The sequence below is a fragment of the Streptomyces sp. MMG1533 genome (genome assembly GCF_001279775.1).
Classification (GTDB): Bacteria; Actinomycetota; Actinomycetes; order Streptomycetales; family Streptomycetaceae; genus Streptomyces.
Genome location: NZ_LGDG01000122.1, coordinates 1 through 56497 on the forward strand (window position 1 = coordinate 1; position 56497 = coordinate 56497).

Genomic DNA, 56497 nt, shown 5'->3' on the forward strand with positions numbered 1-56497 from the left:
GAAGTCGCCCTCGGTGTGCTGGTGCAGCCCGGAGACGATCTTGATGAGGGTGGACTTGCCGGCGCCGTTGTCGCCCAGCACACAGGTGACCTGGCCCGGGTGGACGGTCAGGCTCACCCCGTGCAGGGCGCGGATGTTGCCGTAGGACTTGCCCGCACCCTTCAACTCGACGACCGGCTTGTCGTCCTGGGGCGCGGCGCCCTTGGGCTGGGACCCGTCGGGTGTGATGTCGTGGGTGGTTGTCATGGGGGTCACCTCCGGGTCGCCGTGCGCTGGACCCACAGATTGATCAGAGTGGCGCCGAGCAGCATCACGCCGAGGAAGGCCTTGAACCAGTCGGGGTTCCAGCCGGCGTAGACGATGCCCTGCTGGACCATGCCGAACATGAAGGCGCCGAAGACCGGGCCGATCGCGGAACCGTAACCGCCCGTCAGCAGACAGCCGCCGATCACGGCCGCTGCGATGTAGATCAGCTCCTGGCCGACGCCCTCGCCGGACTGCACGGTGTTGAAGGAGAACAGCTGGTGCATGCCGACGAACCAGGCGCCGAAGCCGACCAGCATGAACAGGGAGATCTTCGTGAAGGTCACCGGCACACCGACGGCCCGCGCGCTCTCCTTGTTGCCGCCGACCGCGAAGATCCAGTTGCCGTACTTGGTGCGCAGCAGCACCCACGTGGTCAGCGCCGCGAAGGCCAGCCACCACACGATGGTGATCTTGACCTGGACCCCGCCCACCGCGAAGGACGAGGCGAAGAGCTCCCGGGCCTGGTGGAAGCCGTCCATGTCGCTGATGTCGTCGGTGGCCACGTTGCCGGTGATCAGCTTGGTCACTGCAAGGTTGACGCCCTGCAGGATCAGGAAGGTGCCCAGCGTGACCAGGAAGCTCGGCAGGCCCGTCCTGACCATCACCCAGCCGTTGAAGAATCCGACCGCCAGCGACACGAGCAGTGCGACGAGCACGCCGACCCAGACGTTCGTGGTCAGCTGGTAGCTGAGCATGGCCGCGGTGAGCGCCGAGGTGATCACGGCAACACCGGCCGACAGGTCGAACTCGCCGCCGATCATCAGCAGCGCGACCGGCAGGGCCATGATCCCGATCGTCGACGACTGGTACAGGATGTTGGCCATGGAGCTGCCGTCACGCACCGGCGGGGCGGCGATCAGGAAGAACGCGTAGACCGCGACGGCACCGAGGAAGACACCGACCTCGGGCCGGGCCAACAGCCTGAGTGCCAGGGGGCGTTGAGAGGTCCGGCCGTCGGTTTCCTTCGGGCCGGAGGCCGGCGGTGTGGTCACCGCCGGCTCGGCGTGCTGGGTCATGCTCATCACCTGGTGCCCTTCGCGGCGAACTTGGCCACGGCGTCGACGTTGGACTTGTCGACGAAGGCCGGCCCGGTCAGCACCGGCTGCTCGCCGCCCCCGCTGAAGTTGCCGTTGGTCTTGTAGAGCCACAGTGCGTCGACCGCCAGGTAGCCCTGGAGGTAGGGCTGCTGGTCGACGGCGAACTGGATCGTGCCCTTCTCGATGGCGGAGACGAGTTCCTTGTTGAGGTCGAAGGTGGCGACCTTCGCCTTGCTGCCCGACTCGGACACCGACTGCGTCGCGGTCAGTGCGACGGGGGCGCCGAGGGTGACCACCTCGTCGATGGAGCTGTCCTGCTTGAGCTTGGCGGTGATCGTCGACTTCACGGACGGCATGTCCGTGCCATTGACGTAGAGGATGTCGGTCTTGCCGCCGAAGGTCTTCTTCACTCCGGCGCAGCGCTCTTCGAGGTTGACGTCTCCCTGGGCCTGGATGACGCACAGCGCGTGCTTCGCTCCGGTGCCGTTGATCTTGTCGCCGAGTGCCTGGCCGGAGACGGACTCGTCCTGGCCGAAGAACGACAGCAGGCCCTGCTGCTTCCAGACGCTCAGGCCCGCGTTGAGGCCGACGACCGGGATGCCGGCCTTCTCCGCCTTGGCGACCACGGCTTTGAGGGCGTCCGGCTTGGCGAGGGTGACCGCGATGCCGTCGACCTTCTGGTCGATCGCGTTCTGCACCAGGTTGGCCTGGTCACCGGCGGTCTCGTCGTTCGAGTAGATGAGCTTGATGTTGTCCTTGGCGGCGGCGGCCTCGGCGCCCTTGCGGATGGTGTCCCAGAAGGTGTCGCCGGAGGGCGCGTGGGTGACCATCGCGATCGTCATACGGGGCGTGTCCGCTTTGCCGGCGGAGACATCGGCTGCCTCCTCCTCGGCCTTCTTGCCGCCTGAGCTGCTGGAACAGCCCGCAAGAGCCAGGGCGGCCGCTGCGGCCACCGCCACCACGGGGGCGATTCTGCGGGAGCGGGGGAGTGATGTCCGGTTCATGCTGGGTGCACCTCACTGTGCAACTTGAAGGGGGAAGCGGATCGACGGCCACTGGGGGCCCGCGCGGTCGCGACGGAGGCACAGCGGCTTCGGTGACTTGGTCCGGAAGGCGAGGGGTTGCCGCCCTTCCGAATGACTTCGTCGGAACATCAGGACAATTTAAAGCGCTTTAAGTTCTGGTACTATCGGCTTGTTTCGCGAGCGTGTCAAGGGCGTTGCGCGAGGAGATTGCCGCGGGGAGGCGCAAGTGGAGGGTGACGGTTCCGCAGGTCACCGGAACGGCACGAACAAGCGCCCCCGACTGGAGGACGTGGCCGCCCGGGTGGGCGTGTCCACCGCGTCCGTGTCCCTGGTCCTGCGTGGTGTGCCCGGGCCCAGCGAACGCACTCGGCAGCGTGTGCTGAAAGCCGCCGCCGACCTCGGCTATCAGGCGGACCGCACCGCGAGCCTGCTGGCCAGCAGGCGAACTCGGCTGCTCGGCGTGCTGGTCGACATCCACAGTCCCTTCCACGCCGAACTGGTCGAGTACCTGCACACGGCCGCCGAGGACGTCGGCTACGACCTCGTCCTGAGCACCCTGACCCGCACCCGTGACGAGCAGACCGCCGTCGAGACCCTGCTGGCCTTCCGCAGTGAGGCCCTGATCCTGCTCGGTCCCACCGCTCCCGCAGACACGCTCGCCGCACTCGACCGCAAGTCCCCGGTGATCGCCGTCGGCCGCCGGATCGCCGACGCCGACCTGGACGTCGTACGCACCGCGGACGACGACGGAGTCGGCCAGGTCGTCGACCACCTGGTGGGCCTCGGTCATCGCGCGATCACCTACGTCGACGGCGGCAAGGGTGTCATCGCCACCGACCGGCGTCGCGGCTACCGCACGGCCATGCGCCGGCATGGCCTCGACACGTACATCCGGGTGCTGCGGGGCGATCACACCGAAGCGGCCGGCGAACGCGCCGCCCGTCAGCTCCTCGACGGCGCCGAACTGCCCACCGCCGTAGTCGCCTTCAACGACCAGTGCGCCATCGGAGTGCTGGCCGCCCTCTCGCGTGCCGGTGTCGCCGTACCGGGACAGGTGTCCGTGGCCGGCTACGACGACGACACCCTCTCCCGGCTGAGTTGCTTCAATCTGACCACCGTCAGCCAGAGCGCCGAGGAGCAGGCCCGGCACGCGGTGACCGCCGCCGTCGAACGCCTCGACCAGGGGCGTACCGAATCCCGCGAGGTCGTGCTGACTCCCCGTCTCGTCCTGCGCGGCACCACCGCCGAGCCGAACTGACGTACGGCCCTGGGCGCGACGGCAAGTGACGATGCCTGCGCGAAGTCTTGACGTGTACTTGGCATGGTGGCTTCATGGGAGCGCTCCCATGACACTTCTGATGCCAGAGTTTCTCGGCGCTCACCCCCTGGAGTCGCAGTGAGAACAGCAAGAAGTACGACACGAAAGGACCCGCTGGCCCGTCTGCTGACCGGCCTTGCCGCCCTGTTCGGGCTCGTCGTCCTCGTCGTCCTCTGCCCGACCGCCGCCCAGGCTCAGGTCGAGGCCCAAGGCGAGGCCAAAGTCCAGGCCACGGGCCTGCACATCAGCGACGGCCGTCTGCTGGAGGGCAACGGCAATGACTTCGTCATGCGCGGCGTCAACCACGCCCACACCTGGTACCCGGGCGAGACGCAGTCGCTGGCCGACATCAAGGCGCTGGGCGCCAACAGCGTCCGCGTCGTCCTCTCCGATGGCCACCGCTGGTCCGAGAACAGTGCTGCCGACGTGGCGAACGTCGTCGCCCAGTGCAAGGCCAACCGGCTGATCTGTGTACTGGAGGTGCACGACACCACCGGCTACGGCGAGGACACCGCGGCCGGCACCCTCGACCATGCCGCCGACTACTGGATCGGCCTCAAGAGCGTGCTCGCCGGCGAAGAGAACTACGTCATCATCAACATCGGCAACGAGCCCTGGGGCAACACCGATCCCGCAGGCTGGACCGACCCCACGATCGCAGCCGTGAAGAAGCTGCGCAGTGCCGGATTCGAGCACACGATCATGGTGGACGCGCCCAACTGGGGCCAGGACTGGCAGGGCGTCATGCGCGCCAACGCGCAGGCCGTCTACGACGCCGACACCACCGGCAACCTGATCTTCTCGATCCACATGTACAGCGTCTACGACACGGCCCAGGAGATCACCGACTACCTGAACGCCTTCGTCGACGCCGGACTGCCCATCCTCATCGGCGAGTTCGGCGGCCCGGCCGACCAGTGGGGCGACCCGGACGAGGACACGATGATGGCCACCGCCGAGCAGCTCGATCTCGGCTATCTGGCCTGGTCCTGGAGCGGCAACACCGATCCGATCCTCGACCTGGCGATCGGCTTCGATCCCAACAATCTCAGTTCGTGGGGCCAGCGCATCTTCAACGGCGCCAACGGCATCGCCCAGACCTCCAAGGAAGCCACCGTCTTCGGCGGCGGAAACTCTGGCGACACCCAGGCTCCGACCACTCCCGGCACTCCGACCGCCTCCTCCGTGACGGCCACCTCCGCTGCCCTGGCCTGGACCGCGTCCACCGACAACGTCGGAGTCGCCGGCTACGACGTCGTCCGCGTCAGCGGCAGCTCGGAGACCAAGGTCGCAGCCTCCACGGCCAACTCCGTCACGGTGACCGGCCTCACCGCCGACACGGCGTACACCTTCGCCGTCTATGCCCGGGACGCGGCCGGGAACCGCTCGGCCCGCTCGGCAACGGTGAACGTCACCACCGGCAGCGCTCCGGCCGGGAACTGCTCCGTCGGCTACCGCGCCACCAACGAGTGGTCCGGCGGCTTCCAGGGCGAGATCGTCATCCGCAACACCGGCACCGCCGCCATCAGCGGCTGGACCCTCGTCTTCACCTTCGCCAACGGCCAGACCGTGACCAACATGTGGGGCGGGACCCCCACCCAGACCGGCGGCACGGTGAGCGTCGTCCCCGCCTCCTACACGTCCACCATCCCCGCCGCCGGGTCGGTCACCGTCGGCTTCATCGGCAGCAAGGGCGCCACGAACGCCGCCCCGACGGCGTTCACGCTCAACGGCTCGGCCTGCACGGCCACTTGAGCGGATCGTTCGTTCCGGCCGGCGGGGGTTCCTGCTCCCGTCGGCCGGTGTGCCGTTCCCGACCGGTCACGGTTCCCAGAAGGCCAGCGTGTGCAGCGCGGCCGAGGTCTCGGTGAACCCCTGCTCGCCCAGCAGGGCTCGCAGTTCGGCGTTGAAGCGGTCGATCTCCGGCTGGGCGGCGTCGAGCGCGGCGACGCCGCTGTCGGTCAACTCCAGCACTACGGCACGGTGTTCGAGGGGATGCGGCTGTTTGCTGACCAGGCCGGCGCCGGTGAGGCGCCCGACGAGCGCGGTCACCGCGGACTCGCGCAGCCCCAGCGTGCGGGCCAGCTGCTGTTGGGTGATCGCCGGTCGGTCGCGTATCGCGAACAGCGCACCGAGCTGGGCCGTCGTGATGCCCGCGGCAGCCAGACAGCGCCGGTCCGCCGTCGTGCGCAGCCGGTGGGCCGCCCGTTGCAGCAGGAAGAACAGGCGAAGGTCGGGGGCGGAGCCGGGCTGAGGCATGGGCCGATCTTGACAGAGCCGAGCGGTGGCCGCCATTCTCGGTTCACCAGTGAAGTGAGGTGGATCGTGAACGACGCTCCGGACTTGGCCCTCGCTCGGAAGGCCCTGGCGGCACAACCGTTCAGCGTGCTGCTCGGCGCCCGCCTGGTTGCCTTCGGCGGCGGCGAGGCGACACTGGAGCTGGACATTCGTGAGGAGTTGCTCCAGCAGTACGGCTTCGTGCACGGGGGAGTGCTCGGTTACGCGGCGGACAACGCACTGACCTTCGCCGCGGGCACCGTGACCGGCGACCGACTGCTGACGGCCGGCTACACCATCGACTACCTGCGCCCCGCCACGGGCACCCTGCTGCGGGCCCACGCGCAGGTGGTCCGGGCCGGCCGAACCCGCACCGTCAGCCGGTGCGACCTCTCGACGGTGGACGACGCCGGCGCCGAGACCCTGTGCGCGGTGGCGCAGGGCGCGATCGCGGTGTCCGAGCGCCCGGAGACTCGCTTCCCGCAGCCGTGACGAGGCCCACGAGGACGACGCCGGCCTGTTGACGCCCGGCACGTACGCCTGCGCCCACACGTGCCCGCCTTGGCGGCCACCATGATCGGCACCGCGTATGCAGCCGCCGACGAGTACGCCCGGGTCGTCGCCGCCCGCCCGCTGCTGCTGGAACCCGACCCCACCCGCGCCGACCTGCACGACTACCGACGCCACCTCGGCGAGGCACTCGGGCTGGTCCACACCGCCGAGGCGGCGTTGCGGCAGACCGCCCGGGACTGGATGGACACCTGCCGGCGCAACACGACCGGCGAGGCCCCGTTCACCACCGCGGAGGACAACCGCCTCGCGCTGCTGTTCCTGAACGCCGGGCGCATCGCCGGGGTGAACGCCGGGGCGCATCGCCTGGGACGTCCTGCAGGGCACCCTGTTCCGCACGGCCGGTTCCCGGCACGCCCGCGACGGCGAGCGGATGCAGCGCTACTTCCGGGACGCGGCGACGTACCGGACGCATGTGGGCGCGAGTATGGCCGAGCCGCTGACCTGCCGGGTCGGCCGCGACCGGCCGGGTCTGCCGTCGGACGACATCCCGCTGATCCCCTGAGACCTCCCGTCATCCACCGGACTCCCACAGGAATGCTCCGGCCGCGGTCGGGTACGCGAGCAGGACCGCGCCCGGGGCGATCTTGTCCCGCGCGGACCGCACTACCGCCGCTACCAGGGGAATCATCAGCCATGGAAACACCCGCGTACGACAACACCGTCACACCGGCCCGGCGGGCGCTGGACGCGCTGGCCGAGAACACCGAGGACACGGCGGCACTGGCGACCCTCGCGAGCAGCGAGGTACTCGTGCCCGTGCCCGACGACGCCGGTCAGGAGGGGGCCGGTGATTCCAGCGTCGTGGCGCTGCCGGTCCTGGAGCAGTCGGACGGCGCCCCGGTGGTGCCCGTCTTCACCTCCGAGCCGGAGATGGCCGAGCTCTTGCCGTACGTCTCCCGCTACCGTCTGGTCCCGCTGGGCGCCCTTGCCGCACAGTGGCCGGCCGACGACCTGTCCCTGACCATCGACGCGAACTCCGCGCATCCGCTGACGCTCACGTCGGAGGGTGTCCGCACCCTGCTGGCGAGGCCGTAGGGACGAGCGGAACGGGCCCGGCCACCGCGGAGCGGCAAGGGAGCGGCCGGGCCCGGTCCGGGTGCGGGCGGGCTCCCGTCCCCGCACCCGGACCTCGCGAGGCGGGGGAGACCCCCGGTTCGCCGAAACGCATCCGCATCTCGCTGCCTCAAAGGCACTTGCCGGGGTTGAGGATCCCCCGAGGATCGAACACCTCCTTCAGCTTTCGCTGCAATGCATGGGCCGCGGGCCCGAGTTCCTCGGCGACCCACTGCCGCTTCAGCAGGCCCACCCCGTGCTCGCCGGTCAGTGTCCCGCCCAGTCGCAGTGCCAGGGCGAAGATCTCGCCGGCCGCCTCCCAGGCGGCCTCCGGCAGCCCGTCCGAGGACGGGTCCACGACGACGATCGGGTGCAGGTTGCCGTCCGCCGCGTGCGCGAGAGTGAACACCGGCACGTCGTGGCGGGCCGAGATCGCCCGGATCTCGCGCACCGCCTCGGCCAGCCGGGAGCGCGGGACCGCGATGTCCTCGATGAGCGGGCGGCCCAGCCGCTCCAGCGCGGGCAGCGCGAGACGGCGGGCGGCGAGCAGGGCCTCGGCCTCGTCGGGGTCCTGAGTCGTCTGCACCGTCGTGGCCAGGGGAGCGACCAGCCGGGCGACCGCTGCGGCCTCGGCCCGTCGGCGGGGCGGCCGGTGGTGCGGTAGTGGCGCAGCAGCTCGGTGTTGCGGGCCTGGTCCTTGAGCACGCCCAGGGTGCGGTGCGCCTTCTCCCAGGCCAGTTCGTCGGTGGGCGCGATGATCGGGCGGAACGACACCCAGATACGGGGGTTCGGTCGCCCGGCCGCCTCGGCGACCGCGTTGACGGCGGCGATCTGCTCGGCCGTCTCCTTCAACGGCTCGCCCCACAGCCCGAAGATGTCGCCCTGCCGGCCGCCGACCCGGTACGCGTCCTGCGACGAGCCGCCCACCGAGATGGGGACCAGCCCGTTCACCGGCCTCACGTCCGAGTAGTAGCCCTCGAACCTGAAGTACCTGCCTTCGTGCGAGACGGGCCCTTCGGCCTGCCACACCTCCCGCGGGATCCGGATGTACTCGTCCGAACGCTCGTACCGCTCGGACTTGTTGAGGTAGTCCCCCTCCCGGCGCTGCTCCTCGTCACTGCCGCCGGAGATGATGTGCACGGTCAGCCGGCCGTCGCTGATCTGATCGAGGGTGGCGAGGGCACGCGCCGCGTGTGTGGGGAAGACGACGCCCGGCCGGTGCGCCAGGATCGGGCGGATCCGCTCGGTGTGGGTGGCGACGAACTGGGCGATCTGGAAGGCGTCGGGCGAGGCGGAGTGGTAGGCGACGAGGGTGTGGTCGAAGCCGCCGTCGTCCAGGGCGCGGGCGTACCTGCGCAGATGCCCGACGTCCAGGCCGGTACGGCTCGCGGCGGCCGGTCCCGAGGCCCCGGCGTCGGTGTGGACGGCGCTGATGAACTCGACAGGCATGGCAACTCCTCTGTCAGAAAGGTCAGTTGAGAAGGGACGTGTCGGCCGACTTCGCCACGTCGACGTTCGGGTCGAGGACGCCGATGCCGTTCATGAGGTCGGCCACGCCCTGGACGGTCGTGTTCACGTCGTCCGTGATCGGCAGGACCTTGCTGTACGCGGCAGAGGCAAGGGTCTTGGCGACGGAGGCGTCCGCGCCGTTGCGGGCCTCGATGGCCTTGGCGTAAGGGAGACGCGCTGCGCCTGGCCGCCGGAGAGCGTCTTGGGCCAGACGGCCGCGCGGTCCGCGATGCCGACCTCGTCGAGGGCCTTGCCCGCCAGCGTCCGGTCGGGCCGCCCGGGCAGACCGAGGACGACGTTGCGCCACACCTTCAGCCAGGGCAGCAGCCGCGGCGACTGGGGCGCGGACCCGATAGGCGTCGAAGGCGAGCCGGCGGCCGAACCGCTCGTACACACCGCCGTGTTCACCCCGGCCGGCCAGCACGATCAACGTGCCGCGTGCGGCGAGGCCTTCGGGTTCGTCTCCCAGGAGAAGGAAGCGGACATGAGGGGGGCAACTCCCGTTCAGGGCAGGGGGGCATCCGTACGGAAAGGGGCAGCCGAAGACGGCTGTCACGTGTCAGCTAAGAGGGGAGGCGGTCGACCGGATCGCGAGGAGAGGACGCGGTCGACCGGATCGCGGAGAGATGCGGTGCGGGACCGCGGAAGAGATGCGGTGCGGGACCGCCGAAGAGATCAGCGACAGCGCGCGCTGCACGCCACGCCGAAGTCGATGACTCGGCGCTGCGTCAGAAAGGCAGCAGAAGCGGTCGCGTGCAACATGTGCCCATCATGGCCGGAGGCGGCGGACCGCGTCCAACGACGATTCCGCATCGAAATCGATCAGCTGTCGCGATCGGTCCCCCGGGGCCGCTACTGTCACGGCATACCCCAACCCGTCCTCGACATCGTGGCCCTGCGCAGCCTGACCGCGATCGCCGACTGCGGCGGCTTCCACCGCGCCGCCCGGACCCTGTCCCTGAGCCAGTCCGCGGTCAGCCAACACGTCCGCAAACTGGAGAAGATACTTGGCGGGCCGGTCGTGGAACGCGAGGGACGCGGCACGCGGTTCACCCCCGACGGCCGCCGGCTGCTGGAACAGGCCCGTCGCATCCTCGCCGTGCACGACGAGGCCGTACGCACCCTGCTCGAGTCCGACGGCGACACCGTCACCGTCGGCTCCACCGAGCACGCCGCCGACCAGTTCCTGCCCCGGCTCACCGCCGCCGTCCAGGAGGTACGGCCCGGCTGCCGGGTCCGCTTCCGTATCGACCGTTCCGCCCGCCTCGTCGAGGCCGTGGAACGCGGCAGCGTCGACGTGGCGGTGTACGTCACCGAGGCCGCCGCCACCGAGGGCACATCCGTGGGCGGTCTCCCGCTCACCTGGCACGCCGTCCCCGGCTGGGAGCCGCCGCCCGCACCGGCCGCCGTCCCTCTGGTCGCCATCGAGGACCCCTGCGCCATCCGCCGCCGCGCCATCGCCACCCTCGCCGCGCAGGGCGTGCCCGCCGCGGTCGTCGGCGACGCCGGCTACCTCGCGGGCATGCTCGACATCGCCCGCACCGGCCAGGGCGCCGCCCTGCTCGCCGCGGTGGGCCCGGCCCCCGACGGACTGACCCCGTACGAGGGCCTCCCGGCGGTCACTCCGATCCCGATGAGCGCGCTGGCCCGCCCAGGGGCGGATCCGGACACGGTGGAGGCGGCCTTCGCGGCCGTACGGGATCTGCTGCGCTGAGGGGGCGCGGCGAGGCGGACCGGTGCGGCGAGGTGAAGCGGACGGTGCGCGGCGAGGTCAACGGACCGTGCGCGGCGAGGCGGGCCGGACCGGTGTCAGTCCAGCATCCTGGCCAGCACACCCCGCTGCAGCGGGAGCACGTCGGCGTGCAGGTCGCGCCCCTTGCGGGTCAGCGATACCCACACGCCGCGCCGGTCCTCCACGCAGACGGAGCGTTCCACCAGGCCGTCCTTCTCCAGGCGGCCGATGAGCCGGGACAGGGCGCTCTGGCTCAGATGAACCCGTCCGACGAGGTTCTGCACCCGGCACAGGTCGCCCTCCTCGGGCGCCTCGGAGGCGAGCACGTCGAGCACCTCGAAGTCGCTCGCGCCCAGCCCGTGGGGGTGCAGCGCGCGGTCGATCTCGCACATCGTGCGCGCATGCACCGACAGGATGTCCCGCCACTGTTCTTCGAGCCGGGCACCGGCCGCGTTCACTGCCATACACCAATGTTAATGCGTGTGCATCGACAATCGGACGGGGAGAAGTGCCTCAGGCGTCCTGGAGGAGCCCGACCAGGTTTCCGTCAGCGTCCTTGACCGAGGCGATCAGCCTGCCGCCGCCGACTTCCTGGACATCCTGGAGCAGCTCGGCACCCGCCTCGACCAGAGCGGCAAGCCGGCCGCGGATGTCGGAGACGTGCCAGTAGGGGACGGGGCCGGTCATGCCCTTGGCGTGTCCGTTCGGGTCCAGACCGACGTCCTGGCCGGCGTCCTTGAAGCCGACGTAGTAGGGCTCGTCGGCGTAGGGCTCGATCTCCAGCAGGGCGCTGAACAGGGCCTTCGCCCGGGCGATGTCCTTGACGGGGTAGACGATGGTGTTGAGTCCGGCGGTCATGGCGTCGCTCCTCGGTGCTGCGTGGTCCGACGGATTTCGTCGGTGTTTTCACGCTAGGCGCCGGGAGCGGGAAGCCGCTTCTTCGATCCTGATCGGTTGCCGAGCGGCGGGCGGCGCACGCGGGCGGGACCGGCAGCTCCCGGCATCGGCCGCAATCCCTGGCGCGACGGGATGCCTTACGTCGACTCCCGCTTCACCAATTCCGTGGGCAGAATCACCGCCGCCGCATCCTCGCCACCGATCTGCGCCAGCAGCACCCGCACCATCTCGGCGCTGATGCGGTCCCAGGGCTGCCGGATCGTCGTCAGCTCGGGCCGGGCGGCCACCGCCGCCGGCGAGTCGTCGAAGCCGCCCACCGCCACGTCGTCCGGCACCCGCCGCCCCGCCCGCTGCAGAGCCGTCAGCACGCCCTGTGCCATCAGGTCGGAGGCGACGAACACGGCGTTCATGTCCGGGGCCTGCGCGAGCAGCCGCTCGGCGCCCGCCTCGCCGCTGGCCCGGCTGTAGTCGCCGGAGACGACGAGCCGCTCCTCGATCGCGACGCCCGCGTCGGTGAGCACCTCCTTGTACCCGGCGAGGCGCTCGACACCACCCGGAGTGTCCAGCGGGCCGGTGACCACGCCGATGCGGCGGCGGCCCAGGGACAGCAGGTGGCGCACCATGTCACGGGCGCCGTCCCGGTCGTCCGCCGCCACGTAGCTCACCCGGGAACCGAGCCCGATCGGCTTGCCGCACGCGACCAGCGGCACGCCCGCCTCGCGCAGCTCCTCGGCGATCGGGTCCCCGGAGTGGCTGGAGACGAGCAGCACCCCGTCGACGTGCCCGGCGGTGATGTACCGCGTGATGCGCCGCCGCTCGTCCTCCGTGCCGGCCAGCATCAGCAGCAGCGGGACGTCGTGCGCGGCCAGCGCCTGCGTGCAGCCGCGCAACAGGACGTTGAAGTTGGGGTCCTCGAAGAACCGCTCCTGCGGTTCGGTCAGCAGGAAGCCCACGGAGTCGGAACGTCCGGTGATCAGTGAACGTGCGTGCCGGTTGACGACGTACCCCGTCTTGCGGATCGCGGCGTTGACCGCCTCCTGGGCGGCGGGGCTGACGTAGTGCCCGCCGTTGAGCACACGTGAGACGGTGCCGCGTGAGACCCCTGCCTCCCGCGCCACGTCATGGATCGTCGGCGCTCTGCGCCGGCCCCCCGCACTGTTCATGGTCATGACTTTAAGGCCCCGGAGGGCGGATGGCGGCCGCCCGGACCGCGGGATGACCACGAGGTCGGGGGACTGTCTGTGATCGTGCACAGCACCCTTCGCATCCAGACACTTGGCAAGCCTGACCCTCGTGCGGTTATCTTGGGCCGCACGCTGTTGACACTGTGTGTGCACGTTCCCAACAACCAGAAACGGGAGAGACCCATGCCGGAGACCACCCCCAGGGGCCTCACCAGGCTTGCCTTCGGCGGGGACTACAACCCGGAGCAGTGGCCCGAGAGTGTCTGGGAGGAGGACGCACGGCTGATGCGGGAGGCCGGCGTCACCATGGTGAGCGTCGGGATCTTCTCCTGGGCCCTCCTGGAGCCCGCGCCCGGCACGTACGACTTCGGCTGGCTCGACCGGCTTCTCGACCTGCTGCACGACAACGGCATCCGCGTCGACCTCGGTACGCCCACGGTCGTACCCCCGGCCTGGTTCTACCGGGACCACCCCGACGCGCTGCCCGTGACGGCCGACGGCGTCCGGTACGCGTTCGGCTCGCGCGGCGCCATCTGCCACAGCAACACCGACTACCGCGCGGCCGCCGCCGACATCACCACCAGGCTCGCCGAGCGGTACGCCGGGCATCCGGCCCTGGCCATGTGGCACGTGCACAACGAGTACGGCGTCCCGGTCTCCGCCTGCTACTGCGACTCCTGCGCAGCCCACTTCCGCCGCTGGCTGGCCACTACGTACGGCACGGTCGACGCGGTCAACGAGGCGTGGGGCACCGCCTTCTGGGGCCAGCGCTACGCCGACCCCGACCAGATCAACCCGCCGCGCACGGCGCCCACCGTCGGCAACCCGGGCCAGGCGCTGGACTACAAGCGGTTCGCCGACGCCACCATGCGCGAGAACTTCGTGACGGAGCGGGACATCCTGCACCGCCTCTCGCCGGGCATCCCGGTCACCACCAACTTCATGACCGCGCTCAGCCAGTGCGACTCCGTGGACTACTGGGCCTGGGGCCGCGAGGTCGACCTCGTCACCAACGACCACTACCTGATCACCGACGGCCGCCGCACCCACGTCAACCTCGCGATGGCCGCCGACCTCACCCGCTCGGTCGCGGGCGGCGCCCCCTGGCTGCTCCTCGAGCACTCCACCTCGGGCGTGAACTGGCAGCCCCGCAACCCGGCCAAGGCCCCGGGCCAGATGGCCCGCAACTCCCTCGCACACGTGGCGCGCGGCTCCGAGGGTGCCATGTTCTTCCAGTGGCGGCAGTCGCGGCGCGGTGCCGAGAAGTTCCACTCGGCGATGGTCCCGCACGGCGGCACGGACACCCGCGTGTGGCGCGAAGTGGTCGAACTGGGCGCCTCCCTGGACTCGTTGAGCACCGTCCGAGGCACCCGCACCACCGCCGACGTGGCCGTCCTGTGGGACTGGCAGTCCTGGTGGGCGCAGAACCTCCAGTGGCGCCCCAGCGAGGACCACGACCCGCGCGAGCGCGCCGACTCCTTCTACGAGGCGCTCTACGACCACCACCTCACGGTCGACTTCGCCCACCCGGAAGCCGACTTGTCGAGGTATCCCCTTGTCGTCGTGCCGGCGCTGTACCTCATGACGGAGGCGGCCGGCCGCAACATCAAGGAGTACGTCGAGAACGGCGGCACGCTCGTCGTGTCGTACTTCTCCGGCATCGTCGACGAGCACGACGCCGTCCACGAGGGCGCCTACCCGGGGCCGCTGCGGGACGTGCTCGGCTTGACCGTCGAGGAGTTCTCGCCGCTGCTCAAGGACCAGTCGGTGCGCATCACCGGCCCCGACGGCTCGGAGCTCACCGCCGACGTGTGGACCGAGTTCGTGGTGCCGCGCGGCGCCGAGACCGTGTGGACGTACGCCGACGGCCTGACCGCCGGCCACCCGGCCGTCACCCGGCACCGCCTCGGCGAGGGCACCGCCTGGTACGTCTCCACGCGCCTGACCGCCGAGGGTCTGGACGCGCTGCTGGGCTGCGCCGTCGAGGACGCGGACATCAGCACTCGCGCCGACCTGCCCCACGACGTCGAGGTGGTGCGCCGCACCGGCGAGTCGGGCACCTACCTGTTCGCGATCAACCACACCGCCACGGACGTCAAGGTGCCCCTGGAGGTGGACGGCACCGAGCTGCTGACCGGCGAGCGTGCCGCGGGCCGCCTGGCGCTCCCGGCCTCAGCCGTCCGGATCGTACGACTGGACGGCTGAACCGACTCCCCTCCGCCCGTGCGAGCGCACGAGCCGCGGGCGGAGGGGGTTTCGTGCGGCTCTCCCGTCCTCCGGTACCGAACAGCCCTGCTTCGCAAGGGAGTTCGGTACCGGACAAGCTTGGTGAGTCCCGTACACGGCGGCATCGGCTGCGCCACAGTGGGAAGACGCTGTACGAGGAGTCCGGACGGAGGGGAACGCGATGCTGAGGATTCCCACCGGCGAGAGGCGCCTGGACATCCTGGAATGGCTGAAGGACCCGGCCGCGCACTTCCCGCCGCAGCGGCACGGCGATCCCGTGGCGGACGGGGTGACCGCCGACGCCGTCGCCGAGAAGCTCGGGGTGGGCCGCGCCGTCGCCGAGACCCACCTCGACCTGCTCGCGGACATCGGCCTGCTGCGTACCAGGCGGGTCCGTCGGCGCACCTACTACCGACGTGACGAGGTGCGGATCGCCGAAGTCGCGCGCATGTTCGAGAAAGGCTGGTAGCCGACCCGCCCACAGGGGTACACGCCTGCGAGGAGGAACCGCCTCCGGCAGCGAAGGGCAGGCGCGCATGAACCGTCCCACGGCTCTGGTTCCCCGGCGTTACGTCGCGATCGGCGGCCGCGGCCCCGAAGATGTGGTGGTCGACGCCCGCGGCCGGGTGCTGACCGGCGTCGAGGACGGCCGGATCCTGCGCCTGGACGGCCTGACGGACCCCGCCTCGACGCGGGTCGAGGTGCTCACCAGGACCGGCGGCAGGCCGCTCGGCCTCCAACTCCTCCCCGACGAAGCCCTGTTGGTGTGCGACGCCGAACGCGGACTGCTGGGCGTGGACCTCACCGACGGCACGGTACGGATTCTCGCCGACTCGGTGGCGGGGGAGCGGCTGCGGTTCTGCAGCAACGTCGTCGCCCTGTCCGACGGATCCGTGTACTTCACCGTCTCCAGTCGCCGCTATCCCCTGGAGGGGTGGATCGGCGACCTGGTCGAGCGCACCGGCACCGGCCGGTTGCTGCGCCTGGCCCCGGGCACCGACGAGCCCGAAGTCCTGCTGGAGGGACTGCAGTTCGCCAACGGCCTGGCGCCGAGCGCCGACGAGTCGTTCCTGGTCGTCGCCGAGACGGGCGCGTACCGGCTGACCCGCTACTGGCTCACCGGACCGAAGGCGGGCCAGGGCGAGCCCTTTGCCGAGGACCTCCCGGGCATGCCCGACAACCTCTGGCGCGGCGCACCGGACAGCCCGATCTGGGTCTCGCTGGCCGGGCCCCGCGTCCCGCCGCTCGACCTCCTGCACCGCAGCACACCCGACGTCCGCCGCAAGGCCGCACGCCTCGCCGTGCGCGCCCCCTTCCGCCCCTCCGGGACGATCGGCGTCCTCGCGGTCGACGACCACGGCGAGATCGTCCACCACCTCACCCGCCGCCGCTCCGGCTTCCGCATGGTCACCAGCGTCTGCGAGACCGCGGGCCACCTGGTCCTGGGGAGCCTGTGGGAGCCGGGCGTAGCGGTCTGCGAGGCGCCGAGCACGAAGTGACCCGGGCGCACCCCGGGGTTACTCTGATGGCCAGCCGCGATCACCTCGCGGCGCGGCGGTGGGGCCCGCCGTACCCGAACCGCGGCTCAGCTGCCGCCAACGGTCCCTACTTGCGATGGAGCGCGCCCGCACGCCAGGGCCCCGGCGAGTAGGAGACGTACGACGATGACAACCCAGGAGACCGACAGCGTTCGCGTTCCCGCGGCACGCCGGCCCGTATGGCGTGGCCAGGCACCCGTCGTCGCGGTGGTCGCCCTCGGCGGCGCTCTCGGCGCCTGCGCCCGGTACGCGGCCTCCCTCTGGTGGCCCGCCCACCCGGGCGGATTCCCCTGGGCGACCTTCTGGACCAACGTCGTGGGCTGTGCCGTGATCGGCGTGTTCATGGTGGTCATCACCGACGTCTGGGCCGCCCACCGGCTGGTCCGTCCCTTCTTCGGCACCGGGGTGCTCGGCGGCTTCACCACCTTCTCCACGTACGCGGTCGACTTCCAGAAGCTGGTCGACTCCGGCCATCCCCGCACGGGGGCGGCGTACCTGTTCGCGACGCTGTTCGCGGCGCTCACGGCGGTGTGGCTCGCGGTCGCGGTCACCCGCCGCGTCCTGAAGTGGAGGCAGTCATGACGAGGCTGACCGGCAGCGCCCTGCGCGTCACCGTCTTCGTCGGCGAGCACGACACCTGGCACCACAAGCCCCTGTACAGCGAGATCGTGCACCGCGCCCACGCGGCCGGCCTCGCGGGCGCCAGCGTCTTCCGCGGCATCGAGGGCTTCGGCGCCTCCTCGCTGATCCACACCTCCCGGCTGCTGTCGCTGAGCGAGGACCTGCCGGTGGCCGTCGTGATCGTGGACGACGAGGAGCGCGTACGGGCGTTCCTGCCGCAGCTCGACGAACTCGTCACCGAGGGACTGGTGATCCTCGACGGCTGCGAGGTCATCCGGTACGTCGGCCGGGGGGATGAAAAGGGCAATCCGGGCGCGAAGGGTAAGAAGTCGTTGTGAACTGGCTGCTGGTCGTCACGGGTGCCATGGTCGGCGCGCCGCTGCGCTACCTCACCGACCGGGTGGTGCAGTCCCGGCACGACTCGGTCTTCCCCTGGGGCACCTTCGCCGTGAACGTCACCGGCTGTCTGGTCCTCGGCCTGCTGACGGGCGCGGCCGCCTCGGGGGCCGCGGGTTCCCACCTGCAGCTACTGCTGGGCACCGGCCTGTGCGGGGCGCTGACGACGTACTCGACCTTCTCGTTCGAGACCCTCCGGCTGGCCGAGACGGGGGCCGGGTTCTACGCCGCCGTCAACGTGATCGGGAGCGTGGCCGCGGGGTCGGGGGCCGCCTTCGCAGGGGTGGCGGTGGCGCAGGCGGTGTGGGCGTAGGCACTCGGCTCCCGCTCGCTTGCGGCTCGGATCCACTTCCGCGGGTGGCTCGGCTCATGTCCGCGTGTGGCTCCGCTCATGTCCGCGTGTAGTAAGACAGAGCCCGCCGCACCCGCCCCCTGAGCAGAACTGGATCCCATGAGCGTCATCAGCGTCGGTCAGGCCGTCGTCCTCGGAGCCGTCGAGGGGGTGACCGAGTTCCTGCCCGTGTCCTCGACGGGCCATCTGAAGATCGTCGAGGGCCTGATGGGGATCCCCGTCGACGACGACTCCGTGGTCGGGTTCTCGGCCGTGATCCAGGTCGGGGCGATCGCCGCCGTGCTGGTGTACTTCTTCAAGGACATCGTGCGGATCGTCTCGGCCTGGGGCCGCGGGCTGGTCGACAAGGAGCAGCGCTACCACCACGACTACAAGTTCGCCTGGTGGGTGATCGCCGCGACCGTCCCGATCGTCGTCGTGGGCCTCGCCGCCAAGCCGCTCATCGAGGGGCCGCTGGCCTCGCTGTGGGTGGTCGCCGGCTCGCTGATCGTCGGCAGCGGGGTGATGTGGGCTGCGGACCAGATGGGGCGGCACAAGCGGGGAGAGGACGACACCTCGTTCAAGGACGCCATGCTGGTGGGCAGTTCACAGATCCTCGCCCTGCTGTTCCCGGGCTTCTCCCGCTCCGGCGCGACCATGTCCACGGCGCTCATCCTGGACCTGGACCGGGTGGCCGCCACCCGGCTTTCGTTCTTCCTCGGCATCCCCGCCCTGACGGGGGCGGGCCTGTACGAACTCAAGGACGCCCTGGGGGCCGGGGTGGGCACGGCCCCGCTCGCCGTCGGCACCGTCGTCTCCTTCGGCGTGGCCTACGCGTCCATCGCCTGGCTGCTGAAGTTCGTCGCCAAGCACTCCTTCAACGCCTTCGTGGTGTACCGGATCGTCGTGGGGGTGCTGTTGTTCGGACTGCTGGCCACGGGCGGGCTGAGCAGCTGACCGCACCCGTGCGCGGTGGGGTGTGAGGCGGCATTCAGGCGTCGCACCCCATGAAATTCTTCTTTCGGTCACCTTGACACGGACCTCACGCCCCCCGGAGTATCACTCCCGTGAACCTGTCAGACAGCCAGACAGCCAGTCAGGGCCCGCGGCGCATCAGCGCCATGGAAGCGGTGCTCGGGCATCTGCGAAGCGCCATCGAACGCGGCGAGTACGCGATCGGCGACAAGCTCCCCTCCGAGGCGGAGCTGTGCCGCACCCTCGAGGTCTCCCGCCCCGTGCTGCGCGAGGCCCTCAGGGCCCTGCAGACCATGGGGCTGACGGTCTCCAAGACCGGCAAGGGCACCTTCGTGGTCGGCAACGCCGTCGAGGACCCCACCTTCGGCGACTACGCGGCCAGCGACCTGCTGGAGGTGCGCCGCCATGTCGAGATCCCGGTCGCCGGGTACGCGGCCAGGCGCCGCACCCCGGAGAACCTGGACCACCTGGCCCACCTCCTGGACCGGATGGAGCGGGAGACCGACACCACCGCGTGGGTCGCGATGGACACGCTGTTCCACCTCGGGGTGGCCGAGGCCGCCCAGAACCCGGTCTTCCGCCGGGTCATCGAGGAGATCCGCGACGCACTGGCCCGCCAGTCGGCGTTCCTCAACGAACTGGGCGGCCGGCGCGAGCAGTCCAATCGCGAGCACCGCGCCATCGTCGAGGCGCTGATGGACGGTTCCGAGACCGACGCGGTGGAGGCCATGGCCCACCACCTCGACCGCGTCGAGACCACCCTCACCGACATCGTGCGCCCCCAGCGCGCGGACACCCCCCTGGAAGGCGGACCCGAGGCGTGAGCGAGCAGCACCTCCAAGAGGCGACCCGCAAACAGACCACGCACGTCGACGCCGGAGACGCGGGCTACAGCAAGTCCCTGAAGTCCCGGCACGTCAACATGATCGCCATCGGCGGTGCCATCGGCACCGGCCTCTTCCTCGGCGCCGGCGGCCGCCTCGCCGAAGCCGGCCCGTCCCTGTTCATCGCCTACGCGGTCTGCGGCCTCTTCGCCTTCCTCGTCGTCCGCGCCCTCGGTGAACTCGTCCTGTACCGGCCCTCGTCCGGCGCGTTCGTGTCGTACGCCCGCGAGTTCCTCGGTGAGAAGGGCGCGTACACCGCGGGCTGGATGTACTTCCTCAACTGGGCCACCACCGGCATCGCCGACATCACCGCGGTGGCCACCTACACCCACTACTGGGGCATGTTCTCGGACATCCCGCAGTGGGTGATCGCGCTGATAGCCCTGGCCGTGGTCCTCACCGTGAACCTGATCTCGGTGAAGATCTTCGGTGAACTGGAGTTCTGGTTCGCCATCGTCAAGGTCAGCGCGCTGGTGATCTTCATGTGCATCGGCATCTTCCTGCTGGTCACCCAGCACCCGGTGGACGGCACCACCCCCGGACCGTCCCTGATCACCGACCACGGCGGCGTGTTCCCCAACGGCCTGCTGCCCATGCTGCTGATCATCCAGGGCGTCGTCTTCGCCTACGCGTCCGTCGAGCTGGTCGGCGTCGCGGCCGGCGAGACCGAGAACCCCGAGAAGATCATGCCGAAGGCGATCAACTCGATCATGTGGCGCGTGGGCCTCTTCTACGTCGGCTCGGTGGTCCTGCTGTCGATGCTGCTCCCCTGGAACAAGTACACGTCCGGCGAGAGCCCCTTCGTGACGGTGCTGTCCAACATCGGCATCCCGGCGGCCGGCGGCGTGATGAACCTCGTCGTCCTCACCGCGGCCATGTCCTCGCTCAACTCCGGCCTGTACTCCACCGGACGCATCCTGCGCTCCATGGCGATGTCCGGCTCCGCCCCCAGGTTCACGAGCGTGATGAGCCGCAGCCAGGTCCCGTACGGCGGCATCCTGCTCACCAGCGGCATCTGCGTCCTCGGCGTCGGCCTCAACTTCGTCGTCCCCGCCGACGCGTTCGAGATCGTGCTGAACTTCGCCGCGATCGGCATCCTCTCCACCTGGGGCATGATCATGGTCTGCCACCTGATGTTCTGGCAGAAGACCCAGAAGGGCGAACTCTCCCGCCCCGGCTACCGGTTGCCGGGCTCCCCCTGGACCGAACTCGTGACGCTGGCGTTCCTCGCCTCCGTCCTGGTCCTCATGTACGCCGACGGCGGCGCCGGCCGCACCACCGTGCTGTGCCTCCCGCTGATCGTCGGGGCGCTGGTCGCCGGATGGTTCGCCATCCGCGGCCGTACCGCGCGCAAGTCCACCACCGGAGCCGACGCGTGATCCACGCGCCGGCCGACCACACCCAGGCAGTGATGTACAGCAGTTCCGTCGCGGACGCACCCCTGATCCGTGAGCCCCTCCACGCACCCGTCGCCCACCTCATACGCGGCGGGGTCGTGGAGGGCATCCACTACGGCTCCGTCGTCGTCCTCGACGCCGGGGGAGCAGTCCACTTCCAGCTCGGCGACATCGAGGCCGCCTTCCACCCCCGCTCGGCCCTCAAGCCCGTCCAGGCCGTCGCCATGGTCCGGGCGGGGCTCCCGCTCGACGGCGAGTTGCTCTCGCTCACCGCGGCCAGCCACTCCGGCGAGGAACGCCACCTCGCCGGCACCCGGCGCATCCTGGAGCTCGCCGGGCTCACCGAGGACGACCTGCGCAACGTCCCGGACCTGCCCTTCGACCCGGTCGTCCGGGACGACTGGATCCGGGACGGCAGGATGCCCTCCCGGCTCGCCCAGAACTGCTCCGGCAAGCACGCGGCCATGCTGTACCTCTGCAAGATCAACGGCTGGTCCCTGGACGACTACGTCGACCCCGGGCACCCGCTCCAGCAGGCGATCGCCGAGATCGTCGAGGACCTCACCGGGCAGCGCATCGCCCAGGTGACCGTCGACGGCTGCGGCGCGCCGCTGTTCTCCATCTCCCTGCACGGCCTGGCCCGGGCCGCCGCCCGCATCACCGCCGCCGCGCCCGGCACCCCGGAGGCGCGGGTCGCCGACGCGATGCGCGAGCACGCCGAGATGGCGTCCGGCTCCGGCCGGGACGTCGCCGCGCAGATGCGGGCCGTGCCCGGGCTGCTGGCCAAGGACGGCTTCGAGGGCGTGCACGTCGCCGCCCTGCCGGACGGCCGGGCCGTCGCCGTGAAGATCGCCGACGGCGCGAGCCGGGCCCGCGTCCCGGTCGCGGCGGCCGCCCTCGTCCGGGCGGGCGTCGAACCGGAGCGGCTCACCGAGTTCGCGGGCGAACCGCTGCTCGGCGGCGGCACACCGGTCGGCTGCGTACGCCCGGTGCGGGCGCTCGGCCCCGTGACCTTGTCGGCCTGTGCTTGACGGCAGCAGGCCGGCTGAGCGACGCAGGGGTGCTGTGTTCGGCCGGCTGCGGGTGCGCCGTGGCCGGTCGCGCCCACGCGGCGGAGCCGCGAAATGTCACAGCCCCGCGCCCCTACGGGGTCCGCTGCGGCCGGCGTCTCATCACTCGGCCTGCACCTGTACCGCCGGCCGGGGCATCGCCGGGACGGCGCCCGACCGGCTCGCCATGCGTCACCACGTGCCGCCCGGCGGGTCATCCTCCGACCCACTCCGCCCCTTCCTCACCTTCATCCCTCAGAAAGAGGCCGCACCCTCATGACCGCAGTCACTCGCAGCGAGCATGACCTCCTCGGCGACCGTGACCTCCCCGCCGAGGCGTACTGGGGCATCCACACCCTGCGCGCCACGGAGAACTTCCCCATCACCGGCACCCCGATCTCCGCCTACCCGCACCTGATCGACGCCCTCGCCGCCGTGAAGGAGGCCGCCGCCCTCGCCAACGAGGAGCTCGGCCTGCTGGAGCCGAGGAAGGCCGCCGCCATGGTCGAGGCCTGTCGCGAGATCCGCGACGGCAAGCTGCACGACCAGTTCGTCGTCGACGTGATCCAGGGCGGCGCCGGCACCTCGACGAACATGAACGCCAACGAGGTCGTCGCGAACCGGGCGTTGGAGCTGCTCGGGTACGCCAAGGGGGAGTACCGGCACCTCCACCCCAACGAGGACGTCAACCTCGGCCAGTCGACCAACGACGTCTACCCGACCGCCGTCAAGATCGCGACGGTCTTCGCGGTACGCGGACTGCTCAAGGCGATGTCCGTCCTGCAGGACGCCTTCGCCCGCAAGGCGGTGGAGTTCCGCGACGTGCTCAAGATGGGCCGTACACAGTTGCAGGACGCGGTGCCGATGACGCTCGGTCAAGAGTTCTCCGCGTACGCCGTCATGATCGACGAGGACCGCAGCCGTCTTGCCGAGGCCGTCGAGTTGATCCATGAGATCAACCTGGGTGCGACGGCGATCGGGACCGGGTTGAACGCCCCCGCGGGATACGCCGAGTCGGCCCGCCGCCACCTCGCCGAGATCACCGGGCTCCAGCTGGTCACCGCTGCCAACCTGGTCGAGGCCACCCAGGACTGCGGGGCGTTCGTCCAGATGTCCGGCGTGCTCAAGCGGATCGCCGTGAAGCTCTCGAAGAGCTGCAACGACCTGCGCCTGCTGTCCTCCGGGCCGCGTGCGGGCCTGGGCGAGATCAACCTGCCGCCGGTGCAGGCCGGTTCGAGCATCATGCCCGGCAAGGTCAACCCGGTGATCCCCGAGGTCGTCAACCAGGTCGCCTTCGAGGTGATCGGCAACGACGTCACCATCACCATGGCCGCCGAGGCCGGACAGCTCCAGCTCAACGCCTTCGAGCCGATCATCCTGCACTCCCTGTCGGAGTCCATCACCCACCTGAGCGCGGCCTGCCTGACCCTCGCCGAGCGCTGCGTCGACGGCATCACCGCCAACACCGAGGCCCTGCGCGCGAGTGTCGAGAACTCGATCGGCCTGGTCACCGCTCTCAACCCGTACATCGGCTACACGGCGGCCACCGACATCGCCAAGGAAGCCCTCGTCACCGGCCGGGGAGTGGCCGAACTCGTGCTGGAGAAGGGTCTGTTGCCCGCCGAGACCCTCACCGACCTGCTGCGGCCCGAGATCGTCGCGGGCACCGGCTCACCCCTGGCCTGAGCCGCGGATACGCGCCAGGACCGGCCCGGAGGCACAATGGTGATCATGACTTCGTCCATGACCTTCCAACCGGTCCTGGAGCGCATCGCCGCCGAGATCGAACGGACCCCCGGCCGCGGCCGGCCCGCCGACTACATCCCGGCGCTCGCGGCCCGCGACCCGCGCAGCTTCGGCATGGCCGTCGCGGAGCTGGACGGCACGGTGTACGGCGTCGGGGACTGGCGCGAGCCGTTCTCCACGCAGTCCATCACCAAGGTCTTCACCCTCGCTCTCGACCTGGCCCGCGAGGGCGACGAACTCTGGGAGCACGTGGGCCGCGAGCCCTCCGGCAACCCCTTCAACTCCCTGATCCAGCTGGAGTACGAGAACGGCATCCCCCGCAACCCGTTCATCAACGCGGGCGCGCTCGTGGTCACCGACCGCCTCCATACCCGTACCGGAGACTCGGCCGGCGAACTGCTGGGTTTCCTGCGCTCGGAGTCGGGCAACCCCACCCTGGACTTCGACGCGGAGGTCGCCGCCTCCGAGGCCGCGCACGGCGACCGCAATGCGGCGCTGGCCCACTTCATGGCGTCGTACGGCAACATCGACAACCCCGTCCCGGTGCTGCTCGACCAGTACTTCCGCCAGTGTTCCCTCACGGCCTCCTGCGCCGACCTCGCCCTCGCCACCACCTTCCTGGCCCGGCACGGCGTCCGTGCCGACGGCACCCGCCTGCTCACCCAGAGCCAGGCCAAGCAGGTCAACGCGGTGATGCTGACGTGTGGGACGTACGACGCGGCGGGCGAGTTCGCCTACCGGGTGGGCCTGCCCGGCAAGAGCGGCGTGGGCGGCGGCATCATCGCGGTGGTGCCGGGGCGGTGCACGTTGTGCGTGTGGGGGCCGGGGCTGGACGAGCGGGGAAACTCGGTGTCGGGAGTGGCGGCCCTCGAACGCTTCACCACGCTGACCGGGGTGTCGGTGTTCTGAGCGCGCGGCTCAGCCGAGGAACTCGTCCAGCATCGGCAGCAGCAGGGACGTCCGCCGCATGAGGGACATGTGCGTGGTGTCGGGCAGGACGGCCAGCCGGGCCCCCGGAATGAGCCGCTGCATCTCGGCGGCGTGCTCGACGCGCACGAAGTCCGTGTCCCCGATGACCAGCAGCGTGGGCGCGTCCAGCGCGCGCAGGTCGTCGGCGGACCAGGGCAGCGGGCCGTGCGCTCCGGTCGAGCACTTGGCGAGGAAGTCCTGGAAGTGCTCCGGGCGGGGCGCGACGGCAGCGTAAGCGTCGGCCATCTCCTGGAAGTCGGCCTCGGTCGGAAGGAGCGGCGAGCTGTAGTCGGGAATACGGACCTCCTCGTGATAGCCCTCCTGGGCGTAGTGGGTGGAGGCGAGCACGAGCCGTCCGACGCGGTCGGGACGGCGCACGGCGACTTCCAGGGCGGTCAGTCCGCCGAGGCTGAAGCCGAGGAAGTCCGCCTGTTCGATGCCGAGTTCGTCGAGCAGGGCCACCACGTCGGAGGCCAGGTTCGGCACCGTGATCGCACGGTCGATGTCGGCGGTGTGCCCGTGTCCCTGGAGTTCGGGAGCCACGACGTGCCGGGCGGCGGCCAGGGCGGGCAGCACGGCCCCGAAGGTGAGGTCGACCGTAAGGACGCCGCCGTGCAGCAGCACCAAGGGACGTCCGGTGTCGCGGGCGGCGCCGTGCACCTCGTAGTACATCTTGAGGCCGTCGACCTCGGCGTAGGCGGAGTTGCTCGGCATGGTCATCACGTCCAGTCTGTGGGAATCGGATGCCGGGTAGACCGGCGGTCCGGCCGGAACTCATCGGTTCCGCGGGGATCACACGCCGGTCACACGCAGGCCTCCGCCAGGAGAGTCCCGCGTCGTTTTCCGGCCACCCGGCGTTGACACGCTTCCCGAGTGTTGGCCATGGCTTTCCCCGTCGATCTCCGCCGCTGCCAGGTGCTCGGGCTGGCCGGAACCGCCTGTCTCGCAGCGGGAGGCGAGACCGCAGGTGCCCTGCCGGTCCGGGAGCTGCTCTCCCCGTCCTCCGTCCATGCCGCTCTCGGCCTGGTCGGCGTGTACTTCGGTGTGGTCCTGCTGATCGCGGCCTGGGCCCTGCTGGGGCGGCTGGTGCGCGGCCCCGAGCCGCCGAGCCCGCGCGCGCTGATGGTGGTTCTCGCGGTCTGGGCCGCGCCCTTGCTGCTCGCGCCCCCGCTGTTCAGCCGTGACGTGTACAGCTACCTCGCGCAGGGGGCCATGGTCGACGCGCACATCGACGTCTACGCACACGGGCCCGCACAGCTCGGCGGGCCCCTTGCCGACGAGGTCTCCCCGCTGTGGCGGCACACCGGGGCGCCGTACGGCCCGGTCTTCCTCGGCGTCGCCTCCGTGCTGTCCGGGCTGACCAGGGGCGAACTCCCCGCCGGCCTCTTCGGCATGCGGCTCGTCGCCCTGCTCGGCGTCGGCCTGATGGCGGCCGCGCTGCCCCGCCTCGCCCGCCACAGCGGCGCCGATCCGGCCGCCGCGCTCTGGCTCGGCGCCCTCAACCCGCTCGTCCTGCTCCACCTGGTCGCGGGCGCCCACAACGACGCCATCATGCTCGGCCTGCTGGGCCTCGGCCTGGTCGCGGCACTGGGCCGGTGGCCGCTCCTGGGCGCCGTACTCGTCACACTCGCCGCCCTGGTCAAGGCGCCCGCCGTGCTGGGGCTCGCCGCGGTCGTCGTCCTGCAGATGCGCGCGGGCCGCAGCCCGGCACGGGCCGTCGCCACGACCGCCGTCGCCGCAGCGGCCACCACGGTCGCAGCGACGACGCTCGCCGGTACCGGATACGGCTGGATAGGCGCCCTCAGCACCCCGGTCTCCCCGCACAACTGGGCCCTGACCAGCCTCCTCGGCCGCGCCACCCGATCCCTGCTGGAGCGGCTCGGCAGCGACCTGGCACCCCTGGCCGTACCGGTCTGGCACGCCCTGGGCATCGTGGCCGCCGTGGCCGTCGTCCTCGCCATATGGCTGCGACTGCGCCTGCGGCCCGTGTACGCGCTCGGCCTCAGCCTGGCGGCAGTGGCCGTGCTCGGCCCGGCGATACGCCCCTGGTACGCCCTGTGGGGACTGTTCCTCATCGCTGCCGCCGCCCCCAGTACGTCGGTACGGCACCGGGTGGCGGCGGTGACGGGTGTGCTCGCGCTCGCCGCCCTCCCAAGCGGCGGTGCCGCGGACGCCGGGCAACTGGTCCTGGCCGTATCGGGCGGTGTGCTCGCCGTGGTCGTCCTGTGGCAGGCCCACCAGGCCGAACTGGCGCCGGCGTCGGGACGTACGGCATGAGGCCGCCCCGCACCGACGGCGGGCGACTGCTGCTCGTGCTGATCCTCGCCGCCGCCGTCACGACGTTCACGGCGACCGTGCCGCTGCTGCGCGACTGGTTCGACCTGCGGGTCTACCACGGGGCCGTGGACAGCTGGGTCCACCGCGGCGGACGGATCTACGACTACCGGGTGCCCGGGACGACGTACGGCTTCACGTATCCGCCGTTCGCGGCGGTCGCCATGCTGCCGATGGCGCTGCTCGGCCTGCACGCCGCGATCGCCGTCGCCCTGCTGCTGAACCTGGCGGCCCTGGCCGTGGTGCTGGGCATCCTCGCCGGTCCGGCCTGGCGGCGTCACGGCTGGTACGGCTGTGCCCTGGGCGCCTGTGCGCTCGCCTTGTTCGAGCCGCTGCGTGACACCTTCAGCTTCGGCCAGGTGAACGTCCTGCTGTTGGCGCTCGTGCTCGCCGACGCCCGGCTGCTCGCCACCGGCCGGGACCGCTGGGCGGGGGTCGGGATCGGGCTCGCCGCCGCGGTGAAACTCACCCCGGCGCTCTTCATCGGCCTGCTGCTGCTCGCCCGGCGTTGGCGGGCCGCCGCGGTCGCGACGGCCGTCACCGCCGCGGCGACGGTGTTCGCGGCCTGTGTGGCGCCCGACGCCTCGCGCTTCTACTGGACCGAGGCGATGTGGGACACGACCCGGGTGGGCCGTCTGGACTACGTCTCCAACCAGTCGCTCCAGGGAATCCTCGCCCGGCTGGGCACAACCGACCGCGCGGTGTGGGCCGGGGCGGTCCTCCTGGTCCTGGGCGTGTGGGCGATCCGCGCCCGCCGGGCGGTCGCCGCGGGGGAGTGGACGACGGCGTTCGCCCTCACCGGCCTGACCGCGTGTCTCGTCAGCCCGATCACCTGGGTGCACCACCTGGTGTGGCTGCTGCCGTCCTTCGCCGTGCTGGTCCGCGCCGGGCACCCGCGGCTCGCGGGCGCCCTGTACGCGGTGTTGTGCACGAGCGTGGTGTGGCTGTGGTTCGACGACGCGTCCGGCGTCGACGGTTTCCTCGGCGGCAACACGTACACCTGGATCACGCTCGGCCTGCTGGTGTGGCTGCCGGTCGGTCAACTCCGGGCCGAGCGGCCGACCTTCGTCCTCAGCGCAAGTGCGACGGCACCGGCGCCCAGCCCGGCGGCGCCGGTGATCGCGCCCGTCTGCGACCAGTCGGCCCCGCTCCCGTCCACGGGCGCCGCGGCCGAGGGCAGCGGGGCGGGCCCCGCCTGCGACCCGGCCCTCGGCGTCTCCAGGGAGCCGACCGGTTCGACCCGCCCGTCCGCGTCGAACCCCCAGTCGAGCAGTTCGCGGGCCTCCTCGTACACGGCGACGCCGCCGCCCGCCTGAGGGTTCATCACCGTGACGACGAGCGTGCGCCCGCCCCGGCGGGCGGCGGCCACGAGCGTGTTGCCCGCCTTGCTGGTGTAGCCGTTCTTGATGCCGACCAGCCCCGGGTACGGCTCCACGCCGTCCTCGCCCGACAGCAGGCGGTTGGTGTTCCGGATCGGGTACGACCCTTTGGCGCCGTCCGGGAATCTCGCCTCGACCGTGCCGCAGTACCGCGCGAAGTCCGCGTTGCGCAGCCCCGCCCGGCCGAACACGGCGAGGTCGTACGCCGACGACACCTGGCCCGGCGTGTCGTACCCGTCCGGCGACAGCACGCGCGTGTCGTGGGCGCCGAGGGAGCGGGCCTTGGCCTGCATGCGCGCGGCCGTGGAGCGCCAGCCGCCGCTCAGCTCGGCCAGCACGTGCACGGCGTCGTTGCCGGAGTTGAGGAACACCCCGCGCCACAGGTCGGCGACCCGGTACGTGCGCCCCTCGACGACCCCGACCTGGCTGCTGCCGTCCCCGATGCCGGTCAGGTCCTTCTCCCGGACCGTGTGGCGGATGCCGCCCGGGAGGGCCGGCAGCACGGTGAGGGCGAACAGGGTCTTGAGCGTGCTGGCCGGCGGCAGCTTCCGGTGCGCGTTGTGCGCGGCCAGCACCTCACCGCTGCGGGCGTCGGCCACCAGCCACGACAGCGCGGACACGTGCGGTACTTCGGGAGCCCCGGCGCGGGGCCGGACCTGTGTGCCCGGATGGTCCAGCAGGGAGGGCTGCGGTGCCGCCACCCGCGGCCCGCCGGGTGCACGGGGGTCGGCCCCGGCACGGGCCGCCACGGCGGCCGGCGCCAGCGCGAGCAGGCCCGCCGCACAGATCGCGCAGGTTGACACCACGGCCCGGGAAGTCAATCCGATCGTCATACCGCAAACGTAGGAACGGACCGGCCCCACACCGCGCTGCCCGGGCCGAGAGCGGGCTGCGAGCACCCGGATGCCACACGTCGGCGGGCGATTCGGGGGGCTCGTCAGCCGGTGGGAAGCGTCGGCTGGATCCTGCGCAGGAAGGTCGCGTTGTCCGGGGTTTCGCGCATGCGTTCCAGCAGGGTCTCCAGGCTGGGCCGGCCGTCGCGGGTCTGGAGGGCCCGGCGCAGACCGCGTACGGCGGTCAACTCTGCGGCAGAGAGCAGGAGTTCCTCGCGACGGGTGCCGGAGGGGTTGATCTCGACGGCCGGGAAGACGCGGCGGTCGGCGAGGTCGCGGCTGAGGCGCAGCTCCATGTTGCCGGTGCTCTTGAGCTCCTCGAAGTAGAAGTCGTCGGCACGGGAGCCGGTCTCCACCAGGGCGGTGGCGAGGATGGTGAGCGAGCCGCCCTCCTCGGCGAGGCGTGCGGCGCCGAAGAACCGCTTGGGGCCGATCAGCGCGGTCGCGTCGACGCCGCCGCTCAGGGTGCGGCCACCGGCGGCGGCCGCGTTGTTGTGGGCCCGGCACAGCCGGGTCAGGGAGTCGAGCAGGATGACGACGTCCTCGCCCGCCTCGACGAGCCGCTTGGCCCGCTCGATGACGAGCTCGGCGAGGGCGGTGTGCTGCCGGGGCGCCTTGTCGAAGGTGGAGGCGTACACCTCGCCGCGCACGGAGCGCCGCATGTCGGTGACCTCCTCGGGGCGTTCGTCGAGCAGGACGACCATCAGCCGGGCCTCGGGGTGGTTGCCGGCCACGGCGGCCGCGATCTGCTGGAGGAGGACGGTCTTGCCGGTCTTGGGCGGGGCCACGATGAGGCCGCGCTGCCCCTTGCCGACGGGAGCGATCAGGTCGGTGACACGGCCGGTGAGCCCGGCTGCCGGGTGTTCGAGGCGCAGCCGCTCCTGCGGGTGCAGCGGGGTCAGGTCGCTGAAGTGGCGACGGCCCCGCTGCTCCTCGGGGCTGCGCCCGTTGACCCGGGCGACCTCGGTGAGGGCGCGCTGGGTGCCGCGTACGCCGTCGACGTGGTCGCCCTTGCGCAGGCCGTACCGGCGGATCAGCTGAGGAGGGACCTGGAGGTCGGAGGGGGAGGGCAGGAGGTCCAGGGGGCGCAGGTGCCCCTTCCCGTTCGCGTCGATGTCGAGGACGCCGGTGGCGACCCGGGCCGGAGCCTGCTGCTGGACTGTGGGGTGTTCGAGTGTGGTGGTCATGAGGGTCGGTCCTTTCACGGACGGAAGTGCATGAGGCATGCGGAACAAGGAAGGGAGGAAGCCGCGAGGGGAGGCGGAGCGAAGACACGCCTCGGCGGCGGGAACAGCACCTCGGGTATGGCACAAGAAGCCCTCGACGAGGTGGTGCTGGGAAGCCGATGTGCCGACCGTGGATACGGTGGACGGTTCGGCTGGTTGAAGAGGAACTGGCACCGGCGCCCGGAACGGGGCGTACACGAGTGCTAGTCGCACTGTACCACGCAGTGCGCGGTCGGGTCTGTGATTCGGGACTCAGCGGCCGGCCAGCAGGCCGTACAGGAGAGGGATGCGCGGCTCGGGCAGGCGCCACCAGCCGGACGGCGTACGGACCATCTGCGGCCAGCGCTGCCAGGGCAGCTCATCGCTCTCCCGCAGTCGCCGCACGGTCAGTCCCACCCCCGTCAACGCGCCGACGACCTCTCCTATTCCGTGCATCCACTCGTAGCTGTCGGTGGCGCCCTCGACGGCCGGGCCGTCGGTGTACGTGTGGGTCGCGTCCCGGCGCACGGGGCCGTCGCCGCCCAGGTAGTCGTGGCGCAGCAGCAGCTCGGGCCCCTCGCCGGGGGCGGGCTTGGGGCCCAGCGAGTTGAGCAGGGGGTGGAACTCGACGATGTACAACCGCGCTCCGGGCCGCAGGAGTCGAGCCACCACGCCGGCCCAGCGTTCCAGGTCGGGCAGGTAGCACAGGGCGCCCTTGCCGGTGTAGACGACGTCGAACTGCCGTCCCTCCAGGGCCTCGACGGCGTCGTAGACGTTCGCGCACACGTAACCGACGTCGAGCCCCGCCTTCGCTGCGATGCCGTTCGCCGCCGCCACGGACGCCTCGGAGAAGTCGAGGCCGACGGCCCGGGCGCCGCGCCGGGCGAAGGCGAGCGTCTCGGTGCCGAGGTGGCACTGCAGGTGGAGCACGTCGCGGCCGGCGAGCTCGCCGAGGTCGTCCCACTCGAAGGCGGCGAACCAGCGCTCGGGGTCGAGGTCCTGGTCGAGGCCGTAGAACCGGCTGGCGAGGTGGACGGGGGTGCGGGCGTCCCAGTTCGCCTGGTTGGCCCGCATCAGCCGAGCGTGCTCGTCGGTGGTCATGACGGCATCCAACCGTGAACGGTCCCGGAATACCAGCCATACGAACCCCCGATGGCCCTTCGCCGACGCATTTCTTGTTCTCGCCAAAGGCCCTCCCTACGCTGCCACCACCGCACTACGGCGGCACGGGACAAGGGACTTGCCAATCATGGGTCGACTGGCCGGGAAAATCGCCTTCATCAGTGGGACGGGAGCCGGAATAGGCCGGGCCGCCGCGCTGGTATTCGCGGCGGAAGGCGCCACCGTATTCGGCTGTGACATCGATGAGCGGAGCGCGGCCGAGACCGTGGAACTCGTCGAGAAGGCCGGGGGAGTCATGCGCTCTTTCGCTCCGGTGGACCTGTCCACCGAGGAGGGGGCCCGGGAGTGGGTCGAAGCCGGAATAGCGGCCCTCGGCGGGCTCGACATCCTCTACAACAACGCGTCCGCCCTGCGCAACGGCCCGTTCGAGACGCTGTCGGCGGAGGACTGGTACTTCACGATCAGGAACGAGCTGGACATCCCCTACTTCTGCACGCGGGCCGCCTGGCCGCACCTGATCGCGCGCGGCGGCGGGGCCGTCCTGAACGTCGCCTCCGTGGCCGCCGTACGGGGCGCGCCCTTCATGCCGATGGTGCCGCACGGCGCCGCCAAGGGCGGGGTGCTGGCGATGAGCAAGCATCTGTGCGCGGCCGGCGCCCCGCATCGCATCCGCGTCAACACCGTCGCCCCGGGCATGATCCGCACCGCCGCGACCGCATCCTTCCTCGACGACCCGGACGGGCCCAGGGAGCATCTGGAGGCGCGGATTCCCGTGGGGCGGGTCGGTGAGCCGGAGGACATCGCGCGCGTGGCGGCCTTCCTGTGCTCCGACGAGGCCGCGTTCGTCAACGGTGCCAACCTCATGGTCGACGGCGGCGACAGCGCGATGGCGGGCTGAGCGGCCGTGACCCTCCGACTCGACCACGTGGGCGTCAACGTACGCGACCTGGCCGCGCAAACCGCCTGGTACCAGAGCGCCTTGGGGCTGAAGACCGTCTTCGAGTTCCGTCTCGACGGGCCCGGTCTGAGCGCCGTGGTCCTGGAGCATCCGCACGGCTGGCGCGTCGAGCTGCTCGCCCGGCCGGGTTCGGTACCCGGGCCGAGACCACCGGACCCGGTCACGGCCGTACTCACCGAGGGCTACGGGCATTTCGCGGTCACGACCCCTGAACTCGATCCCGTCTACGGCGCTTTGGTGGCCCATGGGGCGGCCGAGGTCATGAAACCCGGGCCGTCTCCCGAGCCGGGAGTGCGTATGGCCTGGGTCGGCGACCCCGAGGGAAATCTGATCGAACTCATAGAGAAGAAGACGGAGTGAGGGCACGCGCAATGACGGATTTGATCACCTTGAAAAGACTGGACCGTGGAACGCTCATAGCGTGCTGTCTCGCCGTCGCGGCGGCCCAGTTGTGCATTACCGTTCCCTCGCCCATCAACGGGGAAATCCAGGCCGCATTCGGTGCCTCGGGTTCCCAGGTCGCCTGGGTCACCTCCGCGTTCATTCTCCCGACCGCCATTCTCGAGCTGAATTTCGGCGTGGTGGGCGACCTCTTCGGACGCAAACGCCTGCTGGTGCTCGGCGGACTGGCCCTCGCCCTCGGTGAACTCCTCAACGCCACCGCCCAGAACATCACGATGCTCTGGGTGGGCCAGGCCGTCGCGGGCATAGGGGCCGCGGCCCTCTTCCCCAGCTCCCTGGCGGTGATCGCGGCTGCCACTCCCGAGGAGAAGGACCGGGCCAAGGCGGTCTCGACCTGGGCGCTCAGTATCTCCCTCGCCTCGGCCCTGGGCCCGCTGTCCTCCGGTGTGCTCGCCACGGTCGCCGACTTCCGCTGGGCGTTCGTGCCTCCGGTCGTCCTGGGCCTGGTGGTCGCCGTGGCCTGCGCGAAGCTGGTCACCGACTCCAGGGCGCCCGAGGGGCGGGCACTGGACTGGACGGGACAGATCACCGTCGCCGTCGGCCTGACCGCCCTGCTCTGGGGCATCATCGAGGGCGGCGAGCGTGGGTGGAGCAGTCCGGCGATCGTGGGTTCGCTGACCCTGGCCGTGGTGGCGCTGGTCGCGTTCGTGGTCGCGGAGAAGCGCGCAGTCTCCCCGATGTTCAACCTCGACCTGCTGAAGATCCCGTCGTTCGCCGCGGCAGCCGTGGTCGCACTCGCCGGGATGTTCGGTTTCATCGGCACCGCGTACTGCGTCTCGATCCGCCTCGGCGCCGTGATGCACCTCAGCGCCCTACGGGCCGGAATGCCGTTCGTGATCCTGCAGTTGGTCCCGCTCCTGCTGGCCCCCGTGCTGAGCAGGATGCTCACCCGCCTGGACGCCCGCTGGCTCCTGATGGGCGGTCTGCTGCCCATGGCGGCAGGCCAGTTCTGGATCGCCGCGCTCCCGATCACCACCACCTCCCTCGCCGCGTTCATCGGCCCGGTGCTGCTGCTCGGCATCGGCTTCATCTGCGTCGTGTCGTCCCTGACCTCCGCCGCGGTCAACGCCGTACCGATCCACATGACGGGCATGGCCAGCGGTGCCACCAGCCTGGTGCGCGAGTTCGGTCAGGGGCTCGGACCGGCCGTCATCAGCACGATCGCGATGAGCGCCGCGTCCACCGCACTGGTCGGCAAGCTCAGTGGCGCGGACGCGGGCATGGAGGCGGCCGCAGGCCCCCTCGCCGTCGTCAACGCGGGCAGCGACAGTGCCCGGGCCGCCGCCCAGACCGCCCTCGGCCACGGCATGGCGGTCGGCGTGGTGATCTGCGGCTGTGCCTCCCTGCTCGGGGCCGTGGTCACGCTGCTGCTGGTCCGCAAGAACACCGCGCGTTCGACGGTGGAGGCGGCGGTGCAGCCCGCGTCCGTCTAGCCGACGCCGCACCTGAGAGGCCGGGGCCCCGCCCCGGCCTCTCTTTTCGTGCGACTCGTGCGAACGGCATGTCGATTCCGCGGCCCCTCGTTCGTCGGTGGAGTGCAGGAAGCTCACCGGGCGGACCCATGAAGTACATGCTGCTCGTCTGCGGTGACGACACGGCCGACGCCTCGGGCATGCCCCCGTCGAGCCCTGGGCCGAGGGGCTCGGCGACCGCCGCGTACGACTGCACCGCCGATCGCATACGGGCGAACCTGTGCGCCGAGGCCATCCGGCCGGCCCGCGTCCTGACCCGGCTCATGCCGGACGAGCCCGAGGTGCTCGGCCTGCTCGCCCTCCTGCCGCTGCACGACGCCCGCCGGGCCACGCGCGTGGACGCGGCCGGCGATCCGGTGAGCCTGGAGGACCAGGACCGTACGGCGTGGGACCGGGGGAGGCCGAGGAGGGCGCCGGCCTGCTGGAGAACGCTCTGCGGCGCGGGCGCCCCGGGCCGTACCAGAGCCAGGTTGCCGTCGCCGCCTGCCACACCACCGCTCCCACGGCCGCGGAGACCGACTGGGCCGACATCGCCGGGCTGTACGGCGAACTGCAGCGGTTCGTGCCGTCGGCCGTGGTCCGCCTCGACCGTGCGGTGGCCGTCGGCATGGCCGAGGGCCCCAGGCGGGCCTCGCGCTGGTGGCGGAACTGGAAGGCGAGGGCGAACCGGCCGGCTACCACCTGCTGCCCGCCACCGGCGCCGACCTGCTGCGCCGCGCCGGGCGCCCGGGGGAGGCGGCCGAGGCGTACGAGCGAGCGGTGGAGCTCGTGGAGAGCGAAGCGGAGCGGCGGATCCTGGCACGGCGGCTCGCGGAGTGTCGATCCGCGCAGCGGCCGTTCGTCGGTGGAGTGACCGCAGCTCACACCACTGGAGGTTCCGATGACCGCCCTCGCACGAACGTCTCGCGCACGCAGGATCCGGCAGTTCCTCGCCCTCCCCTGCCTCCCGGGCGCGGCGCCGACCGGCCGAAGGCACCCGCCCTCCCCGACCCGTAGACGCGCACCGGGCACCCCCGACGTCTGGCCGGTGGGGCTCCGCCTGGGCTGCTGCCCGGCGTTGTGAGGTGAGTCACAGAAGGGCTAGGGTGAAGTCGCTTGGAGTACGCCGGGCGGTGCGTCGACCAGCGGCGCGCGACCCGGCCCGTCTCCGGGTGAGGGAAGTGGTCCCCTTGTCCGTCGCCTGGGACGACATCGGCGGGCTCGTCGATGCCCACGAACGGTTTCTGGCGGGTGCGCTCGTCGACTCCACGGTCCGGGACTCGGTGCTCGACTCCTGGAAGCGATGCAGGTCGGCGGGGCTTCAGCCGCACCAGCTGGTGGTCCCCTACGCGCCGGAGCTGACGCTGGATGACCGGTTCCTGCGCGCCGCCGACCCCGTCCTGACGGATCTGAGCGCGTCGTTCACCGAGGTCGGCATCACGATCGCGCTCTGCGACGCGCGGGGCCGTATGGTCCAGCGCCTCGGCGGAGACCGGCAGCTGCGCGACCGCCTGGACGAGGTGCAGTTCGCGCCCGGCTTCGACGCCTCCGAACGGGTCGTCGGCACCAACGGCGTCGGCACCGCGCTGGCCCAGCGCAGCCCCGTCTACGTCGTCGGCCGTGAGCACTTCGCCGACTGCCTCCAGCCCTTCGCCTGCGCGGGCGCGCCCGTCCGCGATCCCTTCAGCGGGCGTATCGAGGCCATCCTGGACCTCACCTGCCTGCGCGCCGACGGCGACCCCGCCATGCTGCGGCTGGTCCGCGAGGCCGCCCACGGCATCGAGGCGCGGTTGCTGGAGCAGTCCACGCAGCGCGAACGGGCGCTGCTCGCCGCGTACCGGCGAGCGGGCCCCGACGTCGGCGGGTGGCCGCGCCAGCCCCGGCTTGCGGCACCCGACCAGGGAGACGGCCACGGCGTCGGCGGCCTCGGCCGCATCGACCTGGCCGTCCTGCGGGAGAAGGCCGAGGAACTCCTCGCCTCGCCCCAGCGCACCCTCGACGAGGTCGTCCTGTCCGGCGGCCGGGTGGCCACCCTGCTGCGCCGCCCGGTCATGGGGGCGGCGGGCGAGACGGGCGTGGTCATCGAGGCCCGGATCCTCGGCGGGCCGCGACTGCGGCAGGCCGGCTCGCCCGTGGCGCGACCGTCCGCGGCCGGAGCGGCCGGAGGCGAACCGCTTGTTGCCGAGAGCGTCACGGACACGCCGCCCGAAGCGGCGCCGACGGCTGCTCGGGCCCTTGCGGATGCCCCGGCCGGACCGGCGCCGGTGACCGTGTCGACCGGCACGGCCGCCTCGACCGCCACGCTCCTGCCGACCACGCCCGCCATGCCCGCCACGTCCGCCAAACCGGTCACCGTGCCCACCGTGACCGCCCCGCCCCTGCCTCCCGCGGGTACCGGCGAGGACCCGTCCGCCCGCCCCCGCGTCGACGACCGCCTGCTCCTCGTCGGCGAACCCGGGGTCGGCCGGCTCGCCGTCCTGGCCCGCAGGCGTCTGGAGTTGCTGCACCACGCCGGGATCCGCATCGGCACCACCCTGGACGTCACCCGCACGGCCGAGGAACTGACCGAGGTGGCCGTGCCCCGGTTCGCCGACTTCACCGCCGTGGACCTCCCGGACGCGGTGCTGCAGGGCGACGAGCCGGGCCAATTCGGAGCAGGGACGGCGCTGCGCCGCATCGCCCTGGGTTCCATCCACGAGTTGCCCCACCTCTACGGCGTCGGCGACCCGGTGCACTACGTCCCGTCCACCCCGCAGGCCCGCAGCCTGGAGAGCAGGCAGTCCGTACTCGAACCCGTCCTCGTCGAGGCCGAGGGCTGGCTCGCCCAGGACCCGGCACGGCTCGAACGCGTCCTCGCGGCCGGTATCCACTCGCTGATCACAGTGCCGCTGCGGGCGCGCGGCGCGACCCTCGGCGTGGTCAGCTTCTACCGCTCCGAGAAGCCCGCCCCCTTCGAGGAGGACGACCTGTCCCTGGCCCAGGAGCTGGCCGGGCGCGCGGCGATCTGCATCGACAACGCCCGCCGCTACACCCGCGAGCACAACACGGCCCTCGCCCTGCAGCGCAGCCTGCTGCCCCGGGGCCGGCCCGAGCAGAGCGCCGTCGACATCGCCTACCGCTACCTGCCCGCGCAGGCCGGAGTGGGCGGCGACTGGTTCGACGTCATCCCGCTCTCCGGCGCCCGGGTCGCCCTCGTCGTCGGCGACGTCGTCGGCCACGGACTGCACGCGGCCGCCACCATGGGCCGGCTGCGGACCGCCGTACACAACTTCTGCTCCCTGGACCTGCCGCCCGACGACCTTCTCACCCACCTCGACGACCTGGTCGGACGCCTCGACCGGGGCGAGGGCTGGGCGGTGGACAACAACCAGGCCGACTCCGGAATCGTCGGAGCCACCTGTCTGTACGCCGTCTACGATCCGGTGTCCCGGCGCTGCACCCTCACCCGCGCCGGGCACCCCTTCCCCGCGGTCGTGGCACCCGACGGAACCGTGGAGTTCGTCGACCTGCCCTCGGCACCGCCGCTGGGACTCGGCGGGATGCCCTTCGAGTCCGTCGAACTGGAGCTGGCCGAAGGCAGCCAGCTCGTCCTCTACACCGACGGTCTGATCGAGGACCGGCACCGGGACATCGACTCCGGCCTGGACCGGCTGCGGACCGTCCTGGCCCACGCCGACCGGGCACCCGAGGACACCTGCGAGGCGGTCCTCGACGCCCTGCTGCCGGAGCGGCCCAGCGACGACGTGGCGCTCCTCGTCGCCCGCACGCACGCCCTGGGGCCCGGGCAGGTCGCCCAGTGGGACCTGCCCAGCGACCCGGCGGTCGTCTCCCGCTCCCGCGCAGCGGTCACCGAGCAGCTGGCCGCCTGGGGCCTGGACGAGTTGGCGTTCACCACCGAACTCGTCGCCAGCGAACTGGTCACCAACGCCATCCGCCACGCCACGGGCCCGGTCCAGCTCCGCCTGCTCCGCGACCGCGCGCTCATCTGCGAGGTCTCCGACGGCAGCAGCACCTCCCCCCGGCTGCGCCGCGCCCGCAGCGAGGACGAGGGCGGACGCGGCCTCTTCCTCGTCGCCCAGCTCACCGAACGCTGGGGGGCCCGCTACACCCCGAACGCCAAGATCATCTGGACCGAGCAGCCGCTGCCACGCACCTCATGAGGCGTCCAGCGCGTTGGTGATCGCCTTCACCCCACCGTGCGCCGCGTACCCGCCGTCGACCGTGATCTCCGCGCCGTTGACGTACGACGACTCGTCGGACAGCAGATACACCACGAGGGGCGCCACCTCGTCGACCGTGCCGGCGCGGCCCTGCGGAGTCATCGCCAGGTGCGCCTGGACGAAGACCGGGTTCGCCGACCCCATCAGCGGGGTCTCGATGTACCCGGGGTGGATCAGGTTCGTACGGATCCCGCGCGGCGCCAGTTCCAGCGCGGCCACCTTCGACAGGCCGCGCAACGCCCACTTGCTGGCCGTGTACGCGACCGCGTGGTGCGCGGTGAGGGCGGCGACCGAGCCGACGTTCACGATGGACGAACCGGCCGGCATCAGCGGGGCGAGGGCCTGGATGCCGAGCAGTGGGCCGGTCGTGTTCACCGCGAACGCCCGCTGCCAGTCGGGGAGTTCGACCTCGCCGAGCCGGGCTCGTACGGGGATGCCCGCGTTGTTGACGAGACCGTGCACCGAGTCCGACTCGGCCGCCAGCCCCGCCCAGTCGTCCGGCGACGACACGTCCAGGTGCCGGTAGCGCACGTCCAGCCCTTCGGCGCGCAGGGACGCGGCCAGCTTCTCGCCGGTTTCGTCCAGGACGTCGGTCGCGACCACCCGCGCACCCTCCCTGGCGGCCGCCGCCACCTCAGCGGCTCCCTGGCCCTGCGCGGCCCCGGTGACGACGACGGTACGGCCCGCCAGGCGGGTACGGGTCACGGCTCCTCCAGGGGATGCGGGACCCCTCCTTCGGGATCCTCCCGTCCACGCTACGAAGCCGCGGTCAGCTCCGGAAACGCACGTTCGCCATAGCTGGCATCCGCCGCGGCGATCTCCCCGGCAGGCTCGTCGAGCGACAGGCCGACCTTCCGCACGGTCTCCCGCAGCCACCGGTGCGCCGGGTCGGAGTGCCGGTTGTGGTGCCAGTACATGGCCTCCACCAGCGGTACGTCCGGGAACGGCGTCGGTACGACGGCACAGCGCGCGAACCCCTCGTAGCGCCGCGCGAGGCGCTCCGGGACCAGGGCGACCAGATCCGTGCCGCCCACCAGGAACGGCAGCACGTTGAAGCCGGGGGTGCTGACCTGCACCCTCGGAGTGATGCCGAGGGTCTCCAGCTGACGGTCGACGGGTGTGAACTTGCCGATGGCGCACGCGGCGTGCGGCATCTCCGCCAGGTCGCGCAGGGCGAGCCGTCCGTCGACCAGACGCGGGTTGTCCGGGTCGACGAGACACACGAACCGGTCGTGCATCACGGCCTCGCTGACGCCGGGCAGCTGGTACCCGAGCGGCACGATCATCAGGTCGTGGCAACGCAGATGCGATTCGGTCTCCAGCTGCCCGTGCACGATGGGATGGAAGTCGATACGGACGCCGGGCGCCTCCTGGGCGATGACCCGCAGCAGCGGCTCCACGAACACCGTCATCACGTAGTCGGACATCACCACCGAGAACCGCTGCCGACTGCGCGCAGGGTCGAAGTGCCTGGTCAGCGACAGAGCCTCCGCCGCCTTGTGCAGGGACGCCTGCACGACCGGCAGCAGCCGCTCGGCGAGCGGTGTCAGCTCGTACTCGCGGCCCACGCGCACCAGCAGCTCGTCGTTGAAGTGGCGCCGCAGCCGGGCCAGCGAGCCGCTCATCGCGGACTGGCTGGTGGACAGCCGCACCCCCGCGTGGGTGACGTTCTTCTCCTCCAGCAGGGCTTCCAACGCCACCAGAAGATTGAGATCGATCGCTCCGAGACCCACAGGTGCTCCTTCCGGCCGCGTCTTTGAAGCCCGGTGGAACGGGAGCGTATCGACCGTGTTCCACCCGAGGAAGAGCTGGAGCACGAACTCACAGGGATGCGATGACAGCCATCCGAGCCGCGGATATCAGCAGGTCGGAAGGGCTTACGGCCGCGGTGTGCGACCCCGCTTGCGCGCCCGCGGCAGATACGCGTCGGTCCGGCCGGGCACCACGCGGTTGGAGAGGGTGCCCAGGCGCTCCACGGCGAGCGTCACCTCGTCGCCGGGCCGCAGCGGCGGCGGCGTGCGCTCACCGGCCCGCCCCCAGAACTCCGCGAGCGCACCCCAGCCGCAGGTACCCGAGCCGAGGACGTCTCCGGGGCGCACCCAGGTGTCGCGGGCGGCGTAGGCGATCATCTCCTCGAACGTCCACGACATGTTGGCGAGGGTGTCGCGGCCGATGAGCTCGCCGTTGAGCGTGACGGTCATCTCCAGGTCGAGGAAGCCGTCCGCGTCGCGCCGGTCCGCCACCTCGTCCGCGGTGACCAGGTACGGGCCGAGTGTGTTGGCGAAGTCCTTGCCCTTGGAGAAGCCGAGACCCAGGTTCTTCTCGGGCTTCTGCAGATCGCGCGCGGACCAGTCGTTGAAGACGAGGTAGCCGACGATGTGCTCGCGTGCCGTCTCGGGCGTGAGATCACGGCCGGAACGTCCGATGACGGCCCCCACCTCCAGCTCGAAGTCGAGGACCGAGCAGCCGGCGGGCACGGGCACGTCGTCATGGGCGCCGTATGCCGCGTGCGGGTTGGTGAAGTAGAAGTTGGGCGCCCGGTACCACTCCTCGGGCACGTGCTCCAGCCCGTCCAGCGACTTGGACACCCCCTCGATGTGTGCCTCGAAGCCGACGAAGTCGCGGATGGACGGCGGCTTCAGCGGCGGCAGCAACCGCACCTGATCCACCGTCAACTCACCCGGCTCACGCAGCGCCTCGACTCCGGCGGCGTGCAGGACGTCCTGCTCGATCAGCGTCAGGAGGGTGAGTCCCTCAGGCAGCGGACGGATGATCCCGTCCCGCACGACCCCGGCGCGCTCCACGCCCCCGTACTCGTATGTCGCGAACCGCATGGCTCACTGCTCCCAGTGGTTGGTGTTGGTGACGGTCCCCGTGCTCAGATAACCCGCGAACAGGCCCTTCGGGTCGCGCACGGACCGGATCTCCTGAAGCCGCCGCCACTGCGCGTCGCCCATGAACCTGAGCCGGCGGACGGTGAAGTCGGAGTCCCCGAGGTACTGGCCCGCCGTCACCGGCTGCATGGCGGCCATCGCCCCGTCCAGCCAGGCACGCAGTTCGCCGTCCCGCTCGGGCTCGTCGTGGACGACGTAGGTCGCGCAGTAGATCTCCGACTGCAACGAGAAGGCCATGTCGGGCAGTTCGCGCAGCGGGGCCATGGAGAACCAGATGGTGAAGGTCTGCCGGGTCGGGTGCTTGGTGAACGCCTTGCGGATCGCCGGGACGACCTCCTCGGCGGGCCCGGTCAGCCAGGCGTTGTCGACGAGGTAACGGTGACCCTCGGGGTTGGCCGTGCGCTGGCCCTGCAACAGCTCGGCGAACGTGGTGGGCTGCGCCTCGACCCGCACCAGGGCCCGGTCCGCGTACGGACTGGCGTGCAGCGGGGAGAGCGCCTCGGTGGCCTGCTCCGGCGTGTCCGTCATCGACACGCCCGTCACCAGCAGCACCGGCTCCTCGAAGCCGGGCGGGGTCTGGGTGAGCGCGACGATCTCCACCAGGTCGGAGACGGTGTGATGCATGCCGTGCAGCCAGGTCATGACCTCGTCGAACAGGCCGAGCGGGTAGGCGTGCACGGTGTGCGCCAGATGCCGTGGCAGTGGACGTGTCCGCAGGTGGAAGCGGGTGACGACGCCGAAGAAGCCGGGTCCCGCACCACGCGCCGCCCAGAACAGGTCGCTGTTGCGCGTCTCGTCGGCGCGTACGAGCTCGCCCTCGGCCGTGACGACGTCGATCGCCACGACGTTCTCCGCCGCCCACCCCCAGCCGCGCGCGTTCCAGCCCTGCCCGCCCTGCAGCAGGAAGCCGCCGATGCCGACGGAGGGGCAGTGCCCGCCGTTGAAGAACCGCCCGAACTCACCCAGGTACGGGTTGAGTTCGTCGCCACCCTGGACGCTGGGCGTCGCCGTCACGATCCCGCTCCGGTCGTCGTAGGCCATCTCGCGGAAGTCCCCGAGGTCGATCAGCAGCGCGTCCTCGCGCACCGACCAGGCGGCCCAGCTGTGCCCGCCGGAGCGGACGGCCACCTGCCAGCCGCGCTCCAGGGCGAGCCGTACGCCCTCGACGACGTCCTGTTCCGTGCGTGCGTTCAGTACGGCGGCCGGCGTACGGTCCGACGGGCGGCGGCCGTTGAAGACCCGGCCGAGCACTGCCTCCTCGAAGCCGGTGTCGCCGGGGAGGCGGAGGGTGCCGGAGAAACGGTCCACGGGGGTCCTCACTTGACGGCGATGGGGTTGACCGGCGCGCCCACCGCCCCGGTGACCGGGAGTGGTGCCGCGACCAGCAGGAATTCGTAGACGCCGTCGGCCGCGCAGTCCTCGGCGAGGGCCTCCAGGTCCCACATCTCGCCCAGCGGCAGGCCCATGTTGGGGATGGCGATCTGGTGCAGGGGGGACATCGCGGGCTCGGCGAACTCGTACGGGCGCACCTCGAGCCCCCAGGTGTCGGAGGCGATCGCCGCGATCTCCGTGCGGTGCAGCCAGCCGAGCGAGGTGAAGGAGAGGCCGGGTGCGTCACCGGCGGCATAGCCGCCCCAGGCGCCCAGTCGTCGTACGCGGCCCAGCTGGCCGGTGCGGACGAGGACGAGATCGCCGCGGCGGACGGTGGAGGTCGCGCCCTGGGCCTCGATCGTGGCGCGCAGGTGTTCCTCCAGGACGGGGAAGCCGTCGGGGAGTTCACCGAGTTCGTCGCCCACCGCCCGGCCGACGTCGAGGAGGACGCCCCGCCCGGTGAACGCGTCCGCCATGTGCTCGATGCCGGTGACGGAGTCCCCGACACCGTTCACGATGGTGCACGAACGGCCGTTCCACGCCTGCTTGTTGTCGAAGATGTGGCCCAGCCCGTCCCACTGGGTGGAGGCCTGCAGCGGCATCACCACATGGTCGTCGGCGCCGCCGAAGCCGTGCGGGAAGCCCTGCGTGTCGGCGGCCGCGTCCGACCCGGTGTCCTTCATGTAGTGGACCGGGTTGATCCGGCCGCGGAAACCGCGCTGCGGGCCCGACTCGTTGAACTCCAGGGCGAGCGAGAAGGCGTGTCCGCGCCGGACCAGGCCCGCCGCGTGCGCGCGTATCGCGTCGTCGAGGAAGTTGAGGGTACCGAGCACGTCGTCCTGGCCCCAGCGTCCCCAATTGCGGTATGCGGTACGGGCCTTGGCGAGTTCTTCCTCGATCGGACCGAGAGCGGGACCGAGCGTCATCGGGTACGTCCTTTCAGCAGCAGGTCGAGAGCGTTGCCCCCGGCGACGGCGTCCCGGGCGGCCGGGGCGAGCCCGGCGGCATCCAGACGGGCCACCGGATCGTCCACGCCCATGTCGAAGGGGTGGTCCGTGCCGAGGACGACCCGGTCGGCGCCCACCTCCTCGACCAGGTGGCGCAGGGCGCGCGGGGTGTACACGAGCGCGTCGAACCACATGCGGCGCAGATAGGTGCTCGGCGGCTCGGCGCAGCCGCGCGCGTCCTGCCGTTTGTGCCAGGCGTGGTCGGAGCGTCCGATGTACGTCGGCAGATAGCCGCCGCCGTGCGCGGCCACCAGCTTCAGGCGGGGGAAGCGGTCGAGGACACCGGTGAAGATCAGATGCGAGAGCGCGACCGTCGTCTCCACCGGCTGGCCGACGGTGTTGCCCAGATAGCGGGTCGCCAGCCGGGCGCCCAGCGAGCAGCCCCACGGGTGCACGAAGACGACCGCGCCCAGCTCCTCGGCCCTGCGCCAGACGGGGTCGTGCGCGGGGTCCGCCAGCTCCCGGCCCTCGACGGTCGTCGAGACGCTGATCCCGTACAGGCCGTACTCGTCGACCGCCTGCTCCAGCAGGCCGGCCGCGAGGTCCGGATGCCGGAGCGGGACCGTGCCCAGTCCGTGGAGCCGGTCGGGTGCGCCGGCGCAGTGCTCGGCCACTGCTTCGTTGACGGTACGGGCCAGGCGTACGGCGAGTTGCTCGTCCGCCCAGTAGTGGTGCATCGGCATCGGGCCGACGACCTGCATGTCGACGTTCATCGCGTCGAGGTCGGCGAGGCGGATGGCGGTGTCTGTCAACTTGGGTGCCAGCCGCTGGAGTTGGGAGCGGTTGACGGCCAGCGACTCGGGGGAGTGGGCGTGCTGCTCCGCCGCCAGTTCGGCGACGAGACCCGGTGTGCCCGCGACGAGGGCATCGGCGGCGGGGACCGAGAGATGGCCGTGGAAGTCCACGACGGCCACGCTCATGCGGCCGCCGTCAGCGAGTCGAGGGTCTCCGACATGATCCGGGCGGGGTCGGCGCCGGGCGTGCCGGGGTTGATCTCCCACCGGGCGAGCTGGAGCGAGTTCTCCAGCACCATCCGTACGCGGGGCAGCCGCCGGGCCATGAAGTGGGCCAGCGACTTCTCCACCGGTTCGTCCCCGCAGACCAGGTCGGCCAGCAGGACCGCGTCCTCCATGCACATCGCGGCGCCCTGCGCGATCAGTGGCGGGCAGGCGTGCGCGGCGTCGCCGATGACCGTCGTACGGCCGCGGAACCAGGGCTCGTCGACGAGGATCGCCTCGATCCAGCGGTAGTCGACCGCGGTGTCCTCGGGCAGCGAGGCGAGGATCCGGCCCCAGGTGCCGCCGTATCCGGTGCCGCGCTCGCGCAGCAGGGGGAGGGGGGCGCGCGAGCCGACCAGGGAGGTGTCGAGGTTCTCGTCGAGGAGGTAGGCGTAGCACTGGTCTGCGGAGATGGGGCTGTAGCCGGCCTTGAAACGGGGGCCGCCGTAGTAGACCTCGGCGCAGTCCATCTCGGCGGGGCGGTCCGCGACGACCCGGAAGATCGACATGCCGACCGGGCGGGGAGTGGTGTCGATGCCGATCAGCTGTCGCATCCGCGAGTTGATGCCGTCGGCTCCGACCACCAGGTCGTAGCGACCGGTGGAGCCGTCGGTGAACGTCACGTCCACGTGGTCGGCCGACGGGTCGAGGCGGTCGACGCTCAGACCGAGGCGGACGGTGACGCCGTGCGCGTGCACCGCGTCGCACAGCGCGTCCTGAAGGTCCGAGCGCAGGGCGCCGGCCGTGGACGGCAGGTCCGGGCCGCCGGTGTGCGGGGTCGGCAGCTCGGCGAGCAGCCCGCCGTCGGCGCGGCGCAGCCGCATCATGTCGAACGGCACCGCGCGGGCCAGCACCCGATCGAGGACCCCCACGGAACGCAACGCCTTCAGCGCGTTGCCCTGGAGGGTGATGCCGTGGCCCACACCGAACCACTGGGGTGAGATCTCGACGAGCTCGACCTCGGCGCCGCGCTGGGCGAGCGCCAGGCACAGCACGCTTCCGGTGATGCCGCCGCCGACGACGAGCACCTTGTGTACGGGCATGGGGCGATCCTTGCGAACTAGAGGAGAGGGGGCGGGCTGCGCGAGGAGGGGCTAGCCGAAGAAGCGCGGGCCGAGCTCGACGTAGTGCTCCACGTCCGGCGGCTCGGCGAAGAACGGTCCGACCAAGGCCCGCCAGCGCAGGAAGCGTTCCGACTCACGGAAGCCGACCGTGTGCGCCTCGACCGACTCCCAGCCGACCAGCAGCAGGAAGACGCCGGGCCGCTCGGCGCAGCGCAGCAGCTCGGCCCAGCGGAATCCGTCCGCCTCGGCCGGCACCTCGCGGGCCTTGCCGAAGACCTCCTGGAACTCGTCCTCCCGGCCGGCCTCGACGGTCAGCAGGGCATGCTCGACGACCACGTCAACTCCTCGGGTTCTGGGGTGCTCCGAGCCTGCGTGGCGGTCGATGCAGGGTCAACGGATCGAGGCATCGGCAAGGGGGACGGCATACATCCCGTACGGCGATGGAGTCGCCGCGCGGCGGAGCCGCACATCGATGCGGCCAGGGGCCGCGGCCCCGGTGATGGCAGGCATCGCGAACGGCCATTTCCGCTCCCGGTCCGCGCTGCCTAGCGTCGAAGCGAGCCGAGCCCCCACCCGTACGAGGAGAGCCGCCCGTGCCCGATCCCCTGCCCACCCATGCCGGACCCTTCGCGCTCGGCACGTTCGGGAGCGCCGCAGGTCCCTTCCCCGGCCTGGTCACCGGCTCGCGCGTCCGCGACCTGTCCGACGCGGTGACGTCCGTACGTGCCCTGCTCGACGACTGGGACACCTGGCTGCCCCGCCTCCACGAACTCGCCGCAGCTGCCGACGGCACCTGGCACGACCTGGCCGGCCTGCGCGTCCTCGCGCCCGTCGAGCCGGGCCAGATCCTGCAGAGCGGCGCCAACTACCGCAAGCACGTGGTCGATCTGGTCGCCGCCGAAAAGGAGAGCGTGCACGGGGCCACCCCCGAGGAGGCCCGCGCCGACGCCGAGCGGATGATGGACGAGCGGATCAGGAACGGGGTGCCGTACGTCTTCCTCGGCTCGCCGCGCGCGATCTGCGGACCGTATGACGACATCCTCCTCCCGGCGCTGGGCGAGCAGCACGACTGGGAGCTCGAACTCGCCCTCGTCATCGGGAAGCCGGGCAAGAACATCGCCGTCGAGGACGCCCTCGACCACGTCGCCGCCTACACCATCTGCAACGACCTCACCACTCGCGACCGCCTCTACCGGCCCGATCTGAAGGCGATCGGAACCGACTGGTTCACCGCCAAGAACGCCGACACCTTCCTGCCGACCGGGCCCTTCCTGGTGCCGGCCGCCTTCGTCGGCGACCCGAACGAGCTGCGCATCACGCTGCGCCACAACGGTGTCGTCCGTCAGGACGAGTCCACCAAGGACATGATCTTCGACATCCCGCGGCTCATCGCGTACGTCTCCACGACCACCACCCTGCGCCCCGGCGACCTGCTGCTGACCGGGTCCCCGGCGGGCAACGGCGCCCACTGGGGCGTCTTCCTCCGGCCCGGGGACGTCGTCGAGGCGGAGATCACCGGCCTGGGCCATCAGCGCAACACCGTCAGGAGTCAGGCATGAGCTTCCAGCCCATCACCCATCTGCGCCATGTCGACCTGGCCGTACCGGACTTCGAGCGCCAGCGCGCCTTCTACGGCACCACCTGGGGCCTGACGGAGGTCGCCAACGACAGCGGTCTCGCCTTCTTCGCCGCCGAGGGCAGCCCCGAGCAGTACGTCGTCCGGATCCGCGCGGACGAGCGGAAGCGGATGGACCTGGTGGCCTTCGGGGCGGCCTCGACCGCCGACGTGGACGAACTGGCGGTCCGACTCGGCCGGGCGGGAATCCAACTCCTCGGCGAGCCAGCGGTGTTGGACACACCCGGCGGCGGCTACGGCTTCCGCTTCTTCGACCCGGACGGCAGGGTCGTCGAGGTCTCCGCGGACGTCGCCACCCGCGCCCACCGCAGGATCGAGGAGCGCGAGGCGATCCCGGTACGGCTCTCGCACTGCGTGATCAACTCCCAGGACCCCGAAGGACTGCGGGACTTCTACGTCCGGCACCTCGGCTTCCGGCTCACCGACACCCTGTACTCGACGCACATGGGCGACCTCATGTACTTCCTGCGGTGCAGCCCCCTGCACCACTCCTTCGCCATCGCCCGCGGCCCCCATGTCTCCCTGCACCACGCGTCGTTCGAGATGCGGGGCGTCGAGGAGTACATGCGCGGCACGGGCCGGGCGTTGCGCGCGGGGACCCGGCTGACCTGGGGTCCCGGCCGGCACCTGGCGGGCGACAACACCTTCGCCTACTTCCACGACCCGCACGGCAACACCGTCGAGTACACCACCGAACTCGCCGTCCTCGAAGAGGACCTGTGGCACCCGGGCCGCCACGACGTCGACGACCCGATCACCCAGGACCAGTGGGGCACCGCCGACCCGATGAGCGAGTCGGTCGCCAAGGAGCAGTTCAACGACCCCGACGTGCTCTTCGAAGCGCCGCCCGTCTGATTCCCCCCTTGAGACCTTGAGACCTTGAGAAAGGCCGCCGTTGTGGCAACGATCCTGAAGCACGCCGTACCCAAGGCCGAGGTCACCGCCTCGCTCGACCAGGTGCGCGAGACCGTGGCGGGCGTCGTCGCGGACATCCGTGACCGCGGTGACAAGGCCGTGCGCGAGTACTCCGAGAAGTTCGACGACTGGAGCCCCGGCTCTTTCCGGCTTGGCGACGAGGAGGTCGAGAAGATCGTCGCTTCGGTGCCGGAGCAGGTCATCGCCGACATCCGTTTCGTGCAGGACCAGGTCCGCACCTTCGCCCGCCATCAGCTGGACTCCCTGCGGGAGTTCGAGGTGGAGACCCTGCCGGGCGTACGGCTCGGCCAGAAGCACATCCCGGTGCAGGCGGCGGGTGCCTACATCCCCGGCGGCCGCTATCCGCTCACGGCCTCCGCCCACATGACCGTCGTCACCGCCAAGGTCGCCGGCGTCCCCCGCGTCGTCGCCTGTACGCCGCCCATCCACGGCGAGATCCCGGCCGCCACCGTCGCCGCGATGCACCTGGCGGGTGCCGACGAGATCTGGCTGCTCGGCGGGGTCCAGGCGGTCGCCGCGATGGCCGTCGGCACGGACTCGATGGCGCCCGTGAACCTGATCGCCGGCCCCGGCAACGCCTACGTCGCCGAGGCCAAACGGCAGCTCTTCGGGCAGGTCGGCATCGACCTGTTCGCCGGGCCGACCGAGATCCTCGTCCTGGCCGACGAGCACGCCGACCCCTTCGTCTGCGCGGTCGACCTGCTCTCCCAGGCCGAGCACGGCCCGGACTCCCCGGCCGTCCTCGTCACCACCTCCCGCGAGGTCGCCGAGCGGACCATCGCCGAGGTCGAACGGATTCTGCCCGGCATGCCCACCCGCGACTTCGCCGGACCTGCCTGGCGCGACCACGGTCAGGTGCACGTCGTCGACTCGTCCGACGAGATGTACGCGCTCGCCGACGAACTCGCCTTCGAACACGTCGAGGTCCTGACCGCCGACCCCCGCGAGGCCCTGGCGCGGATGACCCAGTACGGCGCCCTGTTCCTCGGCGAGGGCACCTGTGTGTCGTTCGGCGACAAGGTGATCGGGACCAACCATGTGCTGCCCACACGTGGTGCCGCGCGCTACACCGGCGGCCTGTGGGTGGGGAAGTACCTCAAGACGGTGACCTACCAGGAGGTCACCGACACCGGCTCGCAGGCCCTGCTGGGCCGCGTGTGCGGCCGGGCCTCCCGAGTCGAGCTGTTCGAGGGCCATGCCCGCTCCGGCGACGTACGGGCCGCGAAGGCCGCGGGAGACGCGCTGCCGTGGAACACCCCGTGAGCCCGGCGGCCGGCCGTACGGCACTGGTCACGGGTGGCGGAGGACCGCTGGGGCGGGCCTTCGCGCTCGCCCTGACGAGGGCCGGGGCGGCCCGCGTGATCCTCGTCGGGCGGGGCGAACCGGCCCTCGCCGACGTGGCGGTGCGGGTGACCAAGGAAGGCGGGGACGCCCGTACGGCCGTGTGCGACGTGTCCGACCCGGCGTCGGTACGACAGCTCGCCGCCGAACTCGCCGACGAGGACGTGTCACTGCTCGTCAACAACGCGGGAGTGGCGGGGCCCGTGAAACCGCTCACCGACGTCGACCCCGACGAGTGGGACGACGTCTTCGCGGTCAACGTCCGCGGCGTGTATCTGATGTGCCGGGCCTTCCTGCCTCCGATGATCGCCGCAGGACGCGGCGACATCGTCAACGTCGCCTCGGTCAGCGGCAAGCGCCCGCTGCTCAACCGCACCCCCTACACCGCCTCCAAGATGGCGCTCCTCGGCCTGACCCGCACCCTGGCCGGCGAGGTCGGCCCCCAGGGCATCGCCGTCAACTCCCTTTCACCCGGCCCCGTCCGGGGCCCGCGCATGGACCGCAATTTCCGCCTCACCGCCGAACTGACCGGCTGCACGGTGGAACAGGCCGAACACGACTTCGTCTCCCGCGCCGCCCTCGGCCGGCTCGTCGAGGAGGACGAGGTGGCCCGGTCCCTGGTGGCGATGCTGTCCATGCCGGGCTTGTGCGGCGCGGACATCGACCTGTCGGCGGGGATGGTCGCACCGGCCTAGGGCTGCCCGAGCCGGCGGCGGTCGCCGCAGTGCCGTAGCGGCCGGCGCGGGCGTCTGTGACCACCCTGTGTAATCGCCATGAAGTAGGCCGTGTGATCCGAGGCATCGGCTTCCGGGATGCGTGCACGAGGACCCTACTGCCTGGTGGGATCGGCTGATTCACTCCCTCGTGCGCACCTTCAGGTGCCCCCGCCCGGGCCGTCGGGACCGTTTTTCCGACGGCCGTCCGGTCACACTGCGCGACGGCGCACTCCAATTCTGGGAAGGCAAGCCATGACGCTGATCACCCGACGCTCGATCCTGATCGCCGGCACCGCGACGGCCGGAGCGCTGCTGGTGCCGACTGACACCGCCGTAGCCGCGCCGACTACCACGAAGGGCACGGGCGGCCGGATCTCGGTCGGAGCCGGTGAGACGTACGAGGTTGCTCAGACCACCCGGGTGAGCATGCTGTCCGTCGCCGAGGGAGGCGCGATCGTGGCGCCCGACGGGCACGCCCTCACCCTCACCGTCGACGGCGTGGAGAGCGGACAGCTCCTGGCGGAGACCGGCGGTACCGTGACGCTGATCCAGGCCGGCACCTACCGGGGTGACCTGGTCCTCACGGTGGCCGAGGCCAACGACGTCACGTACGAGACGCTCACCTTCCCCTTCCGCCAGGCGCTGTACGTGGACGGCGACGGAGTCGTGCGCGACAAGTCCGTCCTTGCGGCCGTACGCGGCGGCAGGCTCACCGACGCCGTCGCCCGTGGCGTCTCCATCACCTCGACCGGTGAGTGCTTCGACGGCGTCTACGTGCAGGACGGCACGTACCGGCTGGAGCGGCCCACCATCTCCCTCACCGGCAACGGCCGTTGCGACTTCGCGGGCTACGGAGCCGCTGTGGTCGGCGACGGTCCGGCGACCACGCTGGTCCTGGACGGAGCACGTATCAGCACCAAGGGCGTCGTCCGTACCGCCGTCATCGCCAACGACGGTGCCAACGTCCTCGTGAAGAACTCCCGCCTGCACACCCGCAACGGCGTGCTGCCCGCCGACTACCAGGCCACCGTCGAGACCCCGCACATGCAGTCCGTGCCCTGGATGCTCGGCCTCGACGGCAACGTCCGCGCCACCAACCTCATCGGCCAGAACAGCAAGGCCACCTACCTCAACTCCACGGTCTTCTCGCAGACATGGGGCGCCCTGTCGGTCGAGGGCGGCAGCGGCCTCGAACTCACGGCGATCAACAGCCACATCGGGAACACGGGCGAGTACGGCTACGGCACCTACGCCATCGGCGACGCCACCGTCCGCGTCCTCGGCTCCCGGCTCGACGTCGGCAGCTACGCCACCATCTGCGCCGGCCCCGCGGCCACCGTCCACTACGGCGACAGCACCCGCAAGAAGCTCGCGGCACTCAACGCGAAGCTGGAACTGGGGCTCACCGACGCCGAGTTGGCGGCCACGCCGGTCCGCAGCACCGTCGTGAACTCCGGGCACTTCGGCTACATGTTCTTCGGCGCCGGCACGCTGACCCTCGACGGCGGCACGGTGGTCAACTCCGAGCGGGCCACCTTCCTCAACAAGGGCCAGCAGACCGCCATCACCGTCGACGGCTCGCGCGGCGCCCGCCTCAACCCCCGCGACGGGATCATCCTCCAGATGATCGAACTGGACGACCCGGGCCCGGTGAACGTCGACGGCAAGATGATGAACACCGGCGTCTACACCGAGCCCACCGACGACCCGACGAAGGACCCGAGCTTCGACGTCACCACCGCCCACACCACCGACGGAGCCGCCACCTTCACCTCCATCGCGCTCAAGGGAGACTTCCACAACGGCGTGCGCACGGGAAGGAACATGGTCCTGACCTTCGAGGACGCGACCGTCGAGGGCGTCCTCACGGCGTCGAGGGCCAGGCACCGGGTGGCGACGATCGACTCCTCGAACTTCCAGGAGCTGGGCATCGTCACCAACACCCCCCAGCCCGCCGTCAACAACGGCGTGATCGTACGGCTGAACAGCGGCTCCACATGGACGGTCACCGGCACCTCGTACCTCACCTCGCTCACCCTCGCCGCCGACGCCACGCTCCGGGCACCGCACGGCACCTCGGTGACCATGACCGTCGACGCAACCGCGACGGCGATCGAGCCGGGCCGCACCTACACCGGGGCGATCACTCTGGCCGTCGTACGCGACCAGTGACCACGAAGGCGAGCGCGTTGTCGCCGTCCTCGGGCAGCGCGCTCCCCTAAGCTGACCCGGATGTTCAGCCCCGAAGGTCCCAGTCTCCGCGAACTCGCCGTCCAGGCGCTGTCGTCCGTCGAGCGCGGCTACGACCTGCTCGCCCCGAAGTTCGACCACACCCCGTTCCGTACGCCCGACTCGGTGCTTGACGCGGTGGCCTCGGCGCTCCGCCGTATGGGCCCCTTCGACGCCGGCCTCGACCTGTGCTGCGGCACCGGCGCCGGCGTCGCCGTGCTGGCACAGGTGTGCCGGCACCGCGTCACCGGGGTCGACTTCAGTGCGGGCATGCTCGACGTCGCACGGGAACGCGCCAGGCCCGCCGGGCCGCACGTTTCGTGGGTGCGTGCGGACGCCCGCGCCCTCCCGTTCGGCGCCGCCTTCGACCTCGTCGTGAGCTTCGGGGCGTTCGGGCACTTCCTGCCGCGCGAGTTGCCGGGACTGTTCGACCAGGTGCACTCCGTACTGCGACCGGGAGGTTCCTTCGCGTTCCCCGTACTCGCCCCGCCGCGTCCCGCGTCCCGTGCCTACTGGATGCTGCTGGGATTCGACGCGGTGATGCGGGTGCGCAACGCCGTGTGGCGGCCGCCGTTCGTCATGTACTACCGGGCCTTCCGGCTCTCGGACGTACGGAGGGAACTGGAGCGGGCCGGATTCGAGGTGGACCTGCATGCCCTGCCCGAGTTCGGGCACCGGCGGGACGGCAGCCCACGGGTGAGGATGGTCGTGGCCCGCAGGCTGCCGTAGCCGGGGTGGACGCCGGCTCCGGACGAAGGCGGGCAGGCCGGCGTCGAAGGCCTGCCCGAACCTGCCGGCCTTCTCCGAGCCGCACCTCCGGCGGGTTCTCGCCTACGCGTGACGCACCTGCCGGAGTCCGACGATGATCACGCCGACTTCACCCGCGCCGGCCTGGACGCCGGTGACGCCGTCCTCGCCGGGGGCCGGACGGTACGGCCCCCGAAACCCGGGAGCGGACGCGCTACGAGTCCCTCCTGAACGTAGCCTTCGCCCGCAACCGCCACTGGATCCTGTGCCCGTACGACCCCCGTGCCCTGCCGGAGTCCGTGCCGGCGGGGCTTGGCACACGCACCCCGAACTCGCCCTGGGAGCCCGCGAGTCGACGCGCAGCGGGCACTACACCAAGCCCAGGGACGACGACGAGGGCCCGGCACTGCTGCCCGCCGGGCCGGCCGACATCCCCTGCGCCCGCGGAAGTTCGGCCGCGGTCCGTCGTTCCCGCGCCGCTGACGCCCGGCGCCCGGGCCTGTCCGAGCAGCGGACGCACGACTTGGTGGCCGCGGTGCACGAGGCCGTCGTCAACGCCGTGTGCTACGGCGGCGGACAGGGCGTGGTGCGGCTGTACTTCCCGGCACCCCCGACGAGACCGGTGAGGTCACAACACCCTGTACAGGGCGTCGATCAGTGCCATCTTCCGCGGGTCGTCGGCGATGTGGGGCCCCATGCGGTTCATCACGTACCCCAGTGAAGCTCCCGCCTCCGGGTCGGCCAGTCCGCACGATCCGCCGAACCCGTCGTGTCCGAAAGCCCGCGGGTTGGGCCCGTAGGACCCGTTCGGCCCGCTGAGCCACAAGCCCAGCCCGATCTCCGTCTCGTTCTCGAAACCGGCACCGAGCACCAGGTCGCGGCAGCTGCCCTGCCCCTCGCGCACCCGCTCGGCGGCGTCGGGGGAGAGGACGCGGTGGCCGTCGTGCGATCCCCGGCCCGCGAAGATGCCGTAGAGCGCGGCGACGGCCCGCGCTGTGCCGTGGCCGTTCGCGGCGGGGATCTCGGCGGCCCGCCATTCGGGCAAGTTGGCCTCGGCCGCGCCGACCAGGGGGTTGGCCACTGAGGCGAGCGCGACGGGCGCCAACTGGCTGAAGACCGCGGCCTGTTCACTGCTCGACGCGGTCGGCGGATGCACGAGCTCGGCGGCCCGCCCCGCCTCCTTCTCCGGCAGCCCGACCGTGAAGTCGATCCCGAGCGGCCCGGTCACCTCCCGCTCCAGGAATGCCCCCGGCAGCAGCCCGGACACCCGCCGCACGACCTCCCCGACCAGGAAACCGTACGTCAGCGCGTGATACCCGGACCGTGTCCCCGGCTCCCACCAGGGTTCCGTCGCGGCGAGCCGCTCCACGGTCAACTCCCAGTCGCAGAGCTGGGCGAGCGTGTGCGGCTCCCGCAGCCCCGCCAGGCCGGCCCGGTGCGACAGCAGATGCCGTACGAGGACCTTCCCCTTGCCGGCCGCGGCGAACTCCGGCCAGTACAAGGCCACCGGCGCGTCGAAGTCGAGCAGTCCCCGGTCGGCGAGAATGTGCGCGCACAGCGCCACCGGGCCCTTCGTCGTCGACCACACGTTGACCAGCGTGTCGCGCTCCCACGGGCGGGTGCGCGCCGCGTCGGACCAGCCGCCCCACAGGTCCACCACGGTCTCGCCACCGACCACGACCGTGACCGCGGCGCCGAGCTCCCCGCGGTCCCGGAAGTTCTCCTCGAACGCCGTTCGCACCGCGCCGAAGCGTTCGTCGCAGTGGCCGTGGACCGTCGACTCGTTCTGGGACATGGACCCTCCGTCGTCCGCCGGAAGCCCGGGGCGCGTCGCTGCGACCCGGGCTCCATGAACGTACCGACTGGTCGGACTGGGCGGAAGGTGTCGTACGCGAAGGCCTCAGCGGAAGAACAGCGACCCTTGCGGCTCCCGATGGTCCGGAGCGGTGTGCCAGTAGTCGCGGGACTCGACGGCCAGGCCGGCTCCGTCGAACCGCACGAAGACACAGCCGGCCAGCGTGGACGCCGCGCCGCCCTCCTGCGCGAACACCCGGAACTCGGCCACCGCGACCCCGTCCCGGCCGACGACGGGCGCCGAGAACCGGACGTCCCTCACCTGCTCCTCCGCGAACGACCAGCGCAGATACGCCGCCAGCTCGGCCCGGCCGCGGTGCGGCTCGCGGAACGGCATGGAGCGATGCACGCAGTCCTCGGCGTACAGCTCCAGCAGCGCGGCCACGTCATGCTCGGCCCAGGCCCGCTCCCACACCCGCACGAACCGCTCCGCGGCCTCAGCTGTGTCCACCGGCGCTCCCTCAGGCGTACGCCCGCAGCCAGCGCACCTTGGCCGCCTCGTGGTAGGGGCCGCCGCCCTCGTGGTCGTTGAAGTCGTACACCTCGATCGCCTTCTCGTGGTGCGCCCAGCCGTTGAAGGCCGCGAAGACGGTGGAGGGCGGGCAGGTCTGGTCCTCCAGGGCCACCGAGAACAGGG

The 56497-nt window shown here is 71.3% G+C and carries 53 protein-coding genes and 4 pseudogenes (1 of these 57 cut by a window edge); 32 read left to right on the plus strand and 25 right to left on the minus strand.

From position 1 onward, the window contains the following. From ADK57_RS13255 to ADK57_RS13265, 3 genes are all read right to left on the minus strand, one after another. Nucleotides 1-246, minus strand: a 246-nt coding sequence (locus ADK57_RS13255) for an ATP-binding cassette domain-containing protein (protein ID WP_159050059.1), incomplete at its 3' end; no start/stop codon positions are given. A 5-nt stretch (nt 247-251) separates the two neighbouring features. Further along, nucleotides 252-1328 (minus strand): ABC transporter permease, encoded by a 1077-nt coding sequence (locus tag ADK57_RS13260; RefSeq protein WP_053749624.1) that lies wholly within the window; start codon nt 1326-1328, stop codon nt 252-254. Continuing rightward, entirely contained in the window at nt 1328-2347 is a 1020-nt protein-coding gene (locus ADK57_RS13265) for a sugar ABC transporter substrate-binding protein (protein ID WP_053749625.1), read from the minus strand. The genes ADK57_RS13260 and ADK57_RS13265 overlap by 1 nt, the downstream gene beginning before the upstream one ends. A gap of 247 nt (nt 2348-2594) precedes the next feature. Between ADK57_RS13265 and ADK57_RS13270 the strand changes: the two genes are divergently transcribed. Together ADK57_RS13270 and ADK57_RS13275 are read left to right on the plus strand one after the other, a co-directional pair. Next, entirely contained in the window at nt 2595-3626 is a 1032-nt protein-coding gene (locus ADK57_RS13270) for a LacI family DNA-binding transcriptional regulator (RefSeq protein ID WP_053749626.1), read from the plus strand. Nucleotides 3627-3764: 138 nt separating this feature from the next. Continuing rightward, complete coding sequence (locus ADK57_RS13275) at nt 3765-5441, plus strand: cellulase family glycosylhydrolase (RefSeq protein ID WP_053749627.1); 1677 nt, start codon at nt 3765-3767, stop codon at nt 5439-5441. A gap of 66 nt (nt 5442-5507) precedes the next feature. Here the strand turns inward: ADK57_RS13275 and ADK57_RS13280 are convergent, their stop codons facing one another. Next, entirely contained in the window at nt 5508-5945 is a 438-nt protein-coding gene (locus ADK57_RS13280; protein WP_053749628.1) for a MarR family winged helix-turn-helix transcriptional regulator, read from the minus strand. A 66-nt stretch (nt 5946-6011) separates the two neighbouring features. Here ADK57_RS13280 and ADK57_RS13285 point away from each other — a divergent pair, with 66 nt between their 5' ends. The 3 genes from ADK57_RS13285 (at nt 6012) to ADK57_RS13295 (ending at nt 7571) form a co-directional block, all read left to right on the plus strand. Continuing rightward, nucleotides 6012-6455, plus strand: coding sequence for a PaaI family thioesterase (locus ADK57_RS13285; protein ID WP_053749629.1), 444 nt, complete (start codon nt 6012-6014; stop codon nt 6453-6455). Between the two features lie 451 nt (nt 6456-6906). Continuing rightward, a complete protein-coding gene (locus ADK57_RS51080) occupies nt 6907-7038 on the plus strand; it encodes a hypothetical protein (protein WP_234390162.1) in 132 nt (43 codons plus the stop codon). Nucleotides 7039-7169: 131 nt separating this feature from the next. Continuing rightward, nucleotides 7170-7571, plus strand: coding sequence for an SseB family protein (locus ADK57_RS13295; RefSeq protein ID WP_053749630.1), 402 nt, complete (start codon nt 7170-7172; stop codon nt 7569-7571). Between the two features lie 148 nt (nt 7572-7719). Here the strand turns inward: ADK57_RS13295 and ADK57_RS13300 are convergent, their stop codons facing one another. The 3 genes and pseudogenes from ADK57_RS13300 to ADK57_RS51085 form a co-directional block, all read right to left on the minus strand. Next, the gene (locus ADK57_RS13300; protein WP_234390164.1) at nt 7720-8175 is read right to left on the minus strand and encodes an FAD-linked oxidase C-terminal domain-containing protein; all 456 of its coding nucleotides are present in this window, start codon (nt 8173-8175) and stop codon (nt 7720-7722) included. A 50-nt stretch (nt 8176-8225) separates the two neighbouring features. Next, nucleotides 8226-9038, minus strand: a pseudogene (locus tag ADK57_RS47275) (LLM class flavin-dependent oxidoreductase); the annotation flags it as partial. A 225-nt stretch (nt 9039-9263) separates the two neighbouring features. Continuing rightward, nucleotides 9264-9443 (minus strand): annotated as a pseudogene (locus ADK57_RS51085) (sulfonate ABC transporter ATP-binding protein); the annotation flags it as partial. 544 nt (nt 9444-9987) lie between these two features. On the opposite strand from ADK57_RS51085, the gene ADK57_RS13310 reads away from it, so the two are divergent. After that, complete coding sequence (locus tag ADK57_RS13310; RefSeq protein ID WP_234390166.1) at nt 9988-10812, plus strand: LysR family transcriptional regulator; 825 nt, start codon at nt 9988-9990, stop codon at nt 10810-10812. 95 nt (nt 10813-10907) lie between these two features. On the opposite strand, the gene ADK57_RS13315 is transcribed toward ADK57_RS13310, so the two are convergent. The 3 genes from ADK57_RS13315 to ADK57_RS13325 form a co-directional block, all read right to left on the minus strand. Next, on the minus strand, nt 10908-11294 hold the full coding sequence (locus tag ADK57_RS13315) for a MarR family winged helix-turn-helix transcriptional regulator (protein WP_053749632.1): 387 nt from the start codon (nt 11292-11294) through the stop codon (nt 10908-10910). A 49-nt stretch (nt 11295-11343) separates the two neighbouring features. Continuing rightward, nucleotides 11344-11688 carry a VOC family protein gene (locus ADK57_RS13320; protein ID WP_053749633.1) on the minus strand — a complete coding sequence of 115 codons (345 nt, stop codon included), beginning with the start codon at nt 11686-11688 and terminating at the stop codon, nt 11344-11346. A gap of 176 nt (nt 11689-11864) precedes the next feature. Continuing rightward, nucleotides 11865-12896: a LacI family DNA-binding transcriptional regulator gene (locus ADK57_RS13325; protein WP_053749634.1), complete on the minus strand. Its 1032-nt coding sequence runs from the start codon at nt 12894-12896 to the stop codon at nt 11865-11867. A 198-nt stretch (nt 12897-13094) separates the two neighbouring features. Between ADK57_RS13325 and ADK57_RS13330 the strand changes: the two genes are divergently transcribed. From ADK57_RS13330 to ADK57_RS13385, 12 genes are all read left to right on the plus strand, one after another. Further along, nucleotides 13095-15116, plus strand: a complete 2022-nt coding sequence (locus ADK57_RS13330) for a beta-galactosidase (RefSeq protein ID WP_053749635.1) — start codon at nt 13095-13097, stop codon at nt 15114-15116. A 202-nt stretch (nt 15117-15318) separates the two neighbouring features. Then, entirely contained in the window at nt 15319-15606 is a 288-nt protein-coding gene (locus tag ADK57_RS13335; RefSeq protein ID WP_053749636.1) for a helix-turn-helix domain-containing protein, read from the plus strand. Nucleotides 15607-15673: 67 nt separating this feature from the next. Further along, entirely contained in the window at nt 15674-16636 is a 963-nt protein-coding gene (locus ADK57_RS13340) for an SMP-30/gluconolactonase/LRE family protein (RefSeq protein WP_053749637.1), read from the plus strand. Nucleotides 16637-16801: 165 nt separating this feature from the next. Further along, nucleotides 16802-17257: a fluoride efflux transporter CrcB gene (crcB, locus tag ADK57_RS13345; RefSeq protein WP_053749638.1), complete on the plus strand. Its 456-nt coding sequence runs from the start codon at nt 16802-16804 to the stop codon at nt 17255-17257. Beyond that, on the plus strand, nt 17254-17634 hold the full coding sequence (locus ADK57_RS13350; protein WP_053749639.1) for a DUF190 domain-containing protein: 381 nt from the start codon (nt 17254-17256) through the stop codon (nt 17632-17634). Before crcB (ADK57_RS13345) ends, ADK57_RS13350 begins: the two co-directional genes overlap by 4 nt. After that, nucleotides 17631-18005 carry a fluoride efflux transporter CrcB gene (crcB, locus tag ADK57_RS13355; RefSeq protein WP_053749640.1) on the plus strand — a complete coding sequence of 125 codons (375 nt, stop codon included), beginning with the start codon at nt 17631-17633 and terminating at the stop codon, nt 18003-18005. The genes ADK57_RS13350 and crcB (ADK57_RS13355) overlap by 4 nt, the downstream gene beginning before the upstream one ends. A gap of 138 nt (nt 18006-18143) precedes the next feature. Then, nucleotides 18144-18980: an undecaprenyl-diphosphate phosphatase gene (locus ADK57_RS13360; protein ID WP_053749641.1), complete on the plus strand. Its 837-nt coding sequence runs from the start codon at nt 18144-18146 to the stop codon at nt 18978-18980. Nucleotides 18981-19144: 164 nt separating this feature from the next. After that, nucleotides 19145-19822, plus strand: coding sequence for a FadR/GntR family transcriptional regulator (locus ADK57_RS13365; protein ID WP_053749898.1), 678 nt, complete (start codon nt 19145-19147; stop codon nt 19820-19822). Continuing rightward, on the plus strand, nt 19819-21261 hold the full coding sequence (locus ADK57_RS13370; protein ID WP_053749642.1) for an amino acid permease: 1443 nt from the start codon (nt 19819-19821) through the stop codon (nt 21259-21261). Before ADK57_RS13365 ends, ADK57_RS13370 begins: the two co-directional genes overlap by 4 nt. Before the next feature lie 32 nt (nt 21262-21293). Beyond that, the gene (locus tag ADK57_RS13375) at nt 21294-22310 is read left to right on the plus strand and encodes an asparaginase (protein ID WP_107091547.1); all 1017 of its coding nucleotides are present in this window, start codon (nt 21294-21296) and stop codon (nt 22308-22310) included. Between the two features lie 294 nt (nt 22311-22604). Continuing rightward, nucleotides 22605-24014 (plus strand): aspartate ammonia-lyase, encoded by a 1410-nt coding sequence (gene aspA / locus ADK57_RS13380; protein WP_053749644.1) that lies wholly within the window; start codon nt 22605-22607, stop codon nt 24012-24014. A 36-nt stretch (nt 24015-24050) separates the two neighbouring features. Then, nucleotides 24051-24983 carry a glutaminase gene (locus ADK57_RS13385; RefSeq protein WP_053749645.1) on the plus strand — a complete coding sequence of 311 codons (933 nt, stop codon included), beginning with the start codon at nt 24051-24053 and terminating at the stop codon, nt 24981-24983. Nucleotides 24984-24992: 9 nt separating this feature from the next. On the opposite strand, the gene ADK57_RS13390 is transcribed toward ADK57_RS13385, so the two are convergent. Further along, entirely contained in the window at nt 24993-25763 is a 771-nt protein-coding gene (locus ADK57_RS13390) for an alpha/beta fold hydrolase (protein ID WP_053749646.1), read from the minus strand. Between the two features lie 162 nt (nt 25764-25925). Between ADK57_RS13390 and mptB the strand changes: the two genes are divergently transcribed. Together mptB and ADK57_RS52215 are read left to right on the plus strand one after the other, a co-directional pair. Next, nucleotides 25926-27320 carry a polyprenol phosphomannose-dependent alpha 1,6 mannosyltransferase MptB gene (gene mptB / locus ADK57_RS13395; RefSeq protein WP_053749647.1) on the plus strand — a complete coding sequence of 465 codons (1395 nt, stop codon included), beginning with the start codon at nt 25926-25928 and terminating at the stop codon, nt 27318-27320. After that, a complete protein-coding gene (locus ADK57_RS52215) occupies nt 27317-28693 on the plus strand; it encodes a glycosyltransferase 87 family protein (protein ID WP_053749648.1) in 1377 nt (458 codons plus the stop codon). Before mptB ends, ADK57_RS52215 begins: the two co-directional genes overlap by 4 nt. A 59-nt stretch (nt 28694-28752) precedes the next feature. On the opposite strand, the pseudogene ADK57_RS47290 reads toward ADK57_RS52215, so the two are convergent. The 3 genes and pseudogenes from ADK57_RS47290 to ADK57_RS13415 all read right to left on the minus strand — a co-directional run. After that, nucleotides 28753-29589, minus strand: a pseudogene (locus ADK57_RS47290) (D-alanyl-D-alanine carboxypeptidase family protein); the annotation flags it as partial. 104 nt (nt 29590-29693) lie between these two features. Further along, nucleotides 29694-30836: a transcription termination factor Rho gene (gene rho, locus ADK57_RS13410; protein ID WP_053749650.1), complete on the minus strand. Its 1143-nt coding sequence runs from the start codon at nt 30834-30836 to the stop codon at nt 29694-29696. A gap of 291 nt (nt 30837-31127) precedes the next feature. Next, a complete protein-coding gene (locus tag ADK57_RS13415; RefSeq protein WP_053749651.1) occupies nt 31128-31955 on the minus strand; it encodes a class I SAM-dependent methyltransferase in 828 nt (275 codons plus the stop codon). 148 nt (nt 31956-32103) lie between these two features. Here ADK57_RS13415 and ADK57_RS13420 point away from each other — a divergent pair, with 148 nt between their 5' ends. The 6 genes and pseudogenes from ADK57_RS13420 to ADK57_RS13440 all read left to right on the plus strand — a co-directional run bounded on the left by ADK57_RS13420 (nt 32104) and on the right by ADK57_RS13440 (nt 39007). Beyond that, entirely contained in the window at nt 32104-32874 is a 771-nt protein-coding gene (locus ADK57_RS13420; protein ID WP_078973101.1) for an SDR family NAD(P)-dependent oxidoreductase, read from the plus strand. Nucleotides 32875-32880: 6 nt separating this feature from the next. Further along, nucleotides 32881-33294 carry a VOC family protein gene (locus ADK57_RS13425; protein ID WP_053749652.1) on the plus strand — a complete coding sequence of 138 codons (414 nt, stop codon included), beginning with the start codon at nt 32881-32883 and terminating at the stop codon, nt 33292-33294. 11 nt (nt 33295-33305) lie between these two features. Next, on the plus strand, nt 33306-34829 hold the full coding sequence (locus ADK57_RS13430) for an MFS transporter (RefSeq protein ID WP_053749653.1): 1524 nt from the start codon (nt 33306-33308) through the stop codon (nt 34827-34829). A gap of 179 nt (nt 34830-35008) precedes the next feature. Continuing rightward, a pseudogene (locus tag ADK57_RS52220) lies at nt 35009-35224 on the plus strand (DUF6596 domain-containing protein); the annotation flags it as partial. 29 nt (nt 35225-35253) lie between these two features. Beyond that, nucleotides 35254-35721: a hypothetical protein gene (locus ADK57_RS13435; protein ID WP_234390167.1), complete on the plus strand. Its 468-nt coding sequence runs from the start codon at nt 35254-35256 to the stop codon at nt 35719-35721. Nucleotides 35722-36028: 307 nt separating this feature from the next. Continuing rightward, entirely contained in the window at nt 36029-39007 is a 2979-nt protein-coding gene (locus ADK57_RS13440; RefSeq protein ID WP_199830575.1) for a SpoIIE family protein phosphatase, read from the plus strand. On the opposite strand, the gene ADK57_RS13445 is transcribed toward ADK57_RS13440, so the two are convergent. From ADK57_RS13445 to ADK57_RS13480, 8 genes are all read right to left on the minus strand, one after another. Further along, entirely contained in the window at nt 39002-39772 is a 771-nt protein-coding gene (locus ADK57_RS13445) for an SDR family NAD(P)-dependent oxidoreductase (protein ID WP_053749655.1), read from the minus strand. The genes ADK57_RS13440 and ADK57_RS13445 overlap by 6 nt on opposite strands. A gap of 50 nt (nt 39773-39822) precedes the next feature. Further along, a complete protein-coding gene (locus tag ADK57_RS13450; protein ID WP_053749656.1) occupies nt 39823-40800 on the minus strand; it encodes a LysR family transcriptional regulator in 978 nt (325 codons plus the stop codon). Nucleotides 40801-40944: 144 nt separating this feature from the next. Continuing rightward, nucleotides 40945-41901, minus strand: coding sequence for a fumarylacetoacetate hydrolase family protein (locus ADK57_RS13455; protein WP_053749657.1), 957 nt, complete (start codon nt 41899-41901; stop codon nt 40945-40947). Nucleotides 41902-41904: 3 nt separating this feature from the next. Continuing rightward, on the minus strand, nt 41905-43269 hold the full coding sequence (locus ADK57_RS13460) for an FAD-binding oxidoreductase (protein ID WP_053749658.1): 1365 nt from the start codon (nt 43267-43269) through the stop codon (nt 41905-41907). An 8-nt stretch (nt 43270-43277) separates the two neighbouring features. Beyond that, a complete protein-coding gene (locus tag ADK57_RS13465; RefSeq protein WP_053749659.1) occupies nt 43278-44258 on the minus strand; it encodes a cyclase family protein in 981 nt (326 codons plus the stop codon). Then, nucleotides 44255-45259, minus strand: coding sequence for an amidohydrolase family protein (locus ADK57_RS13470; protein ID WP_053749660.1), 1005 nt, complete (start codon nt 45257-45259; stop codon nt 44255-44257). The genes ADK57_RS13465 and ADK57_RS13470 overlap by 4 nt, the downstream gene beginning before the upstream one ends. Next, on the minus strand, nt 45256-46380 hold the full coding sequence (locus tag ADK57_RS13475; RefSeq protein WP_053749661.1) for an FAD-dependent monooxygenase: 1125 nt from the start codon (nt 46378-46380) through the stop codon (nt 45256-45258). The genes ADK57_RS13470 and ADK57_RS13475 overlap by 4 nt, the downstream gene beginning before the upstream one ends. Nucleotides 46381-46431: 51 nt before the next feature. Next, nucleotides 46432-46737 (minus strand): antibiotic biosynthesis monooxygenase family protein, encoded by a 306-nt coding sequence (locus ADK57_RS13480; protein WP_053749662.1) that lies wholly within the window; start codon nt 46735-46737, stop codon nt 46432-46434. Nucleotides 46738-46994: 257 nt separating this feature from the next. Between ADK57_RS13480 and ADK57_RS13485 the strand changes: the two genes are divergently transcribed. The 6 genes from ADK57_RS13485 to ADK57_RS13510 all read left to right on the plus strand — a co-directional run bounded on the left by ADK57_RS13485 (nt 46995) and on the right by ADK57_RS13510 (nt 53988). Beyond that, nucleotides 46995-47960, plus strand: coding sequence for a fumarylacetoacetate hydrolase family protein (locus tag ADK57_RS13485; RefSeq protein ID WP_053749663.1), 966 nt, complete (start codon nt 46995-46997; stop codon nt 47958-47960). Continuing rightward, entirely contained in the window at nt 47957-48892 is a 936-nt protein-coding gene (locus tag ADK57_RS13490) for a VOC family protein (protein ID WP_053749664.1), read from the plus strand. Before ADK57_RS13485 ends, ADK57_RS13490 begins: the two co-directional genes overlap by 4 nt. Nucleotides 48893-48934: 42 nt before the next feature. Further along, on the plus strand, nt 48935-50236 hold the full coding sequence (gene hisD / locus ADK57_RS13495) for a histidinol dehydrogenase (RefSeq protein WP_053749665.1): 1302 nt from the start codon (nt 48935-48937) through the stop codon (nt 50234-50236). Continuing rightward, a complete protein-coding gene (locus ADK57_RS13500; protein WP_053749666.1) occupies nt 50233-51009 on the plus strand; it encodes an SDR family NAD(P)-dependent oxidoreductase in 777 nt (258 codons plus the stop codon). The genes hisD and ADK57_RS13500 overlap by 4 nt, the downstream gene beginning before the upstream one ends. 273 nt (nt 51010-51282) lie before the next feature. Further along, complete coding sequence (locus ADK57_RS13505) at nt 51283-53202, plus strand: hypothetical protein (protein ID WP_053749667.1); 1920 nt, start codon at nt 51283-51285, stop codon at nt 53200-53202. 60 nt (nt 53203-53262) lie between these two features. Beyond that, nucleotides 53263-53988, plus strand: a complete 726-nt coding sequence (locus ADK57_RS13510) for a class I SAM-dependent methyltransferase (protein ID WP_053749668.1) — start codon at nt 53263-53265, stop codon at nt 53986-53988. Between the two features lie 646 nt (nt 53989-54634). Here the strand turns inward: ADK57_RS13510 and ADK57_RS13515 are convergent. From ADK57_RS13515 to ADK57_RS13525, 3 genes are all read right to left on the minus strand, one after another. Next, nucleotides 54635-55801, minus strand: coding sequence for a serine hydrolase domain-containing protein (locus ADK57_RS13515; protein ID WP_053749669.1), 1167 nt, complete (start codon nt 55799-55801; stop codon nt 54635-54637). Between the two features lie 105 nt (nt 55802-55906). After that, entirely contained in the window at nt 55907-56311 is a 405-nt protein-coding gene (locus tag ADK57_RS13520; RefSeq protein ID WP_053749670.1) for a nuclear transport factor 2 family protein, read from the minus strand. A gap of 10 nt (nt 56312-56321) precedes the next feature. Next, nucleotides 56322-56497: the end of an acetylxylan esterase gene (locus ADK57_RS13525; protein ID WP_053749671.1), read on the minus strand. Its footprint extends 793 nt past the window's final position; the window shows 176 of its 969 coding nt (coding positions 794-969); its start codon lies off the right edge, out of view; it ends in the stop codon at nt 56322-56324.

What these genes read in the sequence shown, in the direction of transcription:
- ADK57_RS13260 (WP_053749624.1), bottom strand. Translation starts at nt 1,328, where the DNA reads ATGAGCATGACCCAGCACGCCGAGCCGGCGGTGACCACACCGCCGGCC.
- ADK57_RS13265 (WP_053749625.1), bottom strand. Translation starts at nt 2,347, where the DNA reads ATGAACCGGACATCACTCCCCCGCTCCCGCAGAATCGCCCCCGTGGTG.
- ADK57_RS13280 (WP_053749628.1), bottom strand. Translation starts at nt 5,945, where the DNA reads ATGCCTCAGCCCGGCTCCGCCCCCGACCTTCGCCTGTTCTTCCTGCTG.
- ADK57_RS51080 (WP_234390162.1), top strand. Translation starts at nt 6,907, where the DNA reads ATGCAGCGCTACTTCCGGGACGCGGCGACGTACCGGACGCATGTGGGC.
- ADK57_RS13295 (WP_053749630.1), top strand. Translation starts at nt 7,170, where the DNA reads ATGGAAACACCCGCGTACGACAACACCGTCACACCGGCCCGGCGGGCG.
- ADK57_RS13315 (WP_053749632.1), bottom strand. Translation starts at nt 11,294, where the DNA reads ATGGCAGTGAACGCGGCCGGTGCCCGGCTCGAAGAACAGTGGCGGGAC.
- ADK57_RS13320 (WP_053749633.1), bottom strand. Translation starts at nt 11,688, where the DNA reads ATGACCGCCGGACTCAACACCATCGTCTACCCCGTCAAGGACATCGCC.
- ADK57_RS13325 (WP_053749634.1), bottom strand. Translation starts at nt 12,896, where the DNA reads ATGACCATGAACAGTGCGGGGGGCCGGCGCAGAGCGCCGACGATCCAT.
- ADK57_RS13330 (WP_053749635.1), top strand. Translation starts at nt 13,095, where the DNA reads ATGCCGGAGACCACCCCCAGGGGCCTCACCAGGCTTGCCTTCGGCGGG.
- ADK57_RS13335 (WP_053749636.1), top strand. Translation starts at nt 15,319, where the DNA reads ATGCTGAGGATTCCCACCGGCGAGAGGCGCCTGGACATCCTGGAATGG.
- ADK57_RS13340 (WP_053749637.1), top strand. Translation starts at nt 15,674, where the DNA reads ATGAACCGTCCCACGGCTCTGGTTCCCCGGCGTTACGTCGCGATCGGC.
- crcB (WP_053749638.1), top strand. Translation starts at nt 16,802, where the DNA reads ATGACAACCCAGGAGACCGACAGCGTTCGCGTTCCCGCGGCACGCCGG.
- ADK57_RS13350 (WP_053749639.1), top strand. Translation starts at nt 17,254, where the DNA reads ATGACGAGGCTGACCGGCAGCGCCCTGCGCGTCACCGTCTTCGTCGGC.
- ADK57_RS13360 (WP_053749641.1), top strand. Translation starts at nt 18,144, where the DNA reads ATGAGCGTCATCAGCGTCGGTCAGGCCGTCGTCCTCGGAGCCGTCGAG.
- ADK57_RS13365 (WP_053749898.1), top strand. Translation starts at nt 19,145, where the DNA reads ATGGAAGCGGTGCTCGGGCATCTGCGAAGCGCCATCGAACGCGGCGAG.
- ADK57_RS13375 (WP_107091547.1), top strand. Translation starts at nt 21,294, where the DNA reads ATGTACAGCAGTTCCGTCGCGGACGCACCCCTGATCCGTGAGCCCCTC.
- aspA (WP_053749644.1), top strand. Translation starts at nt 22,605, where the DNA reads ATGACCGCAGTCACTCGCAGCGAGCATGACCTCCTCGGCGACCGTGAC.
- ADK57_RS13385 (WP_053749645.1), top strand. Translation starts at nt 24,051, where the DNA reads ATGGTGATCATGACTTCGTCCATGACCTTCCAACCGGTCCTGGAGCGC.
- ADK57_RS13390 (WP_053749646.1), bottom strand. Translation starts at nt 25,763, where the DNA reads ATGACCATGCCGAGCAACTCCGCCTACGCCGAGGTCGACGGCCTCAAG.
- mptB (WP_053749647.1), top strand. Translation starts at nt 25,926, where the DNA reads ATGGCTTTCCCCGTCGATCTCCGCCGCTGCCAGGTGCTCGGGCTGGCC.
- ADK57_RS52215 (WP_053749648.1), top strand. Translation starts at nt 27,317, where the DNA reads ATGAGGCCGCCCCGCACCGACGGCGGGCGACTGCTGCTCGTGCTGATC.
- rho (WP_053749650.1), bottom strand. Translation starts at nt 30,836, where the DNA reads ATGACCACCACACTCGAACACCCCACAGTCCAGCAGCAGGCTCCGGCC.
- ADK57_RS13415 (WP_053749651.1), bottom strand. Translation starts at nt 31,955, where the DNA reads ATGACCACCGACGAGCACGCTCGGCTGATGCGGGCCAACCAGGCGAAC.
- ADK57_RS13420 (WP_078973101.1), top strand. Translation starts at nt 32,104, where the DNA reads ATGGGTCGACTGGCCGGGAAAATCGCCTTCATCAGTGGGACGGGAGCC.
- ADK57_RS13430 (WP_053749653.1), top strand. Translation starts at nt 33,306, where the DNA reads ATGACGGATTTGATCACCTTGAAAAGACTGGACCGTGGAACGCTCATA.
- ADK57_RS13455 (WP_053749657.1), bottom strand. Translation starts at nt 41,901, where the DNA reads ATGCGGTTCGCGACATACGAGTACGGGGGCGTGGAGCGCGCCGGGGTC.
- ADK57_RS13465 (WP_053749659.1), bottom strand. Translation starts at nt 44,258, where the DNA reads ATGACGCTCGGTCCCGCTCTCGGTCCGATCGAGGAAGAACTCGCCAAG.
- ADK57_RS13470 (WP_053749660.1), bottom strand. Translation starts at nt 45,259, where the DNA reads ATGAGCGTGGCCGTCGTGGACTTCCACGGCCATCTCTCGGTCCCCGCC.
- ADK57_RS13475 (WP_053749661.1), bottom strand. Translation starts at nt 46,380, where the DNA reads ATGCCCGTACACAAGGTGCTCGTCGTCGGCGGCGGCATCACCGGAAGC.
- ADK57_RS13490 (WP_053749664.1), top strand. Translation starts at nt 47,957, where the DNA reads ATGAGCTTCCAGCCCATCACCCATCTGCGCCATGTCGACCTGGCCGTA.
- ADK57_RS13505 (WP_053749667.1), top strand. Translation starts at nt 51,283, where the DNA reads ATGACGCTGATCACCCGACGCTCGATCCTGATCGCCGGCACCGCGACG.
- ADK57_RS13510 (WP_053749668.1), top strand. Translation starts at nt 53,263, where the DNA reads ATGTTCAGCCCCGAAGGTCCCAGTCTCCGCGAACTCGCCGTCCAGGCG.
- ADK57_RS13515 (WP_053749669.1), bottom strand. Translation starts at nt 55,801, where the DNA reads ATGTCCCAGAACGAGTCGACGGTCCACGGCCACTGCGACGAACGCTTC.